A 52008-nucleotide genomic window follows, 5' to 3' on the forward strand; every position below is an offset into this window, starting at 1 on the left:
GCTTGATCTCGCGATCAAGGCCAAAGGCTGGGCCGTGCTGGCCGTGTCGGGCGGCAAGTCGCCACAAGCCATGTTCGAGCGGCTGCGCTACCGCCCCGTTCGCTGGGAAGCCGTGACGGTCACGCTGGTCGACGAGCGCGCGGTGCCGCCCGATGACGCAGACAGCAACGGAGCCATGGTGCGCAGCCACTTGCTGCGCGAAGGCGCGGGCGTGGCGGCCTGGGCGCCGCTGATTCGCGACGAGGCCGAGGCCGCGCACCCGCAAAGCGCGGTGGCGCGCCTGAATCAGGCCTTCCTGCAACCGGATGTGGTGGTGCTGGGCATGGGCGAGGATGGTCACACGGCCTCGCTGTTTCCGGATGCGCCTGAGCTTCAGACCGCCCTGTCCGAACCGACTCCGGGCTACATCGTTACCCATCCGTCCGTCGCGCCCCATGCGCGCATCACGCTGAACCTGGCCGCGTTGCTGGCGGCGGACCGCATGTTCCTGGCGATCAGCGGCGAGAAGAAGGCTGCCGTGCTGGAGCAGGCGCTGAAGACCCCGACGCCCTCGTTGCCGGTCAGTGTCGTGCTGGCACGGCACCGCCACGGCGTCGATGTCTTCCGGGTCTAAGCCCATGACGGATCGTGCGATGTCCTATCCCCGGATTCTGGCCGACGTGGGCGGCACCAACGTGCGCTTTGCCATGGAGACAGCGCCGATGCGGATCGGCGAGATCACCGCATACAAGGTGGCCGAGCACGCCTCGCTCGAAGCCGCGATGCGGCTCTACATGCTGACGCGTAGCGGCGCGGCCCGGCCGCGTCACGCGGCCATCGGCCTGGCCAACCCGGTCACTGGTGACCAGGTCAAGCTGACCAACCACAACTGGGCGTTCTCGGTCGAGGCCATGCGGCGCGCGCTCGACCTCGACACGCTGGTGGCCATCAACGACTTCACCTCGCTGGCGCTGGCGCTGCCGTATCTGCCCGACGCCAGTCTTGTACAGGTACGCGACGGCACGGCGGTGGCCACGGCGCCCCGGGCCTTGATCGGGCCCGGTACCGGCCTTGGCGTATCCGGCCTGATTCCCGCGCCGGGTGGCGCGGTGGCGCTGGCGGGCGAGGGCGGACACATCGAGATCATGCCGGTCACCGACGACGAGTGGATCGCCTGGCGCGCCGCCCACGATCAGTTTGGACGCGTGTCGGCGGAGCGGCTGCTGTCGGGTATGGGTCTCTCGCATATTCATGCTGCGCTGTCCGCAGAAATGGGTACGCCTCTGGAGGTGCCGCTGGCCCCGGCGCAGGTGACGGACGGCGCGATGCGCGCGGGCGACCCGATATGCCGCCGCGCTTTCGACGCGTTCTGCGGGATGCTCGGCTCGGTTGCCGCCGATGTCGCGCTGGTGCTCGGCGCACGTGGTGGCGTCTATATCGGCGGTGGTATCGTTCCACGCTTTGTCGATGCCCTACGGGCGTCGACCTTCGCGGAGCGCTTTGTCGCCAAGGGCCGCATGGGCAGTTTTCTTGCCGATGTGCCGGTGTACGTGATCACGGCCGAGTATCCGGCGCTGCCGGGCCTGGCTCGCGCGCTGGCGGACCGGCTCGAAGCCGACGCGCGCCGCGCCGAGACCTCTCAATCCTGAAAGACGATGCGTGTATTGCTGGTAGAAGATGACGCCATGATCGGCGAAAGCGTGAAGGTGGCGCTGCGCCAGGAGGGTTTTACGGTCGACTGGGTGCGCGATGGCGATGCCGGGCTCGATGCCGCATCGGACCAGCACGGGCCCCGGGCCGACGGTGGCTACGACGTGGTGCTACTAGACCTGGGTTTGCCGCGCCGCCCTGGGCTCGACGTCCTGAAGACGCTACGGGCCCGCAACGTGCGCACGCCGGTGCTGATCCTGACCGCGCGCGACGCGGTGGCCGACCGCGTGGCCGGACTCAACGCTGGCGCCGACGACTACCTGATCAAGCCGTTCGATCTGCAGGAACTGGCGGCCCGTATGCACGCGCTGGTGCGCCGTGCCGAGGGGCGCGCGGAACCGGTGCTCCGCTACGGCGACATCATGCTCAACCCCGCCACCCGCGAAGCCACCCAGGCCGGCGCGTCCGTCCGGCTGTCGGCGCGTGAATTCGCACTGCTGTCGGCGCTGATGGCTCGACCCGGCAAGGTGTGGTCGGTGCCGCAGCTTCAGGAGCGGTTGTATGGCTGGGATGACGAAGTCGGCAGCAATACGGTGGAGGTCTATATCCATGCGCTGCGCCGCAAGTTCGGCGCGGCGCTGATTCGCAATATCCGCGGGGTGGGCTATGTGATCCCCGCCGAAAGCGGCGCGGAACAAGACACCAAGGGCGGTCCCGAGGGAGCCATGCATTGATGCGCTCGATTCAACGTACGCTGCTTTGGTGGCTTGCGGCGGGGCTTGCCGTGGGGATCGCCGTGGCCACCGCGCTGATCTATGGGCAGGCGCGGCAGGAAGCCAACGCGCTGTTCGACTACCAGATGAAGCAATTGGCGGCCGCGTTGCCGAGCCAGTTTTCCGCGCCGGTGGCGCCGCCGTTCGATTCCGGCAGCCCGACGGGCGCCGACCTGCTGCACGCCGACGAGGACGTCGTGATTCACATCTGGGATGGCTCGGGACGCAGCCTTTATCTGTCGCACTCGCATCCGGCATTGCCGCCGCAGGCGGAGCTGGGTTTCTCGAATGCGCAGACCAACTCTGGCGAGTGGCGCATCTACAGCGTGCAGCTCGGGCCGGCGGTTGTGCAGATCGCCCAGCCGATGAGCGCGCGTCGCACGCTGGCCGCGCATATGGCGCTGCGCACGGTGGCGCCGCTGCTGCTGCTGTTGCCGCTGCTTGGCTGGCTGGTGTGGCTGGCGGTGGGGCGTGGCCTGCGGCCGCTGCGCGAGATTGCCAGCGAGGTGAGCGCGCGCGATGCCAACACGCTCGCGCCTCTGTCCGTGCGCAATATGCCCGAGGAGATCGCGCCGTTATCCGATGCCTTGAATCAGTTGCTGGGGCGGCTGGCGCATGCCATCGACACGCAACGCGCGTTCGTGGCCGATGCCGCTCATGCGTTGCGCACGCCGTTGGCCGCGCTGCAGTTGCAGGCTCAACTCGTCGAACGGGCCGAAAGTGCCGAGGCCAGGCAGGAGGCCGTGGGCCAGCTACGGCAGGGGCTTGAGCGGTTGACCCACCTCGTGGCGCAGTTGCTCACGCTGGCGCGGCAGGAGCCAGGCGCCGTGCCGCCGCCACATGAACCGATCGACCTGCGTGAACTGGCCGTCGGCGTGGTGGCGGATATGTCCCAGGCCGCCATCAATCGCGATATCGACCTCGGTCTGGATGACAAGGCCGGGAGCCAGGCCACCGTGCGTGGCGATGCCGATGCCTTACGCATCCTGCTGACCAATCTGGTCGACAACGCGCTGCAATACATTCCGCGTGGCGGGCGCATCGATGTGCGGGTGAGCGAGGCCGCGGCGGGCGTGGAACTGGCCGTGATCGACAACGGCCCGGGTATTTCCGCCGCCGAGCGCGAGCGCGTGTTCGATCGCTTCTATCGCGTCCCAGATGCGCCCACCGGCGGAAGCGGGCTGGGTCTGGCCATCGTGGCCGAGATCGCGCAGTCGCACGGCGCGCGCGTCTTTCTGGAAGATGCGGCGCCTGGGCTGCGTGTGCGGGTGGTGTTTCCTGTGATCGCCTGATCTGATCGGCTGATCAGAGTACCGGCGCCACCAGCGGCTCGCCGGCGAAATGCCGCCGCGCATTCTCGACGAACTGGCTGACCGAAGCGAAGATTGCTTCGGGCGACCAGCCGGCCACATGCGGCGTCAGCACGACGTTGGGGCAATCGAACAGCTCGACGGGCGGTGCCGGCTCGCTCTCGTAGACATCGAGCCCCGCGCCGCCTAGTTCGCCTGCCCGCAGCGCGGCCGCCAGCGCCACCGTGTCTACCACGCTGCCACGCGCGATATTCACCAGATAGCCCGCCGGGCCCAGCGCGCGCAGCACGGGCGTGCCGACCATATGCCGCGTCTCGGTGCCGCCCGGCGTGGCGATGATCAGGTAGTCGGCCCATTCGGCCAGGGACATCACGCTGTCGAAGTAGCGATGCGGCACGTCCGTGCGCGCGCGGCGGTTGTGATAGCCGATCTCCAGATCGAACCCGAGACCGCGTTGCGCGATCCGTCGGCCGATCGTGCCCAGCCCGACGATGCCCATCCGCTTGCCTGACAAATTCGGGGCCAGCGGCAGCGCATTGCGCCAGATGCCTTCGCGCGTGGCGCGATCGTACGCGGGCACGCGGCGTACCGACGCCAGCAGCAACGCCATCGCATGGTCTGCCACGCAACTGTCATTGGTGCCGGCGCCGTTGCCGACGGCGATGCCGCGCTCGCGGCATTTGGCGGTGTCGATGTTCTCGTAGCCGGCACCCATCGCGCAGACCAGCTCCAGCGCGGGCATCGCGTCGATTTCTTCCGCGGTCAAGCCAATGCTGCCGATGGTCAGCACCGCGCGGAAGGTCTTGCCATGGGTAGCGACCTCGGTAGCGCGTTCGGCAGCAGTCGGCGCATAGCGAACGTCGTAGTGTTCGGCGATGAGGGCGAGGTGGGCAGGTTCGAGATGGTTGAGGATGAGCAGAGCGGGCTTCATGACTTCAGGACGTAACGGCAAGGCGAGGGAGAGACTGTTTCTGGATGTCGGCTTCAGCGGCCGAAGCGCCATTCTATGCCTGATGAGCGATGGCTGCCGGCCCTCGCCCACGCTCGCAGAAACGGGTACGCTTCGGGCATTTGGCGTGCGCAGAAATGGGTACGCTTTGGCGGTCGAGGATGCTGGAAATGTCCGGCATCCTCCCGCAGCCGCTCGCAATCACCCAATGCCCACTACCCTCACCCGAGAATCCCCAACCTGGCTGCCCGCCCCCGATAGCTGGCAGTACCACCTGCTGCTCGGCGCGGCCGGGATGCTGATCCTGGGGCCGCTCGGTGGTATCGCCGCGGCGTACATGAACTTCTCGCTCGGGTTCTTCGTGGGTGGACAGGTATTGGCCGGCATTCTCGGGTCGGCCGTGACGGCGGGCTACGGCGCATCCGGGCGTCACGGCGCGAACTACATCCAGACCGCCGCTGCGTCCGTGGCCGGCATGAGCGGCATGGCCGTCGTGATCCAGGCGATGGGCTGGATGGGCATGGCGCCGCCGCCGATGTGGCAGTTGATCGGCTACATGCTCTGCATCGGCATGTATGGGGTGGGCGTGGGAATGCTTTATACCCCGCTGCTGGTGGACCGGATGCAGCTCACGTTCCCGTCCGGGCTCGCGGTGGCCAACATCCTGCGCGCGCTGACCGATCCCGTGCTGCTGCGGCGCTCGGTTGCCCGTCTGGCGGGCGGCACCGGGCTTGGCGTGCTGGCGAGCATCGGTGCCACACGCGTGGCATGGCTTGGCGCGATCGACCTGTCGGCTTCCACGTTTGGCGCGGGCATGATCGTTGGCGCCCGCATTGGCATCGCGGCGCTGGTCGGCGGGCTTGCAAGCTGGGCGTTGACGCCGTACTTCGTCTCCATCGGCTGGCTGGCGCCGGGTGACCCCTATCGCAAGATCACGTTCCTGATCGCGCTGGGTATGATCATGGGCGCGGCGGCCGTCGATGTGTCGCTGCTCCTGATGCGCGCGGCGCAACGCACGCGTGCCGCTGCCTCGGGCGGCAGGGCGCCGCAGCGCTGGATCGTCGCATGGGTCGCGGTCTGGGGCGCGGCCGTCGTGGCCGCCGGCGTGGCCTGGTTCGGCCAACCAGTCGGCTATCAACTGATGGCCGTGGCGCTGGTGCTGATATTCGCGCTTGTCAACGGCATCTCGGTCGGCATGGTCGACCAGAATCCGATTTCGTCCGCGTTCGTGCTGACGGTGATCCTGATGGCGGCGGTGGGTTTGCGTCAGCCGCATGTCGGTTTGATTGCCGCAACCGTGCTGCTGGTCTCCACCGCGGAGGCGTGTGACATGCAGCAGGACCGTTCCACCGGCTGGCGCCTCGGCACCAATCGCATGATCCAGTTCGGCTATCAGGTCGCCGGCATCGTCGTGGGCGCGATCCTGGCGGTGCTGCTCGCGCGTCTGTTCATGGATGCCTATCCGGTTCTGCGACTGGATCAAACCACGCTGCCCGCCGATGCGCAGCCCGCGCGCTGGACATCGGCCATGACCTACAAGATCGTCGGTGCGCTGCGCAGCATGACCGAAGACAAGCCGTATCTGCGGCTGGCGGTATGGATCGGCCTGGGTATCGGGCTCGTCACCGAAGTCCTGCGCAAGCTGATAAGGGCGTCGGCGCGTTATCGCCGGTTCGCGGAGCAGAGCCGTGTCGGCAAGGGTTGCGATTTCCTTCTGGATGCCGTGTTGCTGCCGTCGCCGTATGCATCGTCCTTCGGCGGCTTCGTCAACTTGCCCGCCGCCGCGTGGATGGCGGCCGGTGGCGTGGTCGCCAGCCTGGTCGACAGTCGCGCGCAATCGTCATCGAAGGATGCGGCGCTGCCCGATGACATGAGCACGACGTCGCTGGTCGGTGGCGGACTGATCGCCGGCGATGCGCTGGCCGCGCTGGGGTTCGGCATCGCCGGCTTGCTGGCAGTCGTGCACTGATACGGCGGACTAGCTAGACCATGGCCACTATCCGCAGTCCCTCGACACCCTAGTGCAACGCGCCTATTTACACAGGATTCCGCTGGACCCAATCACCCATACCGCGGACAACTGGGAAATCGTACCGCCGCCAATCGACCCACAATCACCAACGATGCTGGAAGACCGCGCGATTGCGGGCGTGTTCGATGTCCGCAGCGGAGCGCTCGGTGCAACGCATGAAGGCACCCCGTATCGCGAGCTTTAGGCTCTTATTTCTGCCGAGCGTCTTGGCTTTGGTGTTTGCAGCGGGAAAGGTAGCCACTCCCACAGTGAACAACCTCGTGCGCGGAAGCGATGCGGGGCCAGCGCCGCGTGCCCGCTTCAGTATTTTCTGAATCCAGAATCCAGAGATTTCAAAATCGTAGAAAACCGATATTCACGTCGACCCGACTTCGCCATGATTCGCGCCCAGATCAGGCGATCTGGGCCCTCCCCTCGCCTGTGATTGCCTGATACCGGATGCCGTCATCCCGGCGCGCTCCTGAGACAAGGACATCGACATGGTCGAAGGTTGGAATGACGCAGCGAAGCTGGTAGCAGGTAGGCAAGTCTATTTTCTGGAGGTCCCTGGCGCATCGAGCGCGGCAGAGCTTTCAGTCGTGTCGTTCGAAGCCGTCGAACGGCTGGGAGATCCCTACAGGGTCACCGTCCAGCTGACGCATCCGCTGGGACTGGATCGGGCTGAGTACCTGAACCGGAACGCCACCTTCGTCATCAATGCGGGGGATGACAGCGAACCCCGCAAATTCGCGGGTTGGATTTCCGAGTTCTCGAAGACCCGCCAAACTCGTGACTTCTGTGGCTACGAGATCGTGGTCGAGCCGCTGGTGTCGCGCCTGAAGCTCACGCAGGCCAGCCGCATCTACCAGCAGAAGACTGCCCCGCAGATCATCGAGGCCGTCCTGCGCCGCCACGACCTCAAGGGCCACCAGTTCGCCTTCATTCTGCGGCGCAAGTATCCGCAGCTTGGCTTTCGAATGCAACACCAGCTCTCTGACTGGGACTATATCCGGCTGCTGATGGAGCAGAACGGGATCTACTGCTATTTCGCGCCGGGCAAGTTCGGGGAGAAGATCGTCTTCGGCGACGACATCGACCACTACATCTACCAGCCGCAACGGACCGTGCCGTACCGCGAGACGGCGGGGCTCGAATCCGGGCAGGAGACAGTCTTCTCGCTCAAGACCCATGCGAAGACCATCCCCGAATCGTTCCGGGTGGCGGATTACAACCAGAACAAGGCGTGGGAGCGGCTCACCGGCAACGCCAACGTCGCACGCAAGGAGAATACCTACGGCCAGTCCTATGTCTTCGGCACGCACCACCTGGACTTTGATGAGGCCAAGTGGGAGGCGCTGCTGCGGCATGAGGAGAAGTACGCCGAACAACTGGTCTACGCGGGCGAGAGCAATGTACTCGCGCTGTGCCCGGCGCGTATCCTGCGCATCGACCTGGCGTTGCCCGATGCGCCAAACGGGCAGGTCATCACGGAAGTCGTTCACGCCGGTGCCCGCGACGCCGCTTATCGCAACACCTACAAGGCCATTCCCTCGGACCGGCGCTTCCGGCTGCCGCTAGGCGAAGCCGATTGGCCGCGCATTTCCGGCACGCTAAGCGCAAGAATTACGTCCCCCGGCGACTTCAAGTACGCCTACCTGACTCAGCAGGGTCAGTACATCGTCCGCTTCGATTTCGATTTCGACACCTGGCCCAACGGCGGCGAAAGCGTGCCGCTGTGGTTCGCCAAACCGTTTGCAGGCGCAAACCAGACCGGCTTCCACTTCCCGCTCATCGACGGCACGTACGTAGACGTGGCCTTCCGTGACGGCAACCCCAACAAGCCGTACATCTTAAGCGCGCAACACACCAGCCAGCACCCTGAACTGATCACCAATCAGGACCGGTGGATGTCGCGCAACGTGCTCCGCACGCAGAGCGACAACGAGTTCGAAGCAGAAGATTGGGAAGGTCAGGAGCACGTCAAGATCTCCACCGAGCATTCGGGCAAGAGCCAACTCACACTCGGCCACATCGTCAACGGCAAGCGCGAGAAGCGCGGCGAAGGATTCGAACTGCGCACCGACGCCTGGGGGGCCGTGCGCAGCGGCAAGGGACTGTTCCTGAGCGCCGACAAACAGGCTAGCGCGGGCGGACAGGTCCTTGACATGAGCGCCGCGCTTGAGCAATTGCACGCCGCTCAATCGCGCATGCAAAGTCTGTCCGACGCGGTACGTGAAGCGAAAGCGGTCGTCGCCGACTGCGAGGCGCAGAAGACGATGCTGGAGACCCAGCTCAAGGACTTGCAGCAGGCGGTGCTACTCGGCAGTGCCCCGCAAGGGCTTGCGCTGACCAGCGGCGGGCACATGCAGTTCTCGTCGGCAGGCCACCTTTTCACGACGGCCGGGGGCAATGCCGACGCGGCTGTTGGTGGCAACTACACCGTGGCCGCCAGCGATGCCGTTTCGCTCTTTGCCGGCGCCAAGGGCATGAAATTCTATGCCGGGGCAGGACCCGTCGATGTACAGGCCCAGGGCGATGCGATGAGTCTTACCGCGCTCAAGGGCGTCACGATTGCCAGCACCAGCGACTCTGTCACGCTCGTTGCCGACAAGGCGGTCACGCTGATGTGCGGCGGTGCCTACATCAAGCTGGAACAGGGTCTGGTCACCATCGGCAGCACCAGTGACATCCAGTGCCATGGCCCGCTGCGCATCGGGCCATCGGCCGGACAGCATCAGGCGCTGCCGCAGTTGCCGACGCAGAAACAAACCGGGCTGCAACTCTGGCATGCCTACCCGAACGGTGAGCCAGTCAAGAATGCCAGCTATGTGGTGAAGTTTCCTGACGGCACCACGCGCTACGGCGCCCTGGATGCTAATGGACGCGGCACCCTGGCTAACGTGCCGCGTGGCGGCGGCACAGTCCAGTATTTCGAAGAACCCGGCGACCTGGAGAGCTGGGCCAGGAAATGGCGGGAGCCTCAGCTCAACACCGGCGCGCTGCCAATACCAGCAGGCGCAATCAACAGTTTGCCAAGCCTCACCGGGCCAATCATGGCCGCCGCCAGTCGGGCGCAATCGGTCGCCGGTCCAGCACCGACTGAGACCGCGCTTGGCGCCGCAACCCGCAAGGCTGCGAAGGTCATTGCCACGCTCGACAAGGCTATGGCAGACGCCAGCGCCGGCACGGCACCGACTGCAGGCCTGCCCGCTCAGGCAAAGAGCCTGACGTAACCCGCCCCACACGCTTTCCTGACAACATTTCTCTTCGCCGATCCCGTCACCATGGCCGCCACCGAGACGCCTCATCGTCCCTCCCGTCAGATTCCCCAGGCCGTTCACGACAATGCCCAGGCCAGGCGCGTGGTCATCAGCCCTGTCCCGGCACCTGTCATGGCACCTGTCACGGCGCCAAAGCTAGTCCATGGCGCCATTGGCTCGGTGGCCGATCCCAGCCACGAGCTATTCATTCAGTGCCTGTACATGGTTCCCGTCCTGGGCAATGCCATGTCACTGTGGGATGTGGGCACCGACGTCTACCGGCTGTGCAGACAACCGAGTGCCACCAAGAATCTGTTCGAGTGGGGCATTCTCGTCATCGACGCCATCGGGGTGGTGCCGGCGGCCGGCAATGCGAGCCGCCCTGCGCGCGCCGTGGTCAAGGAGGTGTTGCTCGCCTTTGCCAAGGGGCACAGCACCGCTGTCCTGGTGGATCTGTTCTGGGCCACCGCCGGCGGCGACGTGATCGAGTTCATGGCGCATCTGGACGAACACCTCAAGCGCTGGCAAGCGGACATCATCAAGGGCGTGCAACTGACGACCCGCACGATCCGCACCTTTGTGCAGAACCCCATATCGGCCGCCGAGCAGATGGGCGTGATCCACAAGAACAAGGGCTTCTGGTCGTGGGTGCCGTCCACCGAGGAGGTGGCGTTATACGGCATTGATGAACTGCTCAAGCTGTCCGGCCAGCGCACCGCCATTCTGGCGTGGCTGGACGAGTTCGAACGCCATACCGAGCCAATGATCCGCGCGGCGCTGGGTGACGCGGCCAAGGCCGGCACGTTGCTGTTCATGGCGGCGCAAATCGTGGCGGAAATCAAGGCGCGGCGCGGGCGTGGCAAGACACCCTCGCACACCGCCCAGGCTGCGCCGGGCGAATTGACCGAGCCGCACCGCAAGCCTGGGGAGCACCGTGATACCACCCAGAAACCCGCCAAGCCGAGCAAGACGCCGGCCAGGGACGGCTGCGGCTGCCCGGTAACGGCGAGTCCCAAGCCGGTCAACTACGCCATGGGCGACGAGAACCTGGCGCAAACCGATTTCGTGCTTGATGGCATCGTGCCCATCGTATGGACACGGCGTTACCGCTCCAGCCTCTGCGCCTACGACGACAGCCCGCTGGGCGCGCGCTGGAGCAGCCCCTATCACCTGTCGCTCGCGCCGCAGGACGATGGGTCGTTCCTCTTCTTCGACCCGGACAATCGTCCGGTGCCGCTGCCGGCGGTTGAGGTGGGCGAGTCGGTCGAGGTGCCGGGCGAGCCGTTGACCCTGCATCGACCGGATGGGCGACAGGTGCGGCTCACCTATCCCGATGGCGCCTCGGAGGCCTACACGCTGCACGGCACGTGCTACCGGCTCACCACGCGCAGCCGGCGCGACGGGATGGCGCTGATGCTGTCTTATGACAACCACGGCAACTTGATCGGCATGACCGGCGGGGCCGAGGCCACCATCCGGCTGGACTATGTCGAGGGCCGGGTGTCGGCCATCCACCGGGTGGACCTCAATGGCGATATCCAGCAGACCCTGGCGCGCTATCGCTATGACCGGGCCGGCGACCTCGTGCGGCATGAGAACGTGCTGGGTCATACGCGTAGCTTTGCCTACGTGCAGCACCTGCTCACCCAATACGCCGATTTCAACGGCAACGCGCATCACCTCGAGTGGGCCTGGCCTGGGCGCGCGAACGGCCTGCCGGCACCGGCCGATGCAACATGCGTGCGGACATGGATTGGCAAACACGCGGATGACCCACGCGAGGACACGCGCTTCGAATATCACCGCGAGCATTGGTACACCAAGGTCACCGATGCGGACGGCGGCATCACCTATCAGCGCTACGACTATCACAACCGGATCGTGATGGTCGAGCACCCCGACGGCAGCAGCGAGCGCTTCGAGTGGGATGATCACAACAATGTGGTGGGCATGACCAACGCCGAAGGTCAGGTGCAGCGCTTTGCCTATGACGCGCAGGGCCGCGCGACCGCCGTGACCGATGCACTGGGCAACACGACGCGTATCGAATACGACGCCGCAGGACTGCCCGTCAAGGTCACGGCGCCGACTGGCGAAGTCACGCAGACCGCGTACGACGAACTGGGCCACCCGGTGTCAGTGACCGATCCGGCCGGGCGCATGACCCAATACGCCTGGAGCGGCGCGGGACGGCTGCTCGCGCTCACCGACCCGAAGGGAGGCGTGCAGAGGTTCACCTACGACCACGGCGGACGGCTGACCTGCGTCCAGGACTGTTCGGGCCACGAGACCCGGTATTCGTACGACGCCAACGGCTTTCTGCTGCAACGGATCGACGCCGAAGGCCACAGCACCGGCTACCGACATGACGCCAGCGGGCAGTTGCTGACGCGGACGCTCCCGGACAAGAGCGAAGAGCGTTTTACCTACGACCACGAGGGCAACCTTACCGCCTACACCGACGCGGCAGGCCAGGTGACCGAGTACAGCTATAACGCCAGCCACCAGCCGACCCTGCGGCGCGACGCGGCAGGCCGCGAACTTTGGTACTTCTACGACAAGCAATGGCGGCTGGCACGCCTGCAGAACGAGGCTGGCGAGGCAACACGTTTCACCTACGACGCGGTGGGCCAACTCGTGAAGCAAACCGGTTTCGATGACCGCACGGTGCAGTATGCCTACGACGCCGCAGGCCGCCTGATCGGCACCGTCGAGGGCGAGATGCGCACGGACTACGAGCGCGATCCGCTGGGACGGTTGACCCGCCGTAGCGTACGTGCCGAGGGACTGCGCTCGTCCGTGGACGAGCATTTCCATTACGACGCGCAGGGGCGGCTGGTCACCGCCAGGAGCGGCGTGAGCACCGTGCAATTGCACTACGACGACGCCGGCAACCTGGTGTCAGAGCTGCAGCGCCATGGGAGTGCGGGGAGCGGTTACGTCACGGTCAGCCGTCACGAGTACGACGCGCTGGGCCATCGCACCCGGACCACCCTGCCGAACACGCGCACGGTGGACTGGCTGCGCTACGGCTCTGGCCATCTGCACGGCGTGCAACTCGATGGGCAGGCGCTGCTGGATGTTGAGCGCGACGGCCTGCATCGGGAAGTCGCCCGCCAGCATCGGGGCTGGCGCCAGACGCGCGCCTACGATGTCAACGGGCGGCTGGACAGGATCGCCGTGCACGCGGGAACGGGAGAGGGAAAGGGAAACATCGACGTGCCGGGCGCGTGGATCGCCCAGCGCCAGTTCCTGTACAGCCAGACCGGCCATCTCGCGCGCATCCAGGACCATGCGCGCGGCGTGACCGACTACACCTACGATCCGGTCGGGCGTCTGCTCAAGGCCGTGTCGCCGGACCTGACCGAGGTGTTCGCCTTCGATCCGGCGGGCAATCCGGTGGACCCGGACAAGGTAGCCCCACGCCCGGAGGTGGAGAGCAAGCCGGACAAGGTGCTGCGCCACGCGCGCGAGGCCGCCGAGGATGCGGCGTGGCTGCGCGAGCATCCGGACGAGAAGTATGCGCCGCTGCGCTGGGATGAGCGGTCCTCGCGGGACAGGGAGAAGCTGAAAGCCTGGGAGGCGTCGCTGCCGCGCTGCGTGGGCAACGTGCTGCGCGAACTCTCGCGCACGCGCTACGCGCACGATACGTATGGCAATCTCGTGCGGCGCACCGAGCCCAACGGGGTGACGTGGGTGTACCAGTACGACGCCGCCAACCGGCTGGAGCGGGCCGACCGCTACGCCACGCCACCGCCGGCTGAAGCACTGAAGCGCATCGAGCGCACCCCGGATGGCGTGCTGCACGCCTTCCCGGCCCGGGTCGAACCCGACATGCAGGTGCGCTTCCTGTACGACGCGTTCGGGCGACGCACGCTCAAGGCGGTCGAGCAGGCCGGCCACCTTGAGCGCACCTTCTTTACGTGGGACGGAGACGTGCTGCTGATGGAGGAACGCTTCCTCCAGGCAAAGCCGCAGACATTCATCCCGCACGAATACCAGCCCATCCCGGTCATCCGGGAGCATCCCGAGGATGCGTACTCGGTGCCGGTGGCGCAGCGCCAGCACACGCTGGCGCAATCCCACCAGTGGCAAGGAGCTTCGATGTACCTGCACGAGCCGGGCAGCTTTGTGCCGCTGGCGCGGCTGGACGAGACGCTGGTGGAGCCTGCGTTCATGGCCACGGGCACCGATGGCGGGTATGTGCAGGTGCCGGCCAGGAGCCGGCACGCGACGCTCTTCTACCTGAACGACCACCTGGGCACCCCGCAGGAGATGGTCGACGAGTCAGGCAAGGTCGTGTGGCTCGCCCGGTACAAGGCCTGGGGCGGGCTGAAGACCACGCGCAAGTCGACAGACCCGACCGAGACCACCAACGCCATCCGGTTCCCGGGGCAGTACCATGATGCCGAGACGGGGCTGCACTACAACCGGCACCGGTATTACGATCCGGGTAGTGGGCGGTTCACCAGCAAGGACCCGATTGGGCTGGCGGGTGGGATTAATGTCTATCAGTACGCGCCCAATCCAACGGGGTGGGTTGATCCGCTAGGGCTGCGATGCGATAGCCCCGCAGATAAACTCGCACGTAAATTGCGAGCACTTCAAAAAGCACAGGGAAATGCCGCCTCCACGCGAGGATTTCCTGATGGTCGAATCAGATATTACGACGCAGAAGTTCCGGCATTAACGCAGGGACCTACACGGGGACGGTCACATGTAACCGAGTGGAATCCAGCAACAGGGCAGGTTCGATCATGGGAGGAAACATATAACCACGCTGGTGAAGTTAACCGAGTTCATCCTAAGATGAATAATGGCGAGGTGTTGAAATTGCCTCACTATCCACCAACAAAATCCGATATTGAACAATGCAAAGCAACGCCGTCCGGTAGGGTTATAAGAGGCTGCCTCTAAGGAGAACAATCTTGTCTGATATGAGAGATAAATTTCTTGAGGGTCTAAATTTAATCATCAATTCGGGTGGCTACTATCCGGATAAAATTGCTCGTTATGCATGTGAGTTTAATTTGGATTACGATTTTGACGATCCATATTTAAATCACGTAGTAAATTTTCTCCAAGGAATGGATGCCGGACCAGAGTTTGAATTATCAGAAACGGAGTTGAGATTTTTTTTGAAAGAGAAACTAAAACCCCAGCCAGAGAGCGAATAAGTGCTGGGAGAAATCATTCGCGTCGGCGACCTGACCGACCATGGCAGCATAGTGCCGGGAGCTTGATCGCTATGGACAGGCAGACCCGACCGAGGCCATCAACGCCATCCGGTTCCCGGGGCAGTACCATGATGCCGAGACGGGGCTGCACTACAACCGGCACCGGTACTACGATCCGGGTAGTGGGCGGTTCACTTCCAAAGATCCGATTGGGTTGGCGGGTGGGATTAATGTCTATCAATACGCTGATAACCCAACAGGGTGGATCGACCCGCTTGGCCTTGCCCGTTGCCCTTGCAATCCGTGTGATAAATCTCGCCGGTCAAGCCTGAGAGACATTCGTCGGCAGCTCGGCATTCCCTTGTCGCAGCAGCCGATCAACCAGAAAATGGTCCCGTTGACGAATTCCAGTGGAAACTGGCTTCTTGGCGACAACAACAAGCCGGTCATGACGCGGGAACTGACCTACCAGGTTGGTGGTGAAAATGTGGTCATCCAAGACCATTCCGCAGGCCATGCATTCGGAAAAGGTGGGGTCGGCGATCAACCGTCACACCACAACGTCCGCCCTGATGAAAACACCCGCACAGGGAGTATCCAGGGAATGGCTGATCACTATTACTTCGACTGCCGGAACAAGAAATGAGCCTGATACAACGGATCGTGAATCCACAAGCCCTCACGGCGCTTTATGGGAGCGAAGTACCACTTGTTGGTGCCGAGATCGTCGAGGTTCACCTCAAGCGGGACGAACCTCGGCTCTCAGTGAGAATCATGACCACTCGGAAGCCGTTGTCTCAACCGAACCGATGGCCGAAAGACTACGACGTCGTCTATCTGGGCTTGTCATTTATCGGTGTGTCCGGCATCTCGATTGATGGTTGGGGGCATGACAACATGGTTGCAACGTTTGAATCGACCATTACCGACAATGTTGCTTCGATAGAGATCAATTGCAAAGAAGGCCTGTCGATTGAGTTGAAGTGTGACTGGGTTCGCGTAGAGGGGGTCACATACGGCAATCTAGGTAGCACCTGACGTTTATCAATTGCGCCCAATCCGATTCAATGGATCGATCCGCTAAGCCTCGCGAAATGTCCGTGCGCAGACGACTGCGAGAAGATTCTCGCCGACGAAGGAGCAAGAACTGGGAGGCACGGGAACCTGAAAAAGATCGACGGTCAGCAAGAGATCCCATCACATGTACCAAGATACAGCCGTGAATGGTCTGCCGAACTATGATTTCAACGATCCCCCAGCGGTAAGTTTGCAGGGGCGAGACGCTGACGGTACCACTCGCGGAACGCCGCACTCCCGCTCGAACCGGACTCAGGACAACGCGTCTCCTACCATCAGCGGCCCGGCCAACTGCGGCGTGATGCTGACTGGCTTCACCGGCACCGACCTGAACGGCAACCATGTGAACATGGGCTTTGACTGGGTGTCGACAGATATTCCTGCGCTGATGTGATGCCCCAACCTAATCGACAGAACACAAGAATTTATGCCTTCCCAGCCAGAGAATGAGAGCTACATCGCCGGCGGCCAGCGCCGCGCCGATCCCGACGGCGGCTATACGGTGCCGACCGGGGACGGCCTGTCGGTTCGCCAGTTGCCAAACGGCAATATTGAAGGCGAAGTGCCGTCGATCCGCATGCTCACCATTGCGGACGTGTCCCAGGTAGAGCGACACGACATCGCCCATGTGTACGACACGGTGTCCCATACACTGCATTTCGCCGGTGGAGGCGTGCTGTCCTACATGCATGCCGTCAATGGGTGTGGCTACGAGATCAGCGGACGGTGTGTCCATCTGGAAGTCAGTCCGGACGGGACGATCGTAGTCTTCGGCACCCTCCGTGCCTGAACAATGACCTCGCACTTACCAAGGTAGTTCCATGACCTCTATTGCTTTCGTCGGCGACGCCACGACTCACGGCGGCGTCATCCTTACAGGCTCGGATACCATGATCGTCATGGGACGCAAGGCTGCGCGGGTGGGCGACCTCGTGTCCTGTCCGCTACCTGGTCATGGCATCAATCCAATCATCGAAGGCTCCGACATGCTGACCGACAACGGCAAGGCGATTGCCCTGCACGGACACCGGACCGCGTGCGGCTGCATGCTGATTGCGCTGGGCACGGATGCCACGATTCGCAAGTGACATCGGGCGTCAGATACCGTCGATATTGGTCCCTACAGTGAGCCATCCTCGACCGGGTCCGCCAAGAACCAGTGGAAGTGCCAGCGCTGCGGAAAGGACGGAAGAACGCTGTCTAGATCACCTGCAGCATTGCGTGTGGCGGCTTGCGCGCGAGCAACCCCGATAGCTTCTTTAGCGCCATCGAAAGCTGCGCGCGCTCCGCCACGCCGCCAAGCGATATACGGATGGCGTTGGGCGCATCGGCCCCATCGGAAAACGCATCCGATGCGGTCACCCGCAGGTGCTCGTCGCTGGCCGCGCGGCTGAATCCACTCGACGTCCAGTAGCTTGGCAACGGGTGCCACACATGGATGCCAGATTGCGGCGACTGGTTGGCACCGATCAGCCATTGCTGCGCGATCTGCTGCCGTGCCGCCGCTTCACTGCGAATGCCGTTCAGCAATGCCTCCGCGGACCCATCGCGAATCCACTGCGTGGCGAGCGCGGTGGCGATCGGCGACGCCATGAGGGTGATCGCGCGTAGCGCGGCCAGGATCGCCTCCCGCGTGTCGGCATCGGGCGCCACCACGTATGCGGTGCGCAATCCGGGGCTCAGGCATTTCGACAGGGTCGCGATATGAATCGTCTGCGCCGGCGCGAGTGCGGCCACCGGGGGCGGTGCGTCGGGCGTGAGCAGCCAGTACGGGTCGTCCTCGATGATCCGCGCGCCGCACTGGGCGGCCACCCGTGCGATGTCACGCCGACGGTGCTCGGGCATTGTGTGCGTGGTGGGATTCTGCAACGTCGGGTTCAGGTAGATGAGCCGAATCGCGTGCGCACGGCAAGCGGCTTCGAGCGCATTGGGACGCATTCCGTCGCTATCTGTCGCCACCGTCACCACGCGCCGCCCCGTTTGCGCCGCCGCCGCGCGCAGCCCCGGATAGATCAGCGGCTCCGCCGCGATGACTGACCCGGGGTCACTGAGGCAGAGGATCACTGCCGACAACGCAGATTGGGCGCCGGGACTGGCGATCACGCGTGAGGACGCTACCGTGCCGAGCATCGGCCCGAGCCACCGCGCACCGGCTTCGCGATCCGGCTGCGTGCCGCCGCCCAACTGGTAGGTCATCAACAGGCTGGCGTCCGCGTGCAGCGTCACCTGCGCCAACCCGCGCCGGAGCATGTCGTCGAAGTCGATGCCTTCCGGTGGTGGCGGCACGTTCATGCTCAGGTCCACAGTCTGGGCCAGTTCAAAGACCGGCGCCGCGACGAAGGTGCCGAGCGAGCCGCGTGGTTCGACCAGCCCACGGCGCCGAGCCTCGGCCAACGCCCGCGTCACCGTGGTCAGGTCCACGCCAAGCATTGCCGCCAGTTCTCGCTGAGGCGCCAGCCGGTCCCCGGGAGAGAGCCGCCCGTCTGCCATCGCGTGTTCGAGGAATCCCGCGATCTGCAGATAGCGCGGCCCGCCGGTCGGGCTGAACTCGCCGATCCAGGCGGGCTTGCCTGTCGGTGCGGAAGTCTTTGTACGCACTGAAAAATCCGTCTTGTATGGATGTTGTCTTACCTTAGCATCCCGCGCACCTCAGGCCAATCCATACAAATACCCGGAATACGCCTGTGCCCCCATCAATAGGTGTCTGAAATGCGTGAGCGAGTTGCCGCCCCGGAGCATGTCCGCCGGCGAGTACCCATCCCCCCCAAAGTCCGCGCGTGGCTCTGCGTCGCGGCTCCCCTGATCCTCAGCGGTTGTTCCTACGATCTGCTCTCCCCGAGCGGCGCCGTAGGTGTGCAAACGCGCAACCTGATCGTGCTGTCCACCGCGCTGATGCTGCTGGTAGTCATCCCGGTCATCATCCTGACGCTGGTGTTCGCGTGGCGGTATCGCGAGACCAACACCAAGGCCGAGTACGCGCCGCGCTGGTCGCATTCGACCAAGATCGAGGTCGTCGTCTGGGGTATCCCGTGCGTGATCGTGGCGCTGCTCGGCATCATCATCTGGGACACCACACACAAGCTCGACCCGTTCCGGCCGCTCGAATCGAAGGTCGCGCCGATAGAGGTGGACGTTGTCGCGCTCGACTGGAAATGGCTGTTCATCTATCCGCAGTACGGCGTGGCATCGCTGAACGAGCTACCCGTGCCGGTCGGCACGCCCATCAACTTCCGCATCACGGCCGAATCGACGATGAATGCGCTGTTCATCCCGAAGCTCGGCAGCATGGTCTATGCGATGAGCGGGATGCAAACCAAGCTGCATCTGATCGCCGATGAAACCGGCGTGTTCGACGGCCGCTCCGCTGCCTACAGCGGCGCCGGCTTCTCCGACATGCATTTCCGGACGGTTGCCACCTCGCGCGAGGATTTCGATGCCTGGATCGCCCGCGCCCGCGCGTCCGGCAACGCGCTCGACGAACAGACCTACCGCGCGCTGAAGCAGCCCAGCAGCAAGGACCCGGTCACCATCTACGCAAACGTTTCGCCACGCCTCTTCCAGGGTGTCGTCGATCAATACATGGCCAGCTATGGCGACATCTGCCGCGCGGACAGCCCCGAGACGCTGCGCGCCGCACTGCCGCCGCTGCCCGACACCGTGGAGCAATAACCCATGTTCGGAAAACTCACTCTCGATGCCATCCCCATGCACGAGCCCATCATCATGGGCACGCTGGTGGTGGTACTGCTGGGCGGCGCCGCGCTGTTCGGCGCGATCACGTATCACCGCAAGTGGACCTACCTCTGGCGCGAGTGGATCTGCTCGGTGGACCACAAGCGCGTTGGCGTGATGTACATCATCATGGCGCTGGTCATGCTGCTGCGCGGCTTTGCCGACGCCATCATGATGCGCACGCAGCAGGCCATTGCCGTCGGCGAGACCGCCGGTTACCTGCCACCGCACCACTACGATCAGATCTTCACGGCGCACGGCGTGATCATGATCTTCTTCGTGGCCACGCCGTTCATCCTGGGCTTGATGAACGTGATCGTGCCGCTGCAGATCGGCGCGCGCGACGTGGCCTATCCGTTCGTCAACTCGCTGAGCTTCTGGCTCTCGGCCATTGGCGCGGTGCTGGTGATGATCTCGATGTTCGTTGGCGATTTCGCCGCCACCGGATGGGTGGCCTACCCACCGCTCAGCGGTCTTGAGTACAGTCCGACCGTTGGGGTGGATTACTACATCTGGGCGCTACAGATATCAGGGCTTGGCACCACGCTGACGGGCATCAACTTCATCGTCACGATTCTGCGGATGCGCGCGCCGGGCCTGACGCTGATGAAGATGCCGGTGTTCACGTGGACCGCGCTGATCACGAACATCCTGATCGTCGCCATCTTCCCGGTGCTCACCGCCACGCTGGCGCTGCTTACCGCCGACCGCTACCTGGATATGCATTTCTTCACCAGCGAGCTTGGCGGCAACGCGATGATGTACGTGAACCTGATCTGGATCTGGGGCCACCCCGAGGTCTACGTGCTGATCCTGCCGTGCTTCGGCGCGTTCTCGGAGATCATCGCCACGTTCTCGCGCAAACCGCTGTTCGGCTACAAGTCGATGGTCTACGCGACGTCGTCGATTGGTGTGCTGTCGTTCTTCGTCTGGCTGCATCACTTCTTCACGATGGGCTCGGGCGCCAGCGTCAACGCGTTCTTCGGCATCATGACGTCGATTATCTCGATCCCGACCGGCGTGAAGCTGTTCAACTGGCTGTTCACGATGTATCGCGGCCGCATCCGCTTCCATTCGTCGACGCTGTGGACCATCGGCTTCATGGTGACGTTCGCGGTGGGCGGCATGACCGGCGTGCTGCTGGCCGTGCCCGGCGCGGACTTCGTGCTGCATAACAGCCTGTTCCTGATCGCCCACTTCCACAACGTGATCATCGGTGGTGTGGTCTTCGGCTGTCTGGCGGCCATGTCGTTCTGGTTCCCGAAGGTGTTCGGCTTCACGCTCAACGAGTTCTGGGGCAAGGTCGCGTTCTGGTGCTGGCTGATCGGCTTCTATCTGGCCTTCATGCCGCTGTACGCGCTGGGCCTGATGGGTATGACCCGCCGCATGAACCACTACACCAACCCCGAGTGGCAGCCGTACCTGATCGTCGCGCTGGTTGGCGCGTGCATCATCGGCGCCGGCATCCTGGCAATCCTGTGGCAGCTCTACGTCAGCGTGCGTGACCGCAACCAGAACCGTGACCTGACCGGCGATCCGTGGGATGGCCGCAGCCTGGAGTGGGCCACCGCCTCGCCCGCGCCGTTCTACAACTTCGCGCACGTGCCGAACATCACGTCGCTGGAGCAGCACTGGGAAGACAAGGATACCGGCCGCGCCTACGCGCAGCCCGCCAGGTACGAGGACATCCATATGCCGCGCAATACATCGGCCGGCTTCCTCGTCTCCGTGTTCGGCCTTGTGTTCTGCTTCGGCTTTGTCTGGCACATCTGGTGGATGGTCGGCTTCGGCCTGGCCGCGATGATCTTCACCTTCATCGCCCGCGCGTATGACCGCGACGTGGACTACTACGTCCCCGCCGCCGAAGTGGAACGCATCGAACGCGCGCGCTTCCAGCAACTGCAAGGCGCCAACTGATCATGACGACATCCCTGAAACTCCGGGCCGACGCAGCGCCCGGCATCCATGCGCCGGGCCATGCGTCCGACGCCCACGGCCATGACGCCGCCCACGGTCACGACGGACACGACGATCACGTGGTGCAATCGCGCACCACGCTGGGCTTCTGGCTCTATCTGATGAGCGACTGCCTGATCTTCGCGGTGCTGTTCGCGACGTTCGGCGTGCTGGTCAACAACACCGCAGGCGGCCCGGGCGGGCGCGAACTGTTCGACCTGCGCTTCGTGCTCGGCGAAACGATGCTGCTGCTGACCAGCAGCCTGACCTTCGGCGTGGCGATGATCAAGCTGCAGGACGGCAAGGCCAATCCGAACCAGGTCATCCGCTGGATGGTGCTGACGTTCGCGCTCGGCGCGGCGTTTGTCGGCATGGAGATCTTCGAGTTCATGGAACTGATTCACGAAGGGGCGGGCCCGGGCCGCAGCGCCTATCTGTCGGCGTTCTTCATGCTGGTGGGCACGCACGGCCTGCACGTCACGGCCGGGCTGCTCTGGATCATCGTGATGGTGCACCAGATCCAGGTGTTCGGCCTCGACGGCATCGTGCGTCGACGCCTGGCCTGCCTGAGCCTGTTCTGGCACTTCCTGGATCTCGTGTGGATCTGCGTTTTCTCCATCGTCTACCTGAGGACCTTCCTGTGAAGCCCACCAGCGTTACCGCTCATGAATCGTCGCACGGCAGCATTCGCAGCCACCTGATCGGCTACGGGCTGTCGGTGGTGCTGACCCTGGTGTCCTTCGGTGCCGTGATGAGTGGGGTACTGCCGCCGGGCTACGGGCTCGCGGTCATCGTCCTGCTCTGCATCGCGCAGTTGCTGGTGCAACTGGTCTTCTTCCTGCATCTGGGCCCGCGCAAGGGGCAGCGTGGCAACACGGCGATCTTCGCCTGCACGGTGTTCCTGATCGCCATCGTGGTGTCTGGCTCGCTGTGGGTCATGCACAACGCCAATCTGAACATGATGCCGATGCAGTCGATGCCGCTGCAGGCCGGCCCGAAGGGCTGAGCGAATCGAACCGATCCGGTTTGGGGAAGGCGTGGCGGCACAATGGGCGTTGTGCCGCCGCGCCCCTTTTTTATCCAGGCTTCAACTCGGCGGCGAGCCGTCCTTGAAGCACGCCTTGAGCTGACTGCGCAACTCTGGCGTGTCCTGATGCTCGTGCACCTGCACAGCGTGCTGGACCGCGGCTTCCAGCAGTTCCTCTTCGGTATCGGCACTGAGTGCCACCGTGCAATGCATCTGGCTGGGATAGTCGCGGCAATCGATGAATTTGCGTCCCATCGTTGCCTCCTGGCGCGAATGGTTCGTCGGGACGGGAACCTCGGGGGGCTCCCAGTGCGGAGGCCGGCTGCGCAGCATCCGCGAGTTCGGCTCCTCCTGCAGGCGTGGTCGTTGACGGGACACCGGCGCGGTTGGCCGATGTCATGTCCAGTATAGGGCGTGGCACGCATCGCCAAGCACGGCCCGGCGATTCACGCTAACCTGTCGCGGTTCCCATATTCCGCAGATCAGGAAAAGTCATGACTCAAGCACTCAGGATCGATTTTGTTTCCGATATCGCATGCCCATGGTGCGCCATTGGCCTGACGTCGCTCAAGCAGGCGCTGGAGCGTCTCGGGGACGAAGTGGAAGCCGAGATCGTCGTGCATCCGTTCGAACTGAATCCGGACATGCCGCCGGAAGGCCGCACCATCCTCGACTACGTCAGCACGAAGTACGGCAGCACCGCCGAGCAGCTTGCCGAACGCCAGGTACAGATCCGCGAGCGCGGCGAGGCGGTCGGATTCGAGTTCGGCCCCCGGACGCATATCTACAACACGTTCGACGCGCATCGCGTGTTGCAGTGGGCCGGCACGCAGGGCAAGAAGCTGCCGCTCAAGCTGGCCTTGCTGAAGGCGTATCACGGCGCGGGCAAGGACCCGAGCAATCACGACGTGATCGTCGAGGCCGCGCAATTGGCGGGTCTCGATGGCGCGGAGGCGCGCCGCATTCTGGAAAGCGATGCCTATGCCGATGAAGTGCGCGCTGAAGTGGCGCAGTTCCAGTCGATGGGCATCAATTCGGTGCCATCGGTCATTTTCGACAACCGCTACCTCCTCACGGGCGGGCAACCGCCGGAAGCCTTCGAGCAGGTGATTCGCGAAGTGCTGGAAAAACGGCAGTCATGAAGTGAGCGTGGCCGCGTGCGGGTCCTCACCCGCACGCGGCCACGTTGCCTGCTGGACGTCGGGGGGCGACTTTACTCGTGCCCCTTACTCGTGCCCCGTCACGAACTTCTTCGTCGAGTGATAGCCACGCTTGCTGGCATCGGCGACGGCATGGCCGGCAGCCTTGGCGCCGTCGCCAATCGCAATCGCGGTCTCGTGCACCGCGTGTCCGGTCTTCTTGCCTGCCACCTTGACGTCGGCCTTGAACTCACGGGCGCCCTCGGCCACGCTGGCGTTGGCCAGCGTGCTGAAGGCGACCAGCACGATCGCAACGAGGGAAGTTGCTGTCTTCATCAACGGTATCCCGACTCGGTCTCTGATGCGTGCATTGTAGTACCGTCCGATGCGTGTGACGTTCAGCGCGCACCGGCGCCCGGCTCCGTGATCGCGCTGTAGACCATCGTGCGCAGCTGGCGGCGCACGGGATAGGCCGACGACGGCAGGAGCTGGGTCAGGAAGAGGCCGATCAGGTCTTCCTCAGGATCGACCCAGAAGAACGTGCTGGCCGCGCCGCCCCAGAAGAAGTCTCCGGCGCTGCCGGGAATCAGCGTGGTGGCCGGCGTGAGCGTCGTGGCGAAGCCGAGCCCGAATCCGACGCCTTCGTAGGTGGCCTCGCTGAACATCGAACGGGACATACGCGGCAGATCCACACCGCCCGGCAGATGGTTGGCGGTCATCAGCGCCAGGGTCTTCGGACTTAGCAGGCGCGTGCCATCCAGTTCACCGCCCTGCAGCAACATGCGCGCGAAGCGCATGTAGTCCGCCGCCGTCGACACCAGACCACCGCCACCCGAGACAAAGCTGGGCGGCTTCAGGTAGGTGCTGGCCAGAGGATCGTCCTGGAGCATCGGCCCACGCGGCGAAATGACTTTCGAACCCAGCGCGCCGATGGCGTAGCACGCGCAGAAGCGCGATACCTTGTCCTCGGGTACGTGGAACGCGGTATCGACCATGCCCAGCGGATCGAAGATGCGTTCCTTCAGGAAGGTCTCGAACGGAATGCCGCTGATCTTGCCGACCAGGTAGCCCAGCACATCGGTCGATACCGAGTAGTTCCAGGCTTCGCCCGGCGAGAACTCGAGCGGCAGCGTGGCCAGCTTCTCGATCATGTCGTCGAGGGTGCCATCCGTGGCGATGTCCCCCAGCTTCAGCCTGCGATAGGCGGCATCGACATTGGTGTTCTGCTGGAAGCCGTAGGTCAGTCCAGAGGTGTGGCGCAGCAGGTCGATCACCTGCATCGGTCGTGCCGGCGCGCGCGTCTGGAAGCTCTCCATGAAGCCGCCGGTGAAGACGCCGAGGTTTTCCCATGCGGGAATGTACTTGCTGACCGGATCGTCCAGCGCGATCTTGCATTCCTCGAGCAGCATCATGATCGCCACCGAGGTGATCGGCTTGGTCATCGAGTAGATGCGGAAGATCGAGTCCTCGGCCAGCGGCACCTGCCGCTCGCGGTCGGCCTGGCCCAGCACCGAGTTCAACACCAGCTCGCCACGCCGCCACACCTGGGTCAGCGCGCACGGTAGCTTGCCGTTGGCGATATACGCTTCATTGATGAAACGATCGATCCGCCCCAGCCGCTCCCGGGACATCCCCTGCGTTTCCCTGCCTTGCATATCCATGGCTTCTCCTCGATCCGGCGTTCAGTTCAGTGCTGCATGTGCCGTGAAGGGTCAAGGATACCCCGGGATACGCGGATCCCGCTCAGTCGCCAGCCTTCTCCGGCGGCACGGCCTTGCCGAGCAGCTTGCCGAGCAGGCCAGTCTTGCCGGTCTCTGCGCGGCGGCCGCCCTTAGGCAGCGAGCCAGCCCGGTTGGCGCCGTACTGTTTCATGCTGTTGTTGATCTTCAGGCCCTTGTTCTTTTCCAGGTCGGTTTTCTTCACGGACGTCATCCCACTAGTTGAGCCCGGCATTGTACGCAGGTGGGCCGGCAAGCGGCCGGTTCGGGCCGTCAGGTGGCCTTGCGCGGGGGCATAACAATTCATTACAACGCCAGCATCCCGCCCGCATTATGCTCGCCGACCGTGACGATACGGGATACGGAAGGATCGAATGAAAAGGGATTGCGGCGTTCGTGTGATGACGGCGGCATGGCTGCTTGCGGCAGCCAGTTCCGGTAACGCGCTGGCCCAGCATGTGGTGGGTGGCATGGGCGAACCGGTGCGGATGGGGGCGTTCGACGCGCGCGGCCAGTTCGAAGGCCAGGCCATGCTGGCTGCGCCGGTGTCAGGCAAGGAGAAGGCGCGCGCCAGACCCACCGGCACGCGCCGTGTGCCCGCCGCAGGCACGCGTGGCGTGACACCCACGCTGCCCGGCAAGCAGTTGCCGTAGGCGCCGCGGGGGGGGGGCGGCGCCGGGCGGATCAGTGGCTTGCGGCCCCGACGGCGCCAATGCCGGTCTCGGAACGCAGTTCCTGTGCCTCGAAGCCGGCCCGGTCGATACGTGCCCGGGGCGACCTGTCGGTGATCGAGAAGAACCAGATGCCGACGAAGCCGATCGTCATCGAGAACAGCGCCGGCGACGTGTACGGGAACGGCGCATCCTTGAAGTGGAACACGTCGACCCACACCGCCTGCGACAGGACGGTCAGAATCACGGCCGACAGCAGGCCGAGGAAGCCGCCCACCATCGCGCCGCGCGTGGTGCAGTTCTTCCACAGCACCGACATGAACAGCACCGGGAAGTTGGCCGATGCCGCCACGGCGAACGCCAGCGACACCATGAACGCGATGTTCTGCTTCTCGAAGACGATGCCGAGCACCACGGCGATGATGCCCAGGATGATCGTGGTGATGCGCGACACGCGCAGTTCCATCGAACTGGTTGCCTTGCCGTGCATGAAGACCGTGGAGTACAGGTCGTGCGACACCGCCGACGCGCCGGCCAGCGTGAGGCCGGCCACCACGGCCAGGATTGTCGCGAACGCCACCGCCGAGATGAATCCGAGGAACACGTTGCCGCCCACTGCAGTGGCCAGGTGAACGGCCGCCATGTTGAGGCCGCCGAGCAGCTTGCCGCTACCGTCCTGGAACGTCGGGTTGGTGCTCACCAGCACGATGGCGCCGAAGCCGATGATGAACGTCAGGATGTAGAAGTAGCCGATCCACGTGGTGGCCCAGAACACGGACTTGCGCGCTTCCTTGGCGTTGGGCACGGTGAAGAATCGCATCAGGACGTGCGGCAGGCCGGCCGTGCCGAACATCAGCGCGATGCCGAACGAGATCGCAGAGATCGGGTCCTTGATGAATGTGCCCGGGCCCATGATCGCGTCCTTCTTGGCATGGACTTCAACGGCCTTGGCGAACAGTGCCTCGGGGCTGAAGTGGAACTGCGCCATGACCATGAAGGCCATGAACGATGCGCCGCCCAGCAGCAGGCCAGCCTTGATGATCTGCACCCAGGTGGTTGCCGTCATGCCGCCGAACAGCACGTACACCATCATCAGCGCGCCGACGATCACCACCGCGATCCAGTACTCGAGCCCGAACAGCAGCTTGATCAGTTGCCCGGCGCCCACCATCTGCGCGATCAGGTAGAACGCCACCACCACCAGCGTGCCCGATGCCGCGAACGCGCGGATCGGGCCCTGCTTGAAGCGGTAGGCGGCCACATCGGCAAACGTGAAGCGGCCGAGATTGCGCAGGCGCTCCGCCATCAGGAACGTGATGATCGGCCAGCCGACCAGGAAGCCGATCGAGTAGATCAGGCCGTCGTAGCCGTTTGCGAACACGGCGGCGGAAATGCCGAGGAACGATGCTGCCGACATGTAGTCGCCAGCGATGGCCAGGCCGTTCTGGAAGCCGGTGATGCCACCACCGCCCGTATAGAACGCCGCCGCGGACGTGGTCCGCTTGGCCGCCCATTTGGTGATGAACAGCGTGCCGATGACGAACACGACGAACATGCCGATGGCCGTCCAGTTGGTGGGCTGTTTGACGGCCTGCCCAAGATCACCACCCGCGGCCAACGCGGCCGTCGACAACAGCAGGGCGCCGCCTGCGGCGATAACGTGATGCGTTTTCATGCGACCTCCCGCTTGATCTGCTCGGTGAGCTCGTCATAAGTGTTGTTGGCATGGCGCACGTAGAGCCCCGTGATGACGACGGTGAAGACGATCACGAACAGCCCGATCGGCATGCCCCATGTCGTCACGCCGTCTCCGACCTTCGTGGCCATCAGGTCCTTGTCGAAGGCAATCAGCAGCACGTAGCCGTAATACACCACGAGCATGACGAGCGTGAGTATCCAGCCAAGCCGAGAGCGCTTGTGGACGAGTTGTTGATACCGTGGGTTGGTCTTCAGTCTTTCGACCAGATCGTCATTCATCTCTGTCTCCTGCGTACTTGTGCGCTTTGCATGGCCGAGTGCCGCCCGCGCGCCACGCCAGCGGGGCGCGCAATATGAGCGTCATCAGGGAACCATGCCGACAAGGTACGGTGTTCGGCTTACCTGCTTCTTACACGGGTCAGAGAAATGCCCCGGGGTAAACGCGAAGTGGTGCGTCGGGACGGGCTTGGGGCGTCACGGCATTGCGTGCTGCCGCGCGCAGGAGAACTAGAACGAGACGGTGAGATTCGTCATGACCACCTGCTCGGACGAGCCGGGATTGAACCAGTAGCAGCCGACCGTCACGTTCTTGAACGTGAGTTGCACCAGGCCGCCACGCTGGAACTCACGATCGCCGCCGTAGATCCGCGTCCGTTGCATCACGAAGCCAAGCCGCAGCCAATCGACCGGACGATACCCAAGCTCGCTCCAGGCATAGAGATAACTTGGCGTTTGCGTGCCGGAGCCGGTCAGGTACTCGGCTTCGATGTAGTAGTCGAACTTGTACGCGGCGAGACTCGCCTCCAGCCCTGGAATCACGCCGTGGATGCTTCCCATGGCGAAGCCGATGATCGGCGTCACCTTGTAGGTGAATGTTTCACCGCCGGCGAAGGACCAGCCGACGAAGGCCGATTGCGCGTGCATGGCCTCGTAGTTGGCACGCGCTTCGAGATGCAGCTTGTCGCGCTCCGCGATCGCGATGGCGGACAGGTAACTCTGCTCCTGACGCGGCATGTTCCAGTAGCCGGCGAGCGAGAAATTCCAGGTGGGTGGCTGCGCTTCCTGCGATGCGTTGGCCACAGGCGCGGCAGCTTCCTGCGCGTGCGCGCTGGATACGGCCAGCGCGATACCCAATGCGGCGACCGGGTGGCGCATTTCATCCCCCCAGAGCGATGACGGCCATCGTCAGGGCGACACCGAGCGCAGTCATGCCAAGGCCGGTGGCCCAGCCATTGAATCCTGCGTGGCGACCGAGCGCCATGCCGCCTGCGAACAGCATGATGAGGGTCAGGATGCGGGAAACGATCAGGGCCGTCGACACATCGCTCAGCAACACGAATGGCAGCGCGACGGGAAACGTGGACAGCACGACGATGAAGAAGATGCGGATCGACCCCAGCACGTCGCGGGTATTGAGCTTCGCCCGCTCAGGGAGTTCTACGGCACTGGCCATCCGCTGACGCAACATGTCGATCTCCGCGTCACTCAGCAGCAACTGCGCGCTGGGTGACAGCGCGGTGCGGATGGCACGCACGGCCTCGGTTGCGGTTGGCGCCTCCCGGGCGGCCGTTGCGACCTTGAATCGCATCCCGCGATCCGCCAGGGTACGTACCAGGAACATGATCGCGTCGACGAGCCCCCAGGCCAGATTGCAGCCCAGCGCCGTGACGAGCATCGTGTGGCCCGCGTCCGCCCCGGAAGTCGGGGAGGGCGCGGAAGTTGCCGAAGATACCGCGCCGACGAACGTCAGGGCCATGAACAGCCCAAAGCACATCTCCGCGACACGATCGACGACATTAAGGGCTGGATCGCGCCCCTCGTCCGCCTGCTCCATCGCATCGGACTCCGATTGGCTTCCTGGCATGGCGGTTCACCTGGCGAGTAAGTTGGAGTGGTTCGAGATGGGTGCCGGGCGGATGGCAATGTTCAGGACTGCGGCGCTACTGGCCGTCGCATGCCAGGCTCGACGCGCCCGTATCCTTGAAGGTCACCACCACCTTGCTGTCCTTGGCGATGGTGATGGTCTGGCCATAGCTCACGGTCGGCATGAAGGCGATATCCGGCGCGACGGCCACGGGCGGATTCCGCGCGCCGTCGACACTCAGCGCCAGCTCGACGCGATAGGTATCCACCGCCACGCCCTGGCCCTGTGCCTTTTGCGCGAACTTCTGCTTGAACGCGCACAGGTCGGTAGTGATCTTTTCCAGCGCGGTGGAGATATCGACGGGTTTGCCGGGCGGGATGGGCGCGGTATTGCAGGCCGCCAGCCAGCAGGGGCCCAGCACTGCAATCAAGGCGGTACGCATCAATGGCTTCAAGATGTTCTCCTGCGAGGCGGCTGTCCGTTGTGCTCGATCCACTTTATCCCTGCCGCTGTATGGTCTCCATTGGTCCAAAGCCCTAGGGACCAATGGAAACCAGCCGGATGCTCAGAACTGATGGCGCATGCCGACCATGACGCCCACGCGTGTGGTGCTGTCGATGTCGGTCACCGGCGTGCCAGCCCAATACTCGGTCTCGCGGCCGACGGTGCCGCTGCGCGCGTAGACGACATCGGCCTCCACGTACAGGCTGGTGCGCTTGGAGAGCGCGTAGTCGCCGACCAGGGCGACGCTGTCGGCGTTGCCGCTGCCCAGCAGGATGGGTGTCTCCTGGAACTGCGTGGTCACGGCCCCGCGTTGCTGGTAGCGGTAATAGGCGCCAGACAGATGCAGCGCAGGGGTGAGTTGATAGCCGAGGCCGATGAACGAGGTGGCGAATGAGGCATCGCTGGCTGTTTCACGACGTCCCATGTGGCCCAGGTAGGCCGTGGCCTTGCCAAACGCGTAGGACCCGCCCACCGAGTAATTGCGGATCGTGTTCGCGCCATCGGTGCTGCTGCGCTGGTCGTAGGCCACGCCCAGCGCCAGCGGTCCCTGCTGGTATTTCACGCCGCCGCCGAGCGTGGTGCCACGGCTCTGGTTGCCGGGTTGCTCGCCCGCGCCGTAGTCGAGCTGGACGGAGAACGGGCCGATCGTGTTTTGATAGACCACGCTGTTGTTGATGCGGTAGTCCTGGAAGAAGATGTCGCCGCCGACGTACAGCGGGTCGGACCAGAAGTTGCCCCAGCCCTGATCGAGCGGATTGAACGCCCAGCCGATGTTGTTGAGCGCGTTGTACTGGCGCCCGAAGGTCAGACTGCCCCAGTTGCCGGAGAGACCGGCCCAGGCCTGGCGGCCGAAAAATGCGTTGTAGGCCGCGCGGCCATCGTCGCTGCCGATGCCGGCCTCGAGCTGGAAGATGGCCTTGTTGCCGCCCCCAAGGTCCTCGGAGCCCCGCAGGCCGAAGCGGCTGCCTACCATGCCGCCCGATACGAGCGCGACCTGGTCATGATGCCGACCGTCGAGGTTCGAGGTATAGCGCACCGCCGAACTGACGATGCCATACAGGTTCACACCGGATTCGGCGTAGGTGGTGCCGGGCACAACGGTGGCGGCAAGCAGCCAGAGGCTGGCTGACTTCTTCATGGATTGTCCTCCGGAATTCGGTCCCGCCCGGCGCATGAGCGCGTCCAGGGGCAGACCGGTCAGGCAGTTGCCTGGGGGGTTCCAGTCCCGCGCGGCGGTCCCGTCAGGGCGCGCGGGGCGTTATCCAGACCGTGCGCGGCAAAAAGGCGCGTAGGCCCGGATCGAGGGTCGAAGCGGCAGGCAAAGCCTGGAGGGGGCGCAAGCCGGACCGCTCGTTGGCAGGTTCGGACTGGCTGGTGGGGCGGGCGCGAGGGCCCAAGGATGTGTTCGCCGGATACCCACTTCGACGTTCGTGACGGCGGCTCGTGTGCGGATAAAGACATGCGCGATGGGCCGCGTCCGGCGTGGCGAACGATGCGTAGTTTACTGCATTCGCTCCGACGCCCTGAAATGCGCGTCTTTTGACGCACGTCCCTTTCTGACCGGCCGGTTCTGGCAATAGACTGAAAGCGGCCACATGCGGCGTGCGTCGCGCCGCCCGGCGTCCATCCAATCAGCGAGCCCCTATCCATGTCACTGCCCCATCTTTCGTCTGGCCAGACCGCGAGCGTCCTGCCGCTCGGCACGGACCTGGCGCAAACGCCGAGCAGCGCGCTGTTCAAGGCCCCCCACCTCGAAGTTGCCCGGCTCGTCATGCTGGCGGGCAAGCGCCTGCCACAGCACGCGGTCCCCGGTCCGGTCACGATTCAATGCCTCGAAGGCGAAATCGAGGTAACGCTCGGCAGCGTTGCCCAACGGCTTCGACACGGCGACCTGCTCTACCTCGCCGGCGGGGAGCCGCACGACGTGGCGGCGCTCAGCGATGCCTCGCTGCTGTTGACGATCGTGCTGCTGAATCACGACTGACACACGACTGACAAGAGGATCCGATGGGTATCAGCAGATGGTTCAGGCGACGCGGGACCGCGGCATCCGGTGGTGGCGCCAGAGGCGGACGTGACGTAGACGACACGATCGAGCGCATGACGGCGTTGAATCCGCGCCTGCGGCTGGCCACGCGCTACCAGCAGAGGCTGGCGCCCGAGACCGCCGCCGCACTCGAATACGTCAGGGGGCTGGTGGCCCAGCTGCCCGCCGTTCATGAGGCATGCGCGGCCGACTGGTCGACGGATGCCTGCATCCATGCCTGCTTTGCGACGGCAGACGACGTGTCCCGCGCGATAAATGGGGCCACGACACTGCGCAGGTTCTTCGACAACAACCTGGCGGCCGATGAGGCGTACGCGGTGCTCGGCATGACCATGGTGGAGCGCCACACGCTCGGCGTAGCCACGGAAGGCGATACCGTGCGCTCCGATGTGCCGCAGACGACATTCAGCTTCAGCGATCATCAACTCACGATGTGCGAGCCGACCGAAGCCGCGCTGCGCGAGGAGATCGTGCGCCGGATGCTCGATCAACTGGCGGTCCAGGGAATGGCGCGCATTGCCAGCAGGCTGACGAAGCGCGATGCGCTCAAGCAAGAGATCGCACTGCTCAAGACGCGGCAGCGCCTGCTCGAGTCGCAAGGCAAGGGGATGGGCGCGGTAGTGGGCGGCGCGGTGGAACCGGCAATCGGTGAGGTGGCGAAACTGGACGCCGAAATCGCGCGCAACGATGCCGAACTGGCTAAGCTGTCCGAGGCCACCGGCACGCTCGATCGCCAACTGGACATCCTGATCAAGGTGATCGGAGATGTCAGGCAATTGCTGCGGGTGGATTACCGGCACGTGCGGCTGAGCCGCATGAATGTCCTGCTGACGAATGATGATGTGGGTGGCGATGACGTCGAGCTAGGATCGGCGACCATCCCCGGTGACCCGCCGCTGGTCCGGGCGTTCATGCTGGTGCGGGTGAAGCGCAGTGCGATAGTCCCGGTGCGCAATATGCTGGACGAAGCGGAGCGCTTCCTCTAAGAGACGCTATCAAAATGATTCTGGCGTCGTTGCGCGGCCTTGCCGTACCTGGTGTACTGTCTGCGGCCGCGCCCTTGCAGGGCGCGCATGTGCTCGCAGGCACATGCCGTTCCGCAGGCGGCTCGCATACGAGCCGAAACCCCTGCTTCACCCTAGCCAGAACCGCTTTGCTTCATTTTGATAGCGCCTCTAAGAGCCGTTTCGTTTTCTTTCGATAACGTTTCCGCGTGCTTCAGGCGTCCAGTGCCTGACACAGCGCCCGCAGATCGCGAACGATCAGGTGCGGCGGCGGGCTGCTGCGTGACCATTGCGCGGCGGACGCCTCTTCCGAGCGCACCACCCATGCGGCCTGTGCGCCTGCGGCGATAGCGCCGGCTACGTCGAGGTCGGGATCGTCACCGACGTGAAGCATCCGGCTGGGTGCGCATCCGGCTGCATCGGCTGCGGCGTGGAAAATCGCGGCGCCGGGTTTGCCGCTGCCGAAGCTCTGCGGATTCAGCGATGCCCGGAAGAACTGGTGCCCGCCAGTCAGCTTGAGATTCGCATTGCCATTTGATACCGCGACGAGCGGAAACCGCTGGCTCAGCCATTCCAGCGCGGGCAGCGCATCGTCGAAGAAATCGACTTGCTGGCGCGCGGCGTAGAAAGCGTCGTAGGCGGCCTCGGCAAGGCCGGGGTCTTCTTTCGACATGTCGAGCACCAGCCGGATCGAGCCCAGCCGCAGCGCGCGCATGTCGCCAGCCAACTCCGGGCGCATGGCTTCGAACTGGACGCGGAGGTCACGCAGCACCTGGGGTGATGAAAGGATCGGCGCGGATTTCGGCGCTTGCTGCAGCAGCCAGTCATGCAGGACTTGTTCCGCTCGCACGACTGCAGGTTCGAAGGCCCAAAGGGTGTCGTCGAGATCGAGAGATATTGCGGAGATACCGGCCAGACGCATGGTGGGGAACGTGAGAAAGCGGAATTGCGGGGAATCCGCCGAATTTACCATCTTCGCTCGTATCGCCTGGAGGCCGTGTCGACCGCGAGGTCACTTCAGGCTGAGCGTGAATGGCAATAGCAACACGTTGACCAGCAGGAGCGCATACACGATCACGATCGCCGCAGGGATGACCACGGGCGGCCGATTAGACGGGTAGGCGCGTCGACGGCGCCAGAGGAATCCAGCCGTGGTTCCCGTGATGACCAGTGCCAGCATGGCGCTGGCCCACGCCAGTGACGCAGGTCCGGACTCGTCGCCATAGATCGCCGTGTCCGAATCGGTCAGCGAGATGTCGACGGCAGTGGTCGAAGTGGCAGGGACGTGTGCGACAGGCATGGCAACGGGTGTTTCAAACACCGTGGCGCGAACCGGCTGCGCGATGGCAGGTGTGGCTGTCGCGCGGACAGGTGCTGCCGCGTCCGCCATGTGTTGCGCTGGTGCAGCGGCTGCCGGCGGCGCGTCATGACGTACGGTCGATGGCGCGGTCGCTGCGACACGCGGCGCGGAGGCCGTTGCGCTGTGCATCGAACTGCGGTCCCGCCAGAACAGGTGGAACAGGCCATCGAGGCAGCGTGCCGAATCACAGGCATCCCGCCGGGCGCGCCAGGCGACGATATCGGCGTTCTGGATCGTGCCCTTGTGCAGCATCCTCTGCTGCTCGGCATAGATGCGTTCGTAACGCTCGGACAGTCCCGGTGAGTCGCACACCAGGCGATTGTGTGTGCCACTTGCGTGTGGGCTGTTGGTGTTCAGCGAGCAGCGCATCCCGCTGCCGCCAGGGTCATCGCAAACCACCGGGGGGGTGGTTCCGCGCGAATGGCAGATGATGTCCGATGCGCTCACGTTGCCTGCCGCGAGCAGGCCGGTTGCGAGGCAGATGGCCATACGAATGGCCCAGCGCACAGTGACCCTCTTCATCATGCCCCCCCATTGAAGCGGCCTGGTTTTATAACGTACACGAAAGCCCGGGCGATGCCCAAGCACGCAGTGCGATGGGCGGGTCATGATGCACTTGCCGCCAGATCGGGTTTCCCATACGCGCGACGTTCCGATCATTCGTCCGCCGTCGTAATTTCTGAGACGGAAAGCCTCTATCGTGGCGGCGACGTTCCTGGGTGATCGCGCATGCATCCTCAAAACGCTCGTGACGCAGCGTGCCGTGATTAATGGGACGCCGTGCCCGCTACGTGGCGAACAGGCGTTTGAAGCCTGGGGCTGGTTCCTTGCGCCCTATTGCGCCACGAGGAGCGGCCGCAACCGCGTCGAGTCGTGGCTGTCACGGGATGAAGACAACCTGATGTGAAGCCTTTGCGCTGCGGAATTGAATTCTTTCGATGCGTCGGCCGAACGCAAGCGGTGCCCATAGAATGCGTCTGGATTGGGTCCATTGCAGTACCGCTGCTGTGGGGAGGCCCGCGGTGGCATCACAACAACCTGAGTTACCCGAGGAGACTGATATGAGCCATCGTTTCGCCGCTGCCGGCGCAGCGTTCGCGTTGCTGTTGCTGTCCGCCACCGCTGGCGCGCAGACACAACCGCAGCCGCAGCCGCAGCCCCCCGCGAACGCGCAGGAAGCCAAGGCGAAGTTCACGGAGAAATTCAACGAGGCGGATGCCAACCACGATGGCAAGCTGACGCGCGAGGAAGCCGAGGCAGGAATGCCGCACGTGGCGAAGGACTTCGACAAGATCGATGCCAAGAAGAAGGGCTACGTCACGCAGAAGCAGGTCGGCGCGTACTACGCCGCCAAGGCGAAGCAGCGCCGCGCTCAGGACCCGGGCAACCTGAACTGATCCGAGTCGTATCCGCCAGGGCGGTCGCCATCGGCGCCGCCTTGGTCGCGTCTAAGCGTATTTCCAATCCGTCCCCGGTCGTAGAAAGTCCCGTGTCACGTGCGTGATAACATTCAAAAAAATTCGCGCGCGAACTAAATCACCCGGGTGCCGTCTTGAATCCTCGACTTGTCTACCTCCTGAATGTCGGTCAGCGTCGGCTGCATCGATGGACACAGGCGCGCACCGCCGCCGGTGGCGTCACCGCGTCGCAGGCCGGAATGCTGTTCTTCCTCGGCAAGAACGATGGCGCGTTGATGAGCGAGGCCGGCGCGGCGCTCGACCTTGGCGCGCCGGGCGTGAGCGGGCTGGTGGATCGCATGGAGCGGGCGGGGCTGGTCGAACGCGGCCTGGACGAGCACGATCGCCGGGCCTTCCGCATCTGGCTGACCGATGCCGGGCGCACCGCGCTCAAGCGCTCCCGGTCGAATCTCACCGAACTGAATGCCCGATTGACCGAGGGGTTCACGGCCGCCGAGATCGATGTGGTGGCGCGCTGGCTGACGAGCCTGCAGGACAAATTCCCGGCCAGCGACGACGAGTGATGCCGGGGATGAACGAAGGCGCCGAAGCAGACGACGCCTTCTGGCGCATCACTGCTTGGCGATCCTGCTGAAGTCCGGCTGGCGCTTCTGGGCAAACGCCGTGAAGGCTTCCTTCGCTTCCGCGCTGCGCAGCCGCTCCACGAACGTCGAACTCTCGGCGTCCATCTGCGCGACCAGTTTCTCGGCCTCCCGCATCAGACGCTTCATTGCCGTCAGAGAGCCGGACGGCTTGGTAGCGATCTTCTCCGCGATGCGTCGGCCTTCCGCGCGCAACTGGTCGACCGGAACCGTCCGGTTCGCGATGCCCCATGCCACGGCGGTGTCCGCCGGCAGTGGATCGCCCAGCGAGAACATTTCAAACGCGCGCGCGTGGCCGATGCGCAACGGCAGCAGGTAGCTCGACGCTGCCTCGGGCACGAGCGCGAGGTTCACGAACGGCGTGATCAACTGCGCGTCGTCGGCCAGGACCACGTAGTCGCAATGCAGCAGCATGGTCGTGCCGACGCCAACGGCCTTGCCCTGGACTGCCGCGACGATCGGCACAGTGGCATTCGCCAGGCTATGCAGGAATCGCACGACATGGCGCTCCTTGGGTGCGTTGCCGGTGGCCTGGGCCGCGAACTCCCCGATGTCGTTGCCAGCCGTGAAGGAATCACCGTCAGCCTGAATCAGCACGACCCGGACCGATGCGTCGGTCGATGCATTCTCGATGGCGTCCGCCAGGGCGCCGTACATGTCGTTGGTCAGCGCGTTCTTCTTGTCCGCTCGCGAAATCGTGAGGGTCAGCACGCCACGTTCAAGTCCTGCTTGGATTTCCGGAATCACGGCTTTGTCTCCTGCAATGGAAGGGGTAGGGGCAATGAAGATGTTCGTATGCGAAGTAGATGCAAAGTATAGTTGATTCGCGTGCGAAGTAAACCGGCGCAAGCATCACCATTTCCACCAGGGCCGCGGCAGGCGCGTGACCCGTATGCCATCAGCAATCACCCCATGAGGGTTTGTGCCGACTTTTCCGCTTGGCGGCGTTGCAGTCTACTGAACCCAGGTTGTGCAGTGTGGCCGGGGCGCGCGCGGCGTCTCCCCGGGGTTTGGAAACCTTTCTGGAGACAACACCATGGTGACCAAGCAGGACGATGCCTTCATTCTGAGAAACCTGATCGCGCTGGCCGCCGTGGAGACACTGGGCGGCGCCATTGCACTCGGGCTGGTGTTCAACCTACTGACATGACCTGACGCTCGTGGTGTTGCTTGCGGCCGATCCGCAGGCAACGCCACGAGTCCCAGGTTCCGGGCCATCCATCGACCTGCATTTCGCTTCCAGCAGACTTTCCGGGCCATCACTACAATGGCGCATTGCCCGGCTCGTTGCCGGGCCAGATCTGGGAGTCGAGGATGCGAATTCTGGTTGTCGGAGTGGGAGCCACGGGTGGCTACTTTGGCGCGCGGCTGCTGCAGGCCGGGCGTGATGTGACGTTCCTGGTGCGCCCCCGCCGCGCCGCGCAACTGGCCGAGCACGGCCTGCGGGTAAAGAGCCCGCACGGCGACCTGCATTTCCCGAATCCCCCTGTGGTGTTGTCCGAGCAAATCACGCAGCCTTATGACGTGGTGTTGCTGAGCTGCAAGGCGTATGACCTCGAAAGCGCCATGGATGGCTTCGCGCCCGCCATGGGGCCGAACACGGTCATCATCCCGTTGCTCAACGGCATGCAGCATCTGGATCGCCTCGACGCGCGCTTCGGCGCCGGGCGTGTCATGGGTGGCCGCTGCCTGATCTCCAGTACGCTCGATGACCAGGGCACGATTCTTCATCTGTCGAGCTTCCACGTTCTGTCTTTTGGCGAGCGCCCTTCGGGCAGCAGTGAGCGCGCGCTGACCTTGGCCGCCGCCTTCAGCGATGCCGGCTTCGACGTCCAACGCAGCGACGCCATGCTGCAGGACATGTGGGAGAAGTGGCTGTTCCTGGCCACGCTGGCATCGGCTACCTGCCTGATGCGAGCGACCATCGGCGATATTCTCGCCGCGCCACGCGGGCGCGAGACCATCGCGGCGTTGCTTGGCGAATGCGCCGGCGTCGCGGCCGCCAATGGCTATCCGGCCCGGGGCCCCGCACTGGAGCAGGCGAAGACCACGCTGTTCGCCGAAGGATCACCGCTGACGGCCTCGATGCTGCGCGACCTAGAGCGCGGCGGGGCGATCGAATCGGACCAGATCGTGGGTGACATGCTGGCCCGCCGTGGCCAGACCGCAGCGCCCACGCTGGAGATGGCGCTGACCAGCCTGAAAGCCTACGAAGCGCGCCGCGCGCGGGGAGGCTGAAGCCGCCGGCGTCCGATTCGCCCGCATCGCAGAATTTGTCAGGACAGAATCAAGCCTGATACACGCAATTTCGATTGGGCGAACGACGCCGTTTACCTACACTCCGCACATTACAAGCAGCGCCCGGCACGAGCCATGCCGGGTAAAACAAGAGCGGAGGAGGTCGTAAATGCGGGAAATCCTGTTCAAGGTGGGCCTTGCCTCGCTGGCGGCCTGCACCACGCTGGGCGCCAGCGCCCAGAGCACCGCGGCATGCAATGGGGCCGGTTGCGGCTTTGGCGGAGGTGGCCTGCTGAACCAGCAGACCACCTTGCGTCTGAGCGCGGCCCAACTGGCGGCACTGCTCGGATCCACTGACGATGGCCGCCAGCTCATGCAGGTTGCAGGCGTGCCACGGTGCGACATCGAGATCGTGACGCTGCGCTACCGCACGGTGGGCGGCGCCGGGGAACCGGCGAACGCCAGCGCCGCGCTGATGATTCCCGGCGGCGCGGCCTGCAGTGGTCCGCGCCCGACGCTGCTGTACGCGCACGGCACCACGACGTACAGGAAGTACAACCTCGCCGATATCACGCAGACCGACCCGCGTAACGGCGACGGCGCGTCGGAGGGCATCAGCGTAGCCGCGATGTACGCGGCGCAGGGCTATATCGTCGTGGCCAGCAACTATGCCGGCTATGCGGGCTCGGATCTCGACTATCACCCGTACCTGAATGGGGCGCAGCAATCGGCCGACATGGTGGGCGCGCTTGCCGCCGCGCGCGTCGTCATGCGGGCGCCGGGTGGCGGGCGCAACGTGCGGGAGAGTGGCAAGCTCTTCGTCACCGGATATTCGCAGGGTGGCTACGTGGCGATGGCGACGCACCGGCTGCTGCAGGCTGCCGGGATTCCGGTGACCGCGTCGGCGCCGGGGTCGGGTCCGTATGCACTGGCGGCAATGGGCGACGCACTGGTGGCCGGGCAGGTGGGTATCGGTTCCACGGTGTTCGCGGTGCTCGTCACCACGAGCTACCAGCGCTCCTACCAGAATCTCTACCGCAAGCCGTCCGAGTTCTACGAGTCGGCCTATGCGCCAGGCATCGCCAGCCTGCTGCCGAGCATGAATTCGCTCGACAAGATTTTCACGCAGGGCAAGTTGCCGCCTACTCAGCTCTTCAACAGTACGCCGCCGGCCTCGCAGTTCGCATCGCTGACGCCGCCGAAGGCGCCGCCGCTGGCTTCGCCAGACCTGACGCCAGTGTTCGCGCTTGGTTTCGGCAACGCTGACCTCGTGCGCAATGACTACCGGCTGGCGATGCTTGAAGATGCGCTGGTCAATCCGGACGGCGCGTTCCCGAGTTCGACCGTGTCGATGGCGCCGGCAACGCGGCCCGTGCAACCGCTGCGTGTGGACTTCAAGATCAACGATCTACGCAACTGGCAACCACGCGCGCCGGTTCAGCTATGCGGCGGGCATGACGACCCCACCGTGTTCTTCTTCAACGCCACGGTGCAGCAGGCGTACTGGAACAGCGCGAAGGTTCCGGCGGGCCTGACCAGCGTGCTGGATGTGGATGCGCCCATCGCCGGCCCAAGCGACCCCTATGCGGCGCTCAAGCAAGGCTTCTCGATGGCGAAGATGAATGTTGCCGCGCAGGCGGTGGCGGCGGGGGCGCAGGATGGCGGCGCGTCGGCGGTCATCCAGGCGTATCACGGCACGCTGGTGGCGCCGTTCTGCATGGTCGCCGCGCGAGCGTTCTTCGGGCAGTTCTGAGCGGGAATGTCGATAAAAAATCGCGCGACGGGGCGACCCGTCGCGCGTTTTTCCATTGAGCGATCAAACGATCAGATGATCAGACGTCGATGGCAGCGTTAGACTGCATCTTCTTGCGCAGTTCGAACTTCTGGATCTTGCCGGTAGAGGTCTTGGGCAGCGGCCCGAAGTAGACCGCCTTGGGCACCTTGAAGCCGGCCAGCAGCGTGCGGCAATGCGCGATCAGTTCTTCGGCGGTGACGCTCGCGCCATCCTTCAGTTCGACGAACGCGCACGGCGTCTCGCCCCACTTGGCATCCGGCTGCGCCACCACGGCGGCGGCCAGCACCGCGGGGTGGCGGTAGAGCGCGTCTTCCACCTCGACGCTGGAAATGTTCTCCCCGCCGGAGATGATGATGTCCTTGCTGCGGTCCTTGATCTTGATGTAGCCGTCAGGCATGCACACGCCAAGGTCGCCCGTATGGAACCAGCCGCCCGCGAACGCCTCGCGCGTGGCCTTGTCGTTCTTGAGGTAACCCTTCATGCAGATGTTGCCGCGGAACATGATTTCGCCGATGGTCTCGCCGTCGCGCGGTACGGGCTGCATCGTATCCGGGTCCAGCACCGTGACGCCGGACTGCAGGTGATAGCGCACGCCCTGGCGCGCCTTCAGCACCGCGCGTTCTTCCTGCGACACCGTGTGCCAGGAGTCCTGCTCCGCGCAGACCGCGGCCGGGCCGTAGACCTCGGTCAGGCCGTAGACATGCGACAGGTCGAAACCCATCGCTTCCATCTGCGCCAGCACCGCCGCCGGGGGCGGGGCGCCCGCCACCATGCCGCGCACCGGCCCGCGCAACCCTTCGCGCCACGACGGCGGCGCGTTGACCAGCGCGGTGTGGACGATCGGTGCGGCGCAGTAGTGCGTCACGCCTTCATCGCGCATCAGGTCGAAGACGAGCTTCGGCTCGAACTTGCGCAGGCAGACGTTCACCCCGGCGCGGGCCGCCACTGTCCACGGGAAGCACCAGCCGTTGCAGTGGAACATCGGCAGGGTCCACAGGTAGACCGGATGCTTGGCCATGTCCCACTCCAGGATGTTGGAGATGGCGTTCATGGCCGCGCCGCGATGGTGATAGACCACGCCCTTCGGGTCGCCGGTAGTGCCCGACGTGTAGTTCAGGGCGATGGCGTCCCACTCGTCGCCGGGCATCTTCCAGTCGAATTCCGGATCGCCGCTGGCCAGGAAGGACTCGTAATCGGTGTCGCCGAACCGCTCGGCGTCGGGTCCGAGCACGTCTTCCACCGCGATCACCTTGAGTCCACGCACCTCACGTGCCATCTGGCGGGCGGCATCGGCGAACTCGGTGTCCGCCAGCAGCACCTTGGCCTCGCCGTGGCGCAGCATGAAGACCAGGTTGGCGGCGTCCAGGCGGATGTTGAGTGCGTTCAGCACCGCACCGGCCATCGGCACGCCGAAGTGCGCCTCGACCATCGCCGGGGTGTTGGGCAGCAGCGCCGCCACGGTATCGCCCTTGCCCACGCCGGCACGGGTCAGCGCGCTGGCTAGGCGCCGGCAGCGCGCGTAGGTGTCGCGCCAGTTCTGGCGCACCGTTCCATGCACGATGGCCAGACGATCGCCGTAGACCTCGGCCGCGCGGGCGATGAAGTCGAGCGGGGTGATCGGAACGTAGTTGGCCGGGTTGCGGGCCAGTCCGGTGTCGTAGTCGGTCGGCATGGCGTGTCTCCTATGGTGATCCTTGGGGATTCGTCGAATGAAATCCGGCGCAAGCTATCATCTCGCCTCCGGCGGACTCTGTCGTCCGGATGACAGATCTGGCGTTTTCGATGCGTTGCAGCATTGTGAGTGCCCAGAAAATTGATTCTTATCAAATGTCTTCGTCCCTTGATCAGGTTAACGTCCTGCTGGCCCAGCATGACTGGTTTCGTGCGCTGTCCCCGGCGCATCAGGCGCTGGCGGCGTCCGAGACCGTTGTCCGCGAATACCCCGCAGGCGGCTATATCGCCCGACGCGGCGAGTTCTCGCGCTACTGGATCGGGGTGGACACGGGGCTGATCAAGCTCGCGGTCTATACGCCGGACGGGCGCGGTTGCACGTTTTCCGGCGTGCCCGCCGGAGGCTGGTGCGGCGAGGGCAGCGTGATCAAACGCGAGGATCGCCGCTATGACGTGATCGCGATCCGCGACTCGCGCGTGCTGCTGGTGCCGGAAACGGTCTTCAACACACTGCTGTCGGATAGCCTGCCCTTCGCGGGTTTCGTGGTGCGGCAGCTCAACGAGCGCATGGGCCAGTTCATCGCCACGGTGCAGAATGATCGGCTGCTTGGCGCCGATGCGCGCGTCGCACAGGCTGTCGCGCAACTGTTCCATCCGGCGCTGTACCCGAAGACCACTGAAGTGCTTGAACTCTCACAGGAAGAGATTGGCCTGCTGACCGGTCTGTCGCGCCAGCGTGTGAATCAGGCGTTGCGCCGGCTGGAGGCTGGCGGCATGGTCAGCCTCGCTTACCAGACCATCAGGGTGACCGATCTCGAGGGATTGCGACGCTTCGGCTTGTCGGAGTTGTGAGGGCGAGAGGCTGAGGGCGTCGAAATTGCGGCGCAGCGTGCGCAATTTGATGTCACGAGTCACGTGTCGGGCACTTGCGGCTAGCGCTTTCCCTTAGTGCCTTTCCCTTAATGCCTTTCCCCAAGTGCTACTGGTTGCGGATGTTCCCATACTGAGGGCTCGCCACGTTCGCGCGGCGATCACTTTGACTCATGGGATCTGCCACCATGCTCGCGATTTCTGTCTGGTTTCTCGCTTCCCTCGGTGTCGGCATGTTTGCCACGGCATTGGGACGCTCCAGCCCTGCCTGGATTCTCTTCTCGCTGATCCTGAGCCCGTCTCTTGGTCTGATCGTTGTTGCCGTGCTCGATAAGAAGCGCGTGCGGTCCGCTCGCGTGCTGGCCACTTCCTCCTCGCCCGCGGCGGCGATCTCCGTGCCCGCATAACGCTGCGGGTAACGCAGGTGGGCCAGGGCCCACCTGATTGCTGTCGTGGCTTAGCTGTGCGCGCCGTCGGTGTACGGGTCGCGCCGGTCCGTGACATTCGCGGTGTCTGCATAGACATCGAACCTGCTTGCCTTGCCACCATCGGTGTACGGATCACGTGGTCCGATGGCATGTGCGTGACCTTCCGGCATCGCCGCCGTAGTGGGGGTGAGTCCGGCGGCGGACGTTACCGTGGCGAAAGATGCAAGCGAGGCAATGGCGGCAACGGCTGCCGCCGCGATACGGGCTTTCATGATCATCTCCTGAGGCAGTACGAAAGGGTGCCCAGCACCTGTGGCCACAATGGACCACGAACGGCCGCGCATGGGCTTGCATGCCGACCACGCGCCCGAGAATCGTTCGATCTTGTCGTTCCGGCTCTACGCGCCGCGGTGCCATGCACCTGTAGAACTGCCCGGCCCGGCGCCTTATTCCCGAAAGAAGACGAAAATATTCCTGGGAATAAATGCCGGATTCCGGCGGTAAATGCCGCTTTGAAGTGACCAGGACGCTGCTACGCTGTGTTGATATGGCTGTCAGGCAGCCATGCTCGAGCCGGTTGCAGCGGTGCAGTTCGCCCCTGGTGGTCACCGGCATTCCCATATCAAGACGGAACGCTCATGTTCACAGGGTCGATTCATTGGTTGAGAGGCGTCGCGATCGTTGTGCTGCTTGGCGCAGCGTCTGACATGGCATTCGCCGCATCGCAGACGAAGTCGCTCGATACGCAACGCGGTATCCGTGATGGCAGCAGCGGCGGCACCGAGCTGAGCACCGCGCCGCTTTCGCAGCGGGGCGTGACCGGCACGCAGCCGATGGGGCCAACCGACGGATCGGGGCAGTACCCGTACATCGTCGCCCCGTATATCCAGGTGGGCCCCGGTGGCGGGCCGATTCCCTATCCGCCGAATCCACCGCACCCTCCGCAGCCGCCTCGTCCCAGGCCCACGCCGCACGCGCCGTAAGCCTCGAGCGTCAAGGGGTAGTGGCAGGTGGCTATTGCAGGTTGCCCCAGCGTGCAACCGCTGGCTCGGCATTGGCCCATTTCCACTGGCCCTGCTGCTGGCAGGCCGTGACGAAGAACCATTGGGAAGTCTTGGCGGGCTGCCCGCTCGTTTCCGACTCGACGGTGGAGAACAAGGCTTCCTTGCAGAGAGCGAGTGGGCTGTCGATGACGCGGATTACCTGTAGCACGCCGCGTTGATTGCCATAGGCGACGGCATGCCGGACCTCCCACGGCTGCTCGAAGCCGATGGGCGTATCACCGATGACCGCTGCGATGCTGTCCTGCTCCTCGCGTTGCCAGTACCGGTAGACGTACTTGCCAGCCGCATCGGCCGCCGCGCTGACGCCGACCGCGACACCGTATCCCACAACAGGATTTGCCGTGACGGCACCGGTGGTAATTCCGGCTACGGCACCCGAGATTTCGCCGACGGAACTGCACGAGCAGAGACTCACGACCGCCGCCGACAAGACCAACCTCGCGCACAGCGTCCTCACTGAAGCGAACCCCACCGCTCGGTAGCGGGCTCGGCGGATGCCCACTTCCATACCGACCCGTCGCGGCAAACCGCGGCGATATAAAAGCCGTTGCCCTTGTTCGCATCGTCGACGGAGAAAATGATCTCCTTGCAGGCAAGGTACGCATTGCCCAGCAAGCGCGTCACGGTCACCCGTCCCTTCTCATCGGGTTCGAGCGGCACGGTGTGAGCCACTTCCCAGGTCGCCACTGCGCCGACATCGAGGTTGCCAGCCACCTGCGCGATCTGATGCTGCGTTTCGGCGTGAACCTTGCGCTGACTGGCTTGCAGGGCGGCCTTGGCGCCAGCCTGCACACCGAGACCAATGCCCGTGGCAATGGCCGCGTTTTCCGTGACCGCGCCGGCAATGGCAGCGCCGCCCATGCCAGCGACAGCCGTCGTGCCCTCATTCATCAGTGAACTGCAGCCGGTCAGCATCCCCGCCGACATCGCCGTCAGCAGGAGGGTGGTGACACAGACAAGCTTATGCATGGGGCACATCCAGACAGGCATCGAAACAACCTGCGGAAACTATCACAGTGCCGCAACGCCCGCAGCCATGGCCCTTTGCCATGGGTCATGAATCAGACATTTCTGGGCATCGTCGGGGAAGTCGTCCTGGAGCCCGCCCACTGATCGAACTGCCCACATGCGGATCGAGTGCGATCACCGATCCGCCGCAAGTCCTTTGATGGTGGCAATCTCGCTTGCCGCCATGGCGAACCGCTGGCGGATGATCTCGAAGGCCATCATCGTTGCGGGCGCCATGGTGCGGTTGCCATGCCGGACGATGCCGAGCGTCAAGTCCAGTTCCAGCGCGGGCCGTACGTCAAGTTCGACAATGAGCTGTGATTTGAGCGCGGAGATCGCGGCAAGGTCCGTCAGCGGGACAACTGCATCGGTGGATGCCACGATCTCCAGGACGGTGCCGATGTCGTCCGAAATCAGCGCGAACTGGTCCTGCACTGGCGCGGGCAGTTCGTAGAGTTGCGCAATCCGTTGTCCCAGCGATGGTTCGAAGTAGCCGGGCGCGATCAGAGGGTACTCACGGATCTGCGCGGCGCTGACATTTTCGTTGTGTGAGAGCGGGTGATCGCGCCGCGCATACCAGCCAAATGTGCAAGGAAAGATGGATTCGATCGCCAGCCCATCGTGCAGCTTTGCCACGCGGGTGTCGCCGACGAAGAAGTCGATGCGTTCGGCATGCAGGGCATCAAGGAGTCGCTCGGACGTGTCGATCAGGCTGCGCAGCCGCAGTCCAGGCGATGTGCGCAGCAGTTCAGCCAGCATCGGGCGCAGGATTGGCGTGGCAAGCGAAGAGCCCATCCCTACCGAGAACGTGCCGAGATCGCCGGACTGCATCAGGCCGAGTGTCCGTAGGCCTTCTTTTTCGTCGGAAAGCATGCGGCGCGCGCGGGGCGCATAGGCGATGGCATAGGTGGTCGGGCGCAGCCGCCGGTCATTCCTGTCGAACAGCGGCACGCCAAGCGTGTCTTCAAGCGCGCGGATGCTGCGAGATAGCGCTGGCTGGCTCAGATGAACCGATTCGGCCGCCGCAGCCAATGAGCCGGTATCGAGAAGGGCCAGAAAGTGGCGTAGTTGACGCGTATTCATGACGATGACAGTCCACTTGCATGAATTGCATTTTAACTAGAATTTAGTTGCAATTTACACAAGTAGTGGATGTCTCCAAACTGCGGCCAGATCCATTCCGACTGCCGCATCGTTCCATGTCATCCGCCCCAATTCAAAAGTCACTTCTTCCGGTCGTGGCGATCATCACGGATCGTATCGACCTCCACAGGCATCCGGCTTACTCGGTTCTCGGTGGCTATGTGCGGGCTGTTAGCGAGATTGCCGGTGCGCAGCCGCTGCTGCTCCCGGCGTGCGCCGACGCCATCGATGCCAACACGTTGATCGACACGCTGGACGGCATCGTCCTGACCGGCAGTCCGTCCAACATCGCGGCGGAAAGGTATGGAGCCACGCCCCTGCCGGCAACGACATGCCAGGACCCCCACCGTGACGCCGCGGTGTTTGGTCTGCTGCCAGCCCTGATCGATGCTGGGGTCCCAATACTGGGGATTTGCCGTGGCTTTCAGGAGTTGAACGTCTTGCATGGCGGCACGCTCGAGCGCGCGGTGCACGCTCAGCCTGGCCGACTGGATCATCGGGAGGGCGACCACGACCGACCCATCCAGCAGTGGTACGACGATAGCCACGATATCCACATCGTGCCTGGTGGCTGGCTGGAAGGGATCGCAGGGCGTTCGGCCGTGGTCAATTCGCTGCATCACCAGGGCGTCGAGCGGCTCGGTGCCGGACTGCGTATCGAAGCAACGGCGCCCGATGGACTCGTGGAGGCGTTCTCGCTTGCCAACGCAGCGCAATTCACGCTTGCCGTCCAGTGGCATCCGGAGATGCGTATCGACGACTGCGGCCTGGCCAAAGCGATCTTTTCCGCGTTTGGACGCGCTTGTGGCGAACGTCGCGCCACACGGACGCGCGCATCCCGACCGACATTCCCCGCCTGAGGTCATCGGCATATGGAATCAGCGCTGCATCATCGAGGAGTCAAGGTGCAACCCGAAGTTCGTAACCTGTTCAGTCGAACATACGCGGAGGCCCGGCAGAAGTTCCTGCAGGCCGCCGCATCGCGAGGGCTCGACGTCGAGTCCCATGAACTGCCGCTCGAGGGTGCCCACGGCGAGTCGCTGGCCACGGACGTCGTGCGCGACGGGCCGCTGCATGCTTCGAAGCTGGCCGTCATCATCAGTGGCGTGCACGGCGTGGAAGGCTACTGTGGCTCCGCCATTCAGACCGGGTTGCTTGGCCTTGGCCCGGTAGCGGCGCCGGACACGGCGGTGCTGTATATCCATGCGGTCAATCCCCACGGGTTCTCGTACTCGCGCCGGGAGACGCAGGAGAACGTCGACCTGAATCGCAATTTCGTCGACTTCTCGGCTCCGCTGCCGGACAACAAGCCATATGCGGAGATCCATGAACTCTTGCTCCCCACGGAGTGGCCGCCCAGCGATGACAACGAGCTTGCGCTGTTCATGTTGCGCAAGGAGTGGGGCGTGAAGGGGTTTCAGCATGCCGTCTCGCTGGGTCAATATCGCTTCGAGGATGGCATGCATTTTGGCGGGCGCGAGCCGGCCTGGAGCAACACCACATTTCGTCGGATCCTCCAACGCCATGCGCGCAACTGCCAGCATCTGGGCTCCATTGATGTTCACACTGGGCTTGGACCTTATGGCGTGGGGGAGCGCATCTTCGCTTGCCTCGACGAAGGGCGTTCGCTGGAGCGAGCGCGTCGTTGGTGGGGGGATGTGACGTCCGTTCATGCCGGGACTTCGAACAGCATCCCGATGACCGGGCCGATCCAGTTCGCACTCTTCGACGAATGCGCGCAGGCCGAGCAGACCAATCTCTGCCTGGAGTTCGGCACGTATCCGATGCCGCAAGTCATCGGCGCCAGCCGTGCCGAACACTGGCTGCACCGCCACGGTTCGTCTGACCCGCTGCAGGCGGCGGCCATCCGCCAGACCCTCAAGGATGCTTTCTATCCCCAGGCGGACGACTGGCAACAGGCTGTCTGGCAACAGGGCCGCGACGTGTTCCTGCAGACCCTGAATGGACTGCGGGAAGACTGATCGTCTGAGCAGGCCCTCAGTCCATTCATAACGATTCCAAGGAGACAAAATGCGCGCCACCAGTCCGGCGTCTGCCCAGACGCTTGCGGTTCACACGGCGAGGGATGTCGGCGAGCCCGACGTTCGGCCAGTCATTGGTCGGGCCGCGGTTGCCGCCGCCGTTGCCGGCAATGCCCTCGAGTTCTACGACTTCGTCATCTACGCATACTTCGCCGTCTACATCGGTCGCGCATTTTTTCCGGTCGGTGGCGAGTTCGGCAGCCTGCTGCTCGCGGCCGCCACCTTCGGAGTGGGATTCTTCACCCGCCCACTCGGCGCCGTCCTGATCGGCGCGCTGGCTGACAGGGCCGGTCGCAAGCCTGCAATGATCCTGACCGTGGCGTTGATCACCTTTGGCACGCTTGGCATGGCCGCCACGCCGAGCTATGCGTCCATCGGTATCGCCGCTCCCATCATCGTGGTGGCTTGCCGTTTGCTACAAGGCCTGGCGCTCGGCGGAGAGGTGGGGCCAGCAACCGCGCTACTCGTCGAGGCCGCGCCGCCGAATCGCCGCGCACTTTACGCGAGTTGGCAATTGGCCAGCCAGGGTATTGCCGTGGCGGTTGGTGGACTGCTGGGCGTTGCGGTGTCGATATTGCTGCCGGCGGAAGACCTGGCCGCCTGGGGGTGGCGTATCCCCTTCGTGATTAGCATCGCGCTCGTGCCGGTCGCCCTGAAAATTCGTCGCAGCCTGCCCGAAACCTTCGAAGCCCGGACCGAGCGCAGCACGGCCGAGGTGGTCGGTGGCCTGATGAAGTCGCACCGGCGCTATGTTGTTCTGGGCGTGCTGATGGTGCTGTCTGCCTCGGTCGCGTCTCAGATTGGCAACTACATGACCACTTACGCGATCCAGACGTTGCACCTGCCCGCAACACTTGCGCAGACCAGCGCTCTCGTTGGTGGCGTGATGACGTTCGCGTTCGGACTGGTGGGAGGCTGGCTATGCGATTGGCGCGGCCGGAAGATTGTCCTGATTGCGCCGCGCGTCGCGCTGACGCTGTTGATCGTGCCAATGTTCTGGTGGCTGGGCGCAATGCCCGGTGCCATCAGCTTCCTGACCGTGACAGCGGTACTCGCAGCGCTCACCGCCATGAGTGCCGCGGCATCGATCGTCGTGATTCCCGAGTTGTTGCCGGCTGGCTTTCGCAGTATCGGCGTCTCTCTGGTCTACGCAATCGGTACCACGCTATTCGGAGGGACCACGCAGTTCGTGGTGACAGGCTTGCTGGCCTGGACGCACAACCCTAACGCGCCGGCCTGGTACCTCGCCGCCACCAGCGTCGTCAGCCTTGTGGCGATCTGGCTCCTGCCGGAAACGCGCGGCACCGACATCTCCGAATAGCACGCGCCTGTTCGCCAGTGGGACGCAGTGCCGTCCCAGTGTTCCCAATCCGCAGTGCAAGCCAAAGCCGGGGTAATTCGCTGGCGGGGGGCAATTGCGCCCATTTTCCTGACCGACAACCTGTCAGGGCCACGGCAGCCTGAAGTTTTGTGGGGGCGGCGGTGTTTTCGCGCCGTTCCGGCAGGAGTGGAAGGTCTTTCAGACCGATGAGAGGAGAAACATAACGATGAAGAGAATCTTTTTTGCGACGGCGGTGCTTGGCACCATGGGTACTGCACACGCTCAGTCGAGCGTGACACTCTATGGTGTCGCGGATGCCAACATCGAGTACGTCAGTCATCTTGGCTCTCAGCCGCCAACACCTGCTAATGGCTTCAATGCCGGGCAGGGTGGGAACACATGGCGACTGACTTCGGGTGGCCTGTCCAGTTCACGCTGGGGTTTGCGCGGCGTGGAGGATCTCGGTAGCAGCACCAAGGCCGTGTACGTGCTGGAAAGCGGGTTCAGCATCGACAACGGTGTGCAGTCGCAAGGCCGGTTGTTCGGTCGCCAGGCATACGTTGGACTCGATAGTCGCTATGGCCAGTTCCTGTTCGGGCGCCAGTACACGTCGCTATTCCACATCATGGCGAACTACTCGCCCACGGCCTATGCGGTGCAGTACGAACCCGTCGTGGCATTCGCAGGTGCGAACCTTCGCGAAGACAACACGGCCAAATACATCGGCACCTTCGGCCCGGTGACGGCCATCGCGCACTGGTCGTTCGGCACGGGTGTCGCGCTGCCGGGCACGAGCCAGGGTGCGCCAAGCGTGGGGGGCAATGGCGAAGTGCCGGGCCAGTTCCGTCGCGACTCCGCCTATGGCCTTGGTGCGGAATATGCAGCAGGCCCCTTCGGTGTCGCCGTGGCCTATGACCAGTACAACCCGAGCCTTAGCTCAGCCGCGGGCGCTTTCGTCGGTACCGGCTCATTCAAGAAAGCGACGATCGGTGCCAGCTATACGCTGGGTGCCACCGCCAAGATCATGGGCGGCTATCGCTGGGGTCAGAACAAGGCGCAAGACGGCTCCACGCTGATTCTGCGGGACGACTTCTTCTGGATTGGCGGCAACTACCAGGTCACCCCGGCCCTGGGTCTGACGCTGGAGTACAACTACGACAACGTGAAGAACCTGCTGGGCCAGACGCATCTGGCCAACCCATGGCAGGTGTCCTTCATCGCTGACTACACGCTGTCCAAACGCACCGACCTGTACCTGACGACGGCGTTCTCGAAGAACGCGGGCCTCAACTTCGATACGTCGGCCATCAGCTTCGCGAACGGATACTTCCTCGCCAGCGGCCAGAGCACGATGCTCGGCGTCGCGCTCGGCGTACGTCACAAGTTCTGAACGCTTGGGCCATCGGCCTGCTGGGGGCTCAAAAAAGGCCAGGCCAGTGAATGCATTCACTGGCCTGGCCTTT

53 protein-coding genes and 1 pseudogene (1 of these 54 cut by a window edge) are annotated in these 52008 nt (G+C 64.1%); 34 read left to right on the forward strand and 20 right to left on the reverse strand.

Going from position 1 to position 52008, the window contains the following annotated elements; all coding sequences use genetic code 11:
* The 4 genes in view from pgl to B2246_RS13300 are tightly spaced (at most 6 nt apart) and all read left to right on the forward strand, a layout consistent with a single transcriptional unit that may run on beyond the window.
* Positions 1-613 carry the 3' portion of a 6-phosphogluconolactonase gene (gene pgl / locus B2246_RS13285; protein ID WP_286882425.1) on the forward strand. Its footprint begins 68 nt before the window's first position, so 613 of the gene's 681 nt are visible here — the last part of the coding sequence; its start codon lies beyond the left edge, outside the window; it ends in the stop codon at positions 611-613.
* Between the two features lie 4 nt (positions 614-617).
* Positions 618-1628 carry a glucokinase gene (locus B2246_RS13290; protein ID WP_286882424.1) on the forward strand — a complete coding sequence of 337 codons (1011 nt, stop codon included), beginning with the start codon at positions 618-620 and terminating at the stop codon, positions 1626-1628.
* 6 nt (positions 1629-1634) lie between these two features.
* On the forward strand, positions 1635-2363 hold the full coding sequence (locus B2246_RS13295) for a response regulator transcription factor (protein ID WP_008646337.1): 729 nt from the start codon (positions 1635-1637) through the stop codon (positions 2361-2363).
* The gene (locus B2246_RS13300; RefSeq protein ID WP_008646336.1) at positions 2363-3694 is read left to right on the forward strand and encodes an ATP-binding protein; all 1332 of its coding nucleotides are present in this window, start codon (positions 2363-2365) and stop codon (positions 3692-3694) included. Before B2246_RS13295 ends, B2246_RS13300 begins: the two co-directional genes overlap by 1 nt.
* Before the next feature lie 13 nt (positions 3695-3707).
* Here B2246_RS13300 and B2246_RS13305 read toward each other — a convergent pair whose 3' ends face one another.
* On the reverse strand, positions 3708-4643 hold the full coding sequence (locus tag B2246_RS13305) for a 2-hydroxyacid dehydrogenase (RefSeq protein ID WP_008646334.1): 936 nt from the start codon (positions 4641-4643) through the stop codon (positions 3708-3710).
* Between the two features lie 226 nt (positions 4644-4869).
* On the opposite strand from B2246_RS13305, the gene B2246_RS13310 reads away from it, so the two are divergent.
* The 10 genes and pseudogenes from B2246_RS13310 (at position 4870) to B2246_RS13360 (ending at position 17274) form a co-directional block, all read left to right on the forward strand.
* The gene (locus B2246_RS13310; protein ID WP_286882422.1) at positions 4870-6630 is read left to right on the forward strand and encodes an OPT/YSL family transporter; all 1761 of its coding nucleotides are present in this window, start codon (positions 4870-4872) and stop codon (positions 6628-6630) included.
* A 52-nt stretch (positions 6631-6682) separates the two neighbouring features.
* Entirely contained in the window at positions 6683-6877 is a 195-nt protein-coding gene (locus tag B2246_RS13315; protein ID WP_286882421.1) for a hypothetical protein, read from the forward strand.
* Between the two features lie 295 nt (positions 6878-7172).
* On the forward strand, positions 7173-9905 hold the full coding sequence (locus B2246_RS13320; protein WP_286882420.1) for a type VI secretion system Vgr family protein: 2733 nt from the start codon (positions 7173-7175) through the stop codon (positions 9903-9905).
* Positions 9906-9956: 51 nt separating this feature from the next.
* Complete coding sequence (locus tag B2246_RS13325; RefSeq protein WP_286882419.1) at positions 9957-14849, forward strand: RHS repeat-associated core domain-containing protein; 4893 nt, start codon at positions 9957-9959, stop codon at positions 14847-14849.
* An 11-nt stretch (positions 14850-14860) separates the two neighbouring features.
* Positions 14861-15109 (forward strand): hypothetical protein, encoded by a 249-nt coding sequence (locus tag B2246_RS13330; protein WP_286882418.1) that lies wholly within the window; start codon positions 14861-14863, stop codon positions 15107-15109.
* 97 nt (positions 15110-15206) lie between these two features.
* Positions 15207-15755, forward strand: a pseudogene (locus tag B2246_RS29160) (RHS repeat-associated core domain-containing protein); the annotation flags it as partial.
* On the forward strand, positions 15752-16147 hold the full coding sequence (locus B2246_RS13345) for an immunity 50 family protein (protein WP_286882415.1): 396 nt from the start codon (positions 15752-15754) through the stop codon (positions 16145-16147). The pseudogene B2246_RS29160 and the gene B2246_RS13345, both read left to right, overlap by 4 nt.
* A 163-nt stretch (positions 16148-16310) precedes the next feature.
* Positions 16311-16580, forward strand: coding sequence for a hypothetical protein (locus B2246_RS13350; protein WP_286882414.1), 270 nt, complete (start codon positions 16311-16313; stop codon positions 16578-16580).
* Positions 16581-16613: 33 nt separating this feature from the next.
* Positions 16614-16976 carry a hypothetical protein gene (locus B2246_RS13355; protein WP_286882413.1) on the forward strand — a complete coding sequence of 121 codons (363 nt, stop codon included), beginning with the start codon at positions 16614-16616 and terminating at the stop codon, positions 16974-16976.
* Positions 16977-17007: 31 nt separating this feature from the next.
* Positions 17008-17274, forward strand: coding sequence for a PAAR domain-containing protein (locus B2246_RS13360; RefSeq protein ID WP_286882411.1), 267 nt, complete (start codon positions 17008-17010; stop codon positions 17272-17274).
* Between the two features lie 112 nt (positions 17275-17386).
* Here B2246_RS13360 and B2246_RS13365 read toward each other — a convergent pair whose 3' ends face one another.
* A complete protein-coding gene (locus B2246_RS13365; RefSeq protein ID WP_286882410.1) occupies positions 17387-18784 on the reverse strand; it encodes a PLP-dependent aminotransferase family protein in 1398 nt (465 codons plus the stop codon).
* A gap of 111 nt (positions 18785-18895) precedes the next feature.
* On the opposite strand from B2246_RS13365, the gene cyoA reads away from it, so the two are divergent.
* From cyoA to cyoD, 4 genes are read left to right on the forward strand one after another with little or no spacing between them, the layout of a single operon-like run.
* Positions 18896-19855 (forward strand): ubiquinol oxidase subunit II, encoded by a 960-nt coding sequence (gene cyoA / locus B2246_RS13370; RefSeq protein ID WP_035882918.1) that lies wholly within the window; start codon positions 18896-18898, stop codon positions 19853-19855.
* Positions 19856-19858: 3 nt separating this feature from the next.
* Complete coding sequence (gene cyoB / locus B2246_RS13375) at positions 19859-21835, forward strand: cytochrome o ubiquinol oxidase subunit I (RefSeq protein WP_008648804.1); 1977 nt, start codon at positions 19859-19861, stop codon at positions 21833-21835.
* 2 nt (positions 21836-21837) lie between these two features.
* Entirely contained in the window at positions 21838-22518 is a 681-nt protein-coding gene (cyoC, locus tag B2246_RS13380) for a cytochrome o ubiquinol oxidase subunit III (RefSeq protein ID WP_008648805.1), read from the forward strand.
* Positions 22515-22880 carry a cytochrome o ubiquinol oxidase subunit IV gene (gene cyoD, locus B2246_RS13385; protein WP_286882409.1) on the forward strand — a complete coding sequence of 122 codons (366 nt, stop codon included), beginning with the start codon at positions 22515-22517 and terminating at the stop codon, positions 22878-22880. The genes cyoC and cyoD overlap by 4 nt, the downstream gene beginning before the upstream one ends.
* A gap of 81 nt (positions 22881-22961) precedes the next feature.
* Here the strand turns inward: cyoD and B2246_RS13390 are convergent, their stop codons facing one another.
* Positions 22962-23156 (reverse strand): DUF1059 domain-containing protein, encoded by a 195-nt coding sequence (locus B2246_RS13390; RefSeq protein WP_008648807.1) that lies wholly within the window; start codon positions 23154-23156, stop codon positions 22962-22964.
* Between the two features lie 239 nt (positions 23157-23395).
* Between B2246_RS13390 and B2246_RS13395 the strand changes: the two genes are divergently transcribed.
* Positions 23396-24043 (forward strand): DsbA family oxidoreductase, encoded by a 648-nt coding sequence (locus B2246_RS13395; RefSeq protein WP_286882408.1) that lies wholly within the window; start codon positions 23396-23398, stop codon positions 24041-24043.
* 84 nt (positions 24044-24127) lie between these two features.
* Here the strand turns inward: B2246_RS13395 and B2246_RS13400 are convergent, their stop codons facing one another.
* The 3 genes from B2246_RS13400 to B2246_RS13410 all read right to left on the reverse strand — a co-directional run bounded on the left by B2246_RS13400 (position 24128) and on the right by B2246_RS13410 (position 25972).
* The gene (locus B2246_RS13400) at positions 24128-24376 is read right to left on the reverse strand and encodes a hypothetical protein (RefSeq protein ID WP_286882407.1); all 249 of its coding nucleotides are present in this window, start codon (positions 24374-24376) and stop codon (positions 24128-24130) included.
* Between the two features lie 62 nt (positions 24377-24438).
* Entirely contained in the window at positions 24439-25701 is a 1263-nt protein-coding gene (locus tag B2246_RS13405; protein ID WP_286882406.1) for a serine hydrolase domain-containing protein, read from the reverse strand.
* Between the two features lie 82 nt (positions 25702-25783).
* Positions 25784-25972: a hypothetical protein gene (locus B2246_RS13410; protein ID WP_008648821.1), complete on the reverse strand. Its 189-nt coding sequence runs from the start codon at positions 25970-25972 to the stop codon at positions 25784-25786.
* A gap of 160 nt (positions 25973-26132) precedes the next feature.
* Here B2246_RS13410 and B2246_RS13415 point away from each other — a divergent pair, with 160 nt between their 5' ends.
* On the forward strand, positions 26133-26411 hold the full coding sequence (locus tag B2246_RS13415) for a hypothetical protein (protein ID WP_035882912.1): 279 nt from the start codon (positions 26133-26135) through the stop codon (positions 26409-26411).
* Positions 26412-26442: 31 nt separating this feature from the next.
* Here B2246_RS13415 and B2246_RS13420 read toward each other — a convergent pair whose 3' ends face one another.
* From B2246_RS13420 to B2246_RS13445, 6 genes are all read right to left on the reverse strand, one after another.
* Positions 26443-28104, reverse strand: a complete 1662-nt coding sequence (locus B2246_RS13420) for a cation acetate symporter (RefSeq protein ID WP_008652202.1) — start codon at positions 28102-28104, stop codon at positions 26443-26445.
* Entirely contained in the window at positions 28101-28406 is a 306-nt protein-coding gene (locus B2246_RS13425; protein ID WP_035882911.1) for a DUF485 domain-containing protein, read from the reverse strand. The genes B2246_RS13420 and B2246_RS13425 overlap by 4 nt, the downstream gene beginning before the upstream one ends.
* 228 nt (positions 28407-28634) lie before the next feature.
* On the reverse strand, positions 28635-29282 hold the full coding sequence (locus B2246_RS13430; protein ID WP_008652204.1) for a hypothetical protein: 648 nt from the start codon (positions 29280-29282) through the stop codon (positions 28635-28637).
* 1 nt (position 29283) lies between these two features.
* Positions 29284-29991: a hypothetical protein gene (locus tag B2246_RS13435; protein ID WP_187192309.1), complete on the reverse strand. Its 708-nt coding sequence runs from the start codon at positions 29989-29991 to the stop codon at positions 29284-29286.
* Between the two features lie 76 nt (positions 29992-30067).
* Positions 30068-30433, reverse strand: a complete 366-nt coding sequence (locus tag B2246_RS13440) for a hypothetical protein (protein WP_008652207.1) — start codon at positions 30431-30433, stop codon at positions 30068-30070.
* Positions 30434-30556: 123 nt separating this feature from the next.
* Positions 30557-31633, reverse strand: a complete 1077-nt coding sequence (locus B2246_RS13445; RefSeq protein ID WP_286882405.1) for a porin — start codon at positions 31631-31633, stop codon at positions 30557-30559.
* 510 nt (positions 31634-32143) lie between these two features.
* On the opposite strand from B2246_RS13445, the gene B2246_RS13450 reads away from it, so the two are divergent.
* On the forward strand, positions 32144-32479 hold the full coding sequence (locus tag B2246_RS13450) for a cupin domain-containing protein (RefSeq protein WP_008652211.1): 336 nt from the start codon (positions 32144-32146) through the stop codon (positions 32477-32479).
* A gap of 23 nt (positions 32480-32502) precedes the next feature.
* Positions 32503-33528: a hypothetical protein gene (locus B2246_RS13455; protein WP_286882404.1), complete on the forward strand. Its 1026-nt coding sequence runs from the start codon at positions 32503-32505 to the stop codon at positions 33526-33528.
* A gap of 232 nt (positions 33529-33760) precedes the next feature.
* Here B2246_RS13455 and B2246_RS13460 read toward each other — a convergent pair whose 3' ends face one another.
* Together B2246_RS13460 and B2246_RS13465 are read right to left on the reverse strand one after the other, a co-directional pair.
* The gene (locus B2246_RS13460; protein WP_040011368.1) at positions 33761-34468 is read right to left on the reverse strand and encodes an HAD-IA family hydrolase; all 708 of its coding nucleotides are present in this window, start codon (positions 34466-34468) and stop codon (positions 33761-33763) included.
* 90 nt (positions 34469-34558) lie between these two features.
* Positions 34559-35395 carry a hypothetical protein gene (locus tag B2246_RS13465; protein WP_008652591.1) on the reverse strand — a complete coding sequence of 279 codons (837 nt, stop codon included), beginning with the start codon at positions 35393-35395 and terminating at the stop codon, positions 34559-34561.
* 211 nt (positions 35396-35606) lie between these two features.
* Between B2246_RS13465 and B2246_RS13470 the strand changes: the two genes are divergently transcribed.
* The 3 genes from B2246_RS13470 to B2246_RS13480 all read left to right on the forward strand — a co-directional run bounded on the left by B2246_RS13470 (position 35607) and on the right by B2246_RS13480 (position 36887).
* Entirely contained in the window at positions 35607-35813 is a 207-nt protein-coding gene (locus B2246_RS13470; protein ID WP_035882903.1) for a hypothetical protein, read from the forward strand.
* A 154-nt stretch (positions 35814-35967) separates the two neighbouring features.
* Positions 35968-36303, forward strand: a complete 336-nt coding sequence (locus B2246_RS13475; RefSeq protein WP_286882403.1) for a calcium-binding protein — start codon at positions 35968-35970, stop codon at positions 36301-36303.
* Positions 36304-36458: 155 nt separating this feature from the next.
* Complete coding sequence (locus B2246_RS13480) at positions 36459-36887, forward strand: MarR family winged helix-turn-helix transcriptional regulator (protein WP_008652586.1); 429 nt, start codon at positions 36459-36461, stop codon at positions 36885-36887.
* Positions 36888-36935: 48 nt separating this feature from the next.
* Here B2246_RS13480 and B2246_RS13485 read toward each other — a convergent pair whose 3' ends face one another.
* Entirely contained in the window at positions 36936-37712 is a 777-nt protein-coding gene (locus B2246_RS13485) for an enoyl-CoA hydratase (protein ID WP_035882901.1), read from the reverse strand.
* Between the two features lie 567 nt (positions 37713-38279).
* Between B2246_RS13485 and panE the strand changes: the two genes are divergently transcribed.
* Positions 38280-39203, forward strand: a complete 924-nt coding sequence (panE, locus tag B2246_RS13490) for a 2-dehydropantoate 2-reductase (protein WP_008652583.1) — start codon at positions 38280-38282, stop codon at positions 39201-39203.
* A gap of 169 nt (positions 39204-39372) precedes the next feature.
* The gene (locus tag B2246_RS13495) at positions 39373-40956 is read left to right on the forward strand and encodes an alpha/beta hydrolase family protein (protein WP_286882402.1); all 1584 of its coding nucleotides are present in this window, start codon (positions 39373-39375) and stop codon (positions 40954-40956) included.
* Positions 40957-41035: 79 nt separating this feature from the next.
* Here B2246_RS13495 and B2246_RS13500 read toward each other — a convergent pair whose 3' ends face one another.
* Positions 41036-42670 (reverse strand): acyl-CoA synthetase, encoded by a 1635-nt coding sequence (locus tag B2246_RS13500; RefSeq protein WP_035882900.1) that lies wholly within the window; start codon positions 42668-42670, stop codon positions 41036-41038.
* A 155-nt stretch (positions 42671-42825) separates the two neighbouring features.
* Here B2246_RS13500 and B2246_RS13505 point away from each other — a divergent pair, with 155 nt between their 5' ends.
* Positions 42826-43521 carry a Crp/Fnr family transcriptional regulator gene (locus B2246_RS13505; protein ID WP_286882400.1) on the forward strand — a complete coding sequence of 232 codons (696 nt, stop codon included), beginning with the start codon at positions 42826-42828 and terminating at the stop codon, positions 43519-43521.
* A 206-nt stretch (positions 43522-43727) separates the two neighbouring features.
* Positions 43728-43946 carry a hypothetical protein gene (locus tag B2246_RS13510; RefSeq protein ID WP_011520164.1) on the forward strand — a complete coding sequence of 73 codons (219 nt, stop codon included), beginning with the start codon at positions 43728-43730 and terminating at the stop codon, positions 43944-43946.
* Between the two features lie 50 nt (positions 43947-43996).
* Here the strand turns inward: B2246_RS13510 and B2246_RS13515 are convergent, their stop codons facing one another.
* Positions 43997-44239, reverse strand: a complete 243-nt coding sequence (locus B2246_RS13515; protein ID WP_035882897.1) for a hypothetical protein — start codon at positions 44237-44239, stop codon at positions 43997-43999.
* A 435-nt stretch (positions 44240-44674) separates the two neighbouring features.
* Here B2246_RS13515 and B2246_RS13520 point away from each other — a divergent pair, with 435 nt between their 5' ends.
* Complete coding sequence (locus B2246_RS13520; RefSeq protein WP_223277398.1) at positions 44675-44950, forward strand: hypothetical protein; 276 nt, start codon at positions 44675-44677, stop codon at positions 44948-44950.
* A gap of 31 nt (positions 44951-44981) precedes the next feature.
* Here B2246_RS13520 and B2246_RS13525 read toward each other — a convergent pair whose 3' ends face one another.
* The 3 genes from B2246_RS13525 to B2246_RS13535 form a co-directional block, all read right to left on the reverse strand.
* On the reverse strand, positions 44982-45446 hold the full coding sequence (locus tag B2246_RS13525) for a hypothetical protein (RefSeq protein WP_317915398.1): 465 nt from the start codon (positions 45444-45446) through the stop codon (positions 44982-44984).
* A gap of 38 nt (positions 45447-45484) precedes the next feature.
* Positions 45485-46000: a hypothetical protein gene (locus B2246_RS13530; RefSeq protein ID WP_186425756.1), complete on the reverse strand. Its 516-nt coding sequence runs from the start codon at positions 45998-46000 to the stop codon at positions 45485-45487.
* A gap of 174 nt (positions 46001-46174) precedes the next feature.
* Positions 46175-47122, reverse strand: coding sequence for a LysR family transcriptional regulator (locus B2246_RS13535; protein ID WP_008643965.1), 948 nt, complete (start codon positions 47120-47122; stop codon positions 46175-46177).
* Between the two features lie 116 nt (positions 47123-47238).
* Here B2246_RS13535 and B2246_RS13540 point away from each other — a divergent pair, with 116 nt between their 5' ends.
* The 4 genes from B2246_RS13540 to B2246_RS13555 all read left to right on the forward strand — a co-directional run bounded on the left by B2246_RS13540 (position 47239) and on the right by B2246_RS13555 (position 51935).
* Positions 47239-48042, forward strand: coding sequence for a gamma-glutamyl-gamma-aminobutyrate hydrolase family protein (locus tag B2246_RS13540; protein ID WP_008643966.1), 804 nt, complete (start codon positions 47239-47241; stop codon positions 48040-48042).
* A 12-nt stretch (positions 48043-48054) separates the two neighbouring features.
* Positions 48055-49164: a M14 family metallopeptidase gene (locus B2246_RS13545; RefSeq protein ID WP_051705402.1), complete on the forward strand. Its 1110-nt coding sequence runs from the start codon at positions 48055-48057 to the stop codon at positions 49162-49164.
* A gap of 49 nt (positions 49165-49213) precedes the next feature.
* Positions 49214-50545, forward strand: a complete 1332-nt coding sequence (locus B2246_RS13550; RefSeq protein WP_286882398.1) for an MFS transporter — start codon at positions 49214-49216, stop codon at positions 50543-50545.
* A gap of 226 nt (positions 50546-50771) precedes the next feature.
* Positions 50772-51935 carry a porin gene (locus B2246_RS13555; RefSeq protein WP_286882397.1) on the forward strand — a complete coding sequence of 388 codons (1164 nt, stop codon included), beginning with the start codon at positions 50772-50774 and terminating at the stop codon, positions 51933-51935.
* The last annotated feature ends 73 nt before the right edge of the window (positions 51936-52008 follow it).

It is taken from the genome of Cupriavidus sp. UBA2010, assembly GCF_002335265.1.
GTDB classification, from domain to species: domain Bacteria; phylum Pseudomonadota; class Gammaproteobacteria; order Burkholderiales; family Burkholderiaceae; genus Cupriavidus; species Cupriavidus metallidurans.

Bases quoted from the DNA above. Each gene is read 5' to 3' on its own strand.
- B2246_RS13360 (WP_286882411.1), top strand. From the start codon at position 17,008: ATGACCTCTATTGCTTTCGTCGGCGACGCCACGACTCACGGCGGCGTC.
- B2246_RS13435 (WP_187192309.1), bottom strand. From the start codon at position 29,991: ATGCCAGGAAGCCAATCGGAGTCCGATGCGATGGAGCAGGCGGACGAG.
- B2246_RS13310 (WP_286882422.1), top strand. From the start codon at position 4,870: ATGCCCACTACCCTCACCCGAGAATCCCCAACCTGGCTGCCCGCCCCC.
- cyoA (WP_035882918.1), top strand. From the start codon at position 18,896: ATGCGTGAGCGAGTTGCCGCCCCGGAGCATGTCCGCCGGCGAGTACCC.
- B2246_RS13405 (WP_286882406.1), bottom strand. From the start codon at position 25,701: ATGGATATGCAAGGCAGGGAAACGCAGGGGATGTCCCGGGAGCGGCTG.
- B2246_RS13555 (WP_286882397.1), top strand. From the start codon at position 50,772: ATGAAGAGAATCTTTTTTGCGACGGCGGTGCTTGGCACCATGGGTACT.
- B2246_RS13350 (WP_286882414.1), top strand. From the start codon at position 16,311: ATGTACCAAGATACAGCCGTGAATGGTCTGCCGAACTATGATTTCAAC.
- B2246_RS13325 (WP_286882419.1), top strand. From the start codon at position 9,957: ATGGCCGCCACCGAGACGCCTCATCGTCCCTCCCGTCAGATTCCCCAG.
- cyoC (WP_008648805.1), top strand. From the start codon at position 21,838: ATGACGACATCCCTGAAACTCCGGGCCGACGCAGCGCCCGGCATCCAT.
- B2246_RS13520 (WP_223277398.1), top strand. From the start codon at position 44,675: ATGGCATTCGCCGCATCGCAGACGAAGTCGCTCGATACGCAACGCGGT.
- B2246_RS13395 (WP_286882408.1), top strand. From the start codon at position 23,396: ATGACTCAAGCACTCAGGATCGATTTTGTTTCCGATATCGCATGCCCA.
- B2246_RS13550 (WP_286882398.1), top strand. From the start codon at position 49,214: ATGCGCGCCACCAGTCCGGCGTCTGCCCAGACGCTTGCGGTTCACACG.
- B2246_RS13320 (WP_286882420.1), top strand. From the start codon at position 7,173: ATGGTCGAAGGTTGGAATGACGCAGCGAAGCTGGTAGCAGGTAGGCAA.
- B2246_RS13495 (WP_286882402.1), top strand. From the start codon at position 39,373: ATGCGGGAAATCCTGTTCAAGGTGGGCCTTGCCTCGCTGGCGGCCTGC.
- B2246_RS13355 (WP_286882413.1), top strand. From the start codon at position 16,614: ATGCCTTCCCAGCCAGAGAATGAGAGCTACATCGCCGGCGGCCAGCGC.
- B2246_RS13535 (WP_008643965.1), bottom strand. From the start codon at position 47,122: ATGAATACGCGTCAACTACGCCACTTTCTGGCCCTTCTCGATACCGGC.
- B2246_RS13425 (WP_035882911.1), bottom strand. From the start codon at position 28,406: ATGAATGACGATCTGGTCGAAAGACTGAAGACCAACCCACGGTATCAA.
- B2246_RS13420 (WP_008652202.1), bottom strand. From the start codon at position 28,104: ATGAAAACGCATCACGTTATCGCCGCAGGCGGCGCCCTGCTGTTGTCG.
- panE (WP_008652583.1), top strand. From the start codon at position 38,280: ATGCGAATTCTGGTTGTCGGAGTGGGAGCCACGGGTGGCTACTTTGGC.
- B2246_RS13455 (WP_286882404.1), top strand. From the start codon at position 32,503: ATGGGTATCAGCAGATGGTTCAGGCGACGCGGGACCGCGGCATCCGGT.
- B2246_RS13545 (WP_051705402.1), top strand. From the start codon at position 48,055: ATGGAATCAGCGCTGCATCATCGAGGAGTCAAGGTGCAACCCGAAGTT.
- B2246_RS13295 (WP_008646337.1), top strand. From the start codon at position 1,635: ATGCGTGTATTGCTGGTAGAAGATGACGCCATGATCGGCGAAAGCGTG.
- B2246_RS13290 (WP_286882424.1), top strand. From the start codon at position 618: ATGACGGATCGTGCGATGTCCTATCCCCGGATTCTGGCCGACGTGGGC.
- B2246_RS13505 (WP_286882400.1), top strand. From the start codon at position 42,826: ATGTCTTCGTCCCTTGATCAGGTTAACGTCCTGCTGGCCCAGCATGAC.
- B2246_RS13475 (WP_286882403.1), top strand. From the start codon at position 35,968: ATGAGCCATCGTTTCGCCGCTGCCGGCGCAGCGTTCGCGTTGCTGTTG.
- cyoB (WP_008648804.1), top strand. From the start codon at position 19,859: ATGTTCGGAAAACTCACTCTCGATGCCATCCCCATGCACGAGCCCATC.
- B2246_RS13445 (WP_286882405.1), bottom strand. From the start codon at position 31,633: ATGAAGAAGTCAGCCAGCCTCTGGCTGCTTGCCGCCACCGTTGTGCCC.
- B2246_RS13450 (WP_008652211.1), top strand. From the start codon at position 32,144: ATGTCACTGCCCCATCTTTCGTCTGGCCAGACCGCGAGCGTCCTGCCG.
- B2246_RS13415 (WP_035882912.1), top strand. From the start codon at position 26,133: ATGAAAAGGGATTGCGGCGTTCGTGTGATGACGGCGGCATGGCTGCTT.
- B2246_RS13410 (WP_008648821.1), bottom strand. From the start codon at position 25,972: ATGACGTCCGTGAAGAAAACCGACCTGGAAAAGAACAAGGGCCTGAAG.
- B2246_RS13400 (WP_286882407.1), bottom strand. From the start codon at position 24,376: ATGAAGACAGCAACTTCCCTCGTTGCGATCGTGCTGGTCGCCTTCAGC.
- B2246_RS13460 (WP_040011368.1), bottom strand. From the start codon at position 34,468: ATGCGTCTGGCCGGTATCTCCGCAATATCTCTCGATCTCGACGACACC.
- B2246_RS13440 (WP_008652207.1), bottom strand. From the start codon at position 30,433: ATGCGTACCGCCTTGATTGCAGTGCTGGGCCCCTGCTGGCTGGCGGCC.
- B2246_RS13430 (WP_008652204.1), bottom strand. From the start codon at position 29,282: ATGCGCCACCCGGTCGCCGCATTGGGTATCGCGCTGGCCGTATCCAGC.
- B2246_RS13300 (WP_008646336.1), top strand. From the start codon at position 2,363: ATGCGCTCGATTCAACGTACGCTGCTTTGGTGGCTTGCGGCGGGGCTT.
- B2246_RS13345 (WP_286882415.1), top strand. From the start codon at position 15,752: ATGAGCCTGATACAACGGATCGTGAATCCACAAGCCCTCACGGCGCTT.
- B2246_RS13540 (WP_008643966.1), top strand. From the start codon at position 47,239: ATGTCATCCGCCCCAATTCAAAAGTCACTTCTTCCGGTCGTGGCGATC.
- B2246_RS13530 (WP_186425756.1), bottom strand. From the start codon at position 46,000: ATGCATAAGCTTGTCTGTGTCACCACCCTCCTGCTGACGGCGATGTCG.
- B2246_RS13390 (WP_008648807.1), bottom strand. From the start codon at position 23,156: ATGGGACGCAAATTCATCGATTGCCGCGACTATCCCAGCCAGATGCAT.
- B2246_RS13500 (WP_035882900.1), bottom strand. From the start codon at position 42,670: ATGCCGACCGACTACGACACCGGACTGGCCCGCAACCCGGCCAACTAC.
- B2246_RS13510 (WP_011520164.1), top strand. From the start codon at position 43,728: ATGCTCGCGATTTCTGTCTGGTTTCTCGCTTCCCTCGGTGTCGGCATG.
- B2246_RS13465 (WP_008652591.1), bottom strand. From the start codon at position 35,395: ATGGCCATCTGCCTCGCAACCGGCCTGCTCGCGGCAGGCAACGTGAGC.
- B2246_RS13515 (WP_035882897.1), bottom strand. From the start codon at position 44,239: ATGAAAGCCCGTATCGCGGCGGCAGCCGTTGCCGCCATTGCCTCGCTT.
- B2246_RS13305 (WP_008646334.1), bottom strand. From the start codon at position 4,643: ATGAAGCCCGCTCTGCTCATCCTCAACCATCTCGAACCTGCCCACCTC.